General features: G+C 63.2%; 59 protein-coding genes (1 of these 59 only partly in view). 35 read left to right on the top strand and 24 right to left on the bottom strand.

Translation table 11 applies throughout. From position 1 onward, the window contains the following. Positions 1–320: the beginning of a MurR/RpiR family transcriptional regulator gene (locus NKJ40_RS10410; RefSeq protein ID WP_352466014.1), read on the bottom strand. The gene continues 529 nt to the left of window position 1, outside the view; 320 of the gene's 849 nt are visible here — the first part of the coding sequence; it begins with the start codon at positions 318–320; its stop codon lies beyond the left edge, outside the window. Positions 321–506: 186 nt separating this feature from the next. Here NKJ40_RS10410 and murA point away from each other — a divergent pair, with 186 nt between their 5' ends. From murA to NKJ40_RS10365, 9 genes are all read left to right on the top strand, one after another. Continuing rightward, a complete protein-coding gene (murA, locus tag NKJ40_RS10405; RefSeq protein WP_352466013.1) occupies positions 507–1,763 on the top strand; it encodes a UDP-N-acetylglucosamine 1-carboxyvinyltransferase in 1,257 nt (418 codons plus the stop codon). Further along, positions 1,760–2,650, top strand: a complete 891-nt coding sequence (locus tag NKJ40_RS10400; protein ID WP_352466012.1) for a glucosamine kinase nucleotide-binding domain-containing protein — start codon at positions 1,760–1,762, stop codon at positions 2,648–2,650. Before murA ends, NKJ40_RS10400 begins: the two co-directional genes overlap by 4 nt. Positions 2,651–2,835: 185 nt before the next feature. Next, complete coding sequence (gene murQ / locus NKJ40_RS10395) at positions 2,836–3,759, top strand: N-acetylmuramic acid 6-phosphate etherase (RefSeq protein WP_352466139.1); 924 nt, start codon at positions 2,836–2,838, stop codon at positions 3,757–3,759. Positions 3,760–3,858: 99 nt separating this feature from the next. Next, positions 3,859–5,379: an ABC transporter substrate-binding protein gene (locus NKJ40_RS10390; RefSeq protein WP_352466011.1), complete on the top strand. Its 1,521-nt coding sequence runs from the start codon at positions 3,859–3,861 to the stop codon at positions 5,377–5,379. 34 nt (positions 5,380–5,413) lie between these two features. Then, on the top strand, positions 5,414–6,373 hold the full coding sequence (locus NKJ40_RS10385; RefSeq protein ID WP_352466009.1) for an ABC transporter permease: 960 nt from the start codon (positions 5,414–5,416) through the stop codon (positions 6,371–6,373). After that, positions 6,373–7,212, top strand: a complete 840-nt coding sequence (locus NKJ40_RS10380; RefSeq protein WP_352466008.1) for an ABC transporter permease — start codon at positions 6,373–6,375, stop codon at positions 7,210–7,212. Before NKJ40_RS10385 ends, NKJ40_RS10380 begins: the two co-directional genes overlap by 1 nt. Next, positions 7,209–8,957, top strand: a complete 1,749-nt coding sequence (locus NKJ40_RS10375; RefSeq protein WP_352466007.1) for an ABC transporter ATP-binding protein — start codon at positions 7,209–7,211, stop codon at positions 8,955–8,957. The genes NKJ40_RS10380 and NKJ40_RS10375 overlap by 4 nt, the downstream gene beginning before the upstream one ends. 68 nt (positions 8,958–9,025) lie before the next feature. Then, positions 9,026–10,027, top strand: coding sequence for a serine hydrolase domain-containing protein (locus NKJ40_RS10370; protein WP_352466006.1), 1,002 nt, complete (start codon positions 9,026–9,028; stop codon positions 10,025–10,027). A gap of 5 nt (positions 10,028–10,032) precedes the next feature. Then, positions 10,033–11,163, top strand: a complete 1,131-nt coding sequence (locus NKJ40_RS10365) for an anhydro-N-acetylmuramic acid kinase (RefSeq protein WP_352466005.1) — start codon at positions 10,033–10,035, stop codon at positions 11,161–11,163. On the opposite strand, the gene NKJ40_RS10360 is transcribed toward NKJ40_RS10365, so the two are convergent. Continuing rightward, positions 11,164–11,592: a GNAT family N-acetyltransferase gene (locus tag NKJ40_RS10360; RefSeq protein WP_352466004.1), complete on the bottom strand. Its 429-nt coding sequence runs from the start codon at positions 11,590–11,592 to the stop codon at positions 11,164–11,166. It abuts the gene before it with no gap. Positions 11,593–11,641: 49 nt separating this feature from the next. Next, positions 11,642–12,823, bottom strand: a complete 1,182-nt coding sequence (locus NKJ40_RS10355; protein ID WP_352466003.1) for an MFS transporter — start codon at positions 12,821–12,823, stop codon at positions 11,642–11,644. Between the two features lie 48 nt (positions 12,824–12,871). Here NKJ40_RS10355 and NKJ40_RS10350 point away from each other — a divergent pair, with 48 nt between their 5' ends. The 3 genes from NKJ40_RS10350 (at position 12,872) to NKJ40_RS10340 (ending at position 15,016) form a co-directional block, all read left to right on the top strand. Continuing rightward, the gene (locus NKJ40_RS10350; protein WP_352466002.1) at positions 12,872–13,411 is read left to right on the top strand and encodes an Lrp/AsnC family transcriptional regulator; all 540 of its coding nucleotides are present in this window, start codon (positions 12,872–12,874) and stop codon (positions 13,409–13,411) included. Positions 13,412–13,549: 138 nt separating this feature from the next. Beyond that, positions 13,550–14,089 (top strand): dihydrofolate reductase family protein, encoded by a 540-nt coding sequence (locus NKJ40_RS10345; RefSeq protein ID WP_352466001.1) that lies wholly within the window; start codon positions 13,550–13,552, stop codon positions 14,087–14,089. Positions 14,090–14,098: 9 nt separating this feature from the next. Beyond that, the gene (locus NKJ40_RS10340) at positions 14,099–15,016 is read left to right on the top strand and encodes a sigma-70 family RNA polymerase sigma factor (RefSeq protein WP_352466000.1); all 918 of its coding nucleotides are present in this window, start codon (positions 14,099–14,101) and stop codon (positions 15,014–15,016) included. Between the two features lie 74 nt (positions 15,017–15,090). Here NKJ40_RS10340 and NKJ40_RS10335 read toward each other — a convergent pair whose 3' ends face one another. Genes NKJ40_RS10335 through NKJ40_RS10310 form a run of 6 tightly spaced genes read right to left on the bottom strand, consistent with a single transcriptional unit; the run spans position 15,091 to position 19,470 of the window. Further along, positions 15,091–16,350, bottom strand: a complete 1,260-nt coding sequence (locus NKJ40_RS10335) for an ABC transporter substrate-binding protein (RefSeq protein ID WP_352465999.1) — start codon at positions 16,348–16,350, stop codon at positions 15,091–15,093. 48 nt (positions 16,351–16,398) lie between these two features. Beyond that, entirely contained in the window at positions 16,399–16,827 is a 429-nt protein-coding gene (locus tag NKJ40_RS10330; protein WP_352465998.1) for a DUF4440 domain-containing protein, read from the bottom strand. An 8-nt stretch (positions 16,828–16,835) separates the two neighbouring features. Further along, positions 16,836–17,891: an aldo/keto reductase gene (locus tag NKJ40_RS10325; RefSeq protein WP_352465997.1), complete on the bottom strand. Its 1,056-nt coding sequence runs from the start codon at positions 17,889–17,891 to the stop codon at positions 16,836–16,838. Further along, the gene (locus tag NKJ40_RS10320; RefSeq protein ID WP_352465996.1) at positions 17,888–18,247 is read right to left on the bottom strand and encodes a TIGR04076 family protein; all 360 of its coding nucleotides are present in this window, start codon (positions 18,245–18,247) and stop codon (positions 17,888–17,890) included. Before NKJ40_RS10320 ends, NKJ40_RS10325 begins: the two co-directional genes overlap by 4 nt. Further along, positions 18,248–18,736: a DUF3830 family protein gene (locus NKJ40_RS10315; RefSeq protein WP_352465995.1), complete on the bottom strand. Its 489-nt coding sequence runs from the start codon at positions 18,734–18,736 to the stop codon at positions 18,248–18,250. Continuing rightward, on the bottom strand, positions 18,733–19,470 hold the full coding sequence (locus NKJ40_RS10310; protein ID WP_352465994.1) for a GntR family transcriptional regulator: 738 nt from the start codon (positions 19,468–19,470) through the stop codon (positions 18,733–18,735). Before NKJ40_RS10310 ends, NKJ40_RS10315 begins: the two co-directional genes overlap by 4 nt. A 126-nt stretch (positions 19,471–19,596) precedes the next feature. Here NKJ40_RS10310 and NKJ40_RS10305 point away from each other — a divergent pair, with 126 nt between their 5' ends. The 6 genes from NKJ40_RS10305 (at position 19,597) to NKJ40_RS10280 (ending at position 24,579) form a co-directional block, all read left to right on the top strand. Next, a complete protein-coding gene (locus tag NKJ40_RS10305) occupies positions 19,597–20,394 on the top strand; it encodes an ABC transporter ATP-binding protein (RefSeq protein ID WP_352465993.1) in 798 nt (265 codons plus the stop codon). After that, on the top strand, positions 20,391–21,140 hold the full coding sequence (locus NKJ40_RS10300; protein WP_352465992.1) for an ABC transporter ATP-binding protein: 750 nt from the start codon (positions 20,391–20,393) through the stop codon (positions 21,138–21,140). The genes NKJ40_RS10305 and NKJ40_RS10300 overlap by 4 nt, the downstream gene beginning before the upstream one ends. Next, complete coding sequence (locus NKJ40_RS10295) at positions 21,137–22,045, top strand: branched-chain amino acid ABC transporter permease (RefSeq protein WP_352465991.1); 909 nt, start codon at positions 21,137–21,139, stop codon at positions 22,043–22,045. Before NKJ40_RS10300 ends, NKJ40_RS10295 begins: the two co-directional genes overlap by 4 nt. Then, positions 22,042–23,025: a branched-chain amino acid ABC transporter permease gene (locus tag NKJ40_RS10290; protein WP_352466138.1), complete on the top strand. Its 984-nt coding sequence runs from the start codon at positions 22,042–22,044 to the stop codon at positions 23,023–23,025. Before NKJ40_RS10295 ends, NKJ40_RS10290 begins: the two co-directional genes overlap by 4 nt. Beyond that, positions 23,022–24,320, top strand: coding sequence for an NAD(P)/FAD-dependent oxidoreductase (locus tag NKJ40_RS10285; protein ID WP_352465990.1), 1,299 nt, complete (start codon positions 23,022–23,024; stop codon positions 24,318–24,320). The genes NKJ40_RS10290 and NKJ40_RS10285 overlap by 4 nt, the downstream gene beginning before the upstream one ends. Positions 24,321–24,432: 112 nt before the next feature. Continuing rightward, the gene (locus NKJ40_RS10280) at positions 24,433–24,579 is read left to right on the top strand and encodes a hypothetical protein (protein WP_352465989.1); all 147 of its coding nucleotides are present in this window, start codon (positions 24,433–24,435) and stop codon (positions 24,577–24,579) included. Between the two features lie 50 nt (positions 24,580–24,629). Here NKJ40_RS10280 and NKJ40_RS10275 read toward each other — a convergent pair whose 3' ends face one another. From NKJ40_RS10275 to NKJ40_RS10250, 6 genes are all read right to left on the bottom strand, one after another. After that, positions 24,630–25,466, bottom strand: a complete 837-nt coding sequence (locus NKJ40_RS10275) for a GNAT family N-acetyltransferase (RefSeq protein ID WP_352465988.1) — start codon at positions 25,464–25,466, stop codon at positions 24,630–24,632. Between the two features lie 5 nt (positions 25,467–25,471). Then, on the bottom strand, positions 25,472–26,212 hold the full coding sequence (locus NKJ40_RS10270) for an aspartate/glutamate racemase family protein (RefSeq protein WP_352465987.1): 741 nt from the start codon (positions 26,210–26,212) through the stop codon (positions 25,472–25,474). Positions 26,213–26,214: 2 nt separating this feature from the next. Then, complete coding sequence (locus NKJ40_RS10265; RefSeq protein WP_352465986.1) at positions 26,215–27,033, bottom strand: ABC transporter permease; 819 nt, start codon at positions 27,031–27,033, stop codon at positions 26,215–26,217. Between the two features lie 4 nt (positions 27,034–27,037). Further along, complete coding sequence (locus tag NKJ40_RS10260) at positions 27,038–27,946, bottom strand: ABC transporter permease (protein ID WP_352465985.1); 909 nt, start codon at positions 27,944–27,946, stop codon at positions 27,038–27,040. Between the two features lie 236 nt (positions 27,947–28,182). Then, positions 28,183–29,472, bottom strand: a complete 1,290-nt coding sequence (locus NKJ40_RS10255) for an ABC transporter substrate-binding protein (protein ID WP_023716671.1) — start codon at positions 29,470–29,472, stop codon at positions 28,183–28,185. Positions 29,473–29,508: 36 nt separating this feature from the next. Next, positions 29,509–30,597 (bottom strand): ABC transporter ATP-binding protein, encoded by a 1,089-nt coding sequence (locus NKJ40_RS10250; protein WP_352465984.1) that lies wholly within the window; start codon positions 30,595–30,597, stop codon positions 29,509–29,511. Positions 30,598–30,855: 258 nt separating this feature from the next. Here NKJ40_RS10250 and NKJ40_RS10245 point away from each other — a divergent pair, with 258 nt between their 5' ends. Beyond that, positions 30,856–31,569 (top strand): GntR family transcriptional regulator, encoded by a 714-nt coding sequence (locus tag NKJ40_RS10245; protein ID WP_352465983.1) that lies wholly within the window; start codon positions 30,856–30,858, stop codon positions 31,567–31,569. 7 nt (positions 31,570–31,576) lie between these two features. On the opposite strand, the gene NKJ40_RS10240 is transcribed toward NKJ40_RS10245, so the two are convergent. Then, a complete protein-coding gene (locus tag NKJ40_RS10240) occupies positions 31,577–32,674 on the bottom strand; it encodes a lactonase family protein (RefSeq protein WP_352465982.1) in 1,098 nt (365 codons plus the stop codon). Positions 32,675–32,864: 190 nt separating this feature from the next. Here NKJ40_RS10240 and NKJ40_RS10235 point away from each other — a divergent pair, with 190 nt between their 5' ends. Genes NKJ40_RS10235 through NKJ40_RS10200 form a run of 8 tightly spaced genes read left to right on the top strand, consistent with a single transcriptional unit; the run spans position 32,865 to position 40,402 of the window. Further along, entirely contained in the window at positions 32,865–33,416 is a 552-nt protein-coding gene (locus NKJ40_RS10235) for a MaoC family dehydratase (RefSeq protein ID WP_352465981.1), read from the top strand. 3 nt (positions 33,417–33,419) lie between these two features. Next, a complete protein-coding gene (locus NKJ40_RS10230; protein WP_352465980.1) occupies positions 33,420–34,580 on the top strand; it encodes a CaiB/BaiF CoA transferase family protein in 1,161 nt (386 codons plus the stop codon). 20 nt (positions 34,581–34,600) lie between these two features. Beyond that, positions 34,601–35,743: an extracellular solute-binding protein gene (locus NKJ40_RS10225; protein ID WP_352466137.1), complete on the top strand. Its 1,143-nt coding sequence runs from the start codon at positions 34,601–34,603 to the stop codon at positions 35,741–35,743. 22 nt (positions 35,744–35,765) lie between these two features. Continuing rightward, a complete protein-coding gene (locus tag NKJ40_RS10220) occupies positions 35,766–36,953 on the top strand; it encodes an ABC transporter substrate-binding protein (protein ID WP_352465979.1) in 1,188 nt (395 codons plus the stop codon). 57 nt (positions 36,954–37,010) lie between these two features. Beyond that, a complete protein-coding gene (locus NKJ40_RS10215; RefSeq protein ID WP_352465978.1) occupies positions 37,011–37,748 on the top strand; it encodes an ATP-binding cassette domain-containing protein in 738 nt (245 codons plus the stop codon). Beyond that, entirely contained in the window at positions 37,741–38,484 is a 744-nt protein-coding gene (locus NKJ40_RS10210) for an ATP-binding cassette domain-containing protein (RefSeq protein ID WP_352465977.1), read from the top strand. Before NKJ40_RS10215 ends, NKJ40_RS10210 begins: the two co-directional genes overlap by 8 nt. Further along, complete coding sequence (locus tag NKJ40_RS10205) at positions 38,481–39,431, top strand: ABC transporter permease (protein WP_352465976.1); 951 nt, start codon at positions 38,481–38,483, stop codon at positions 39,429–39,431. Before NKJ40_RS10210 ends, NKJ40_RS10205 begins: the two co-directional genes overlap by 4 nt. Before the next feature lie 5 nt (positions 39,432–39,436). Continuing rightward, positions 39,437–40,402, top strand: coding sequence for an ABC transporter permease (locus tag NKJ40_RS10200; protein WP_352465975.1), 966 nt, complete (start codon positions 39,437–39,439; stop codon positions 40,400–40,402). A gap of 6 nt (positions 40,403–40,408) precedes the next feature. On the opposite strand, the gene NKJ40_RS10195 is transcribed toward NKJ40_RS10200, so the two are convergent. After that, complete coding sequence (locus NKJ40_RS10195) at positions 40,409–41,245, bottom strand: amidohydrolase family protein (RefSeq protein ID WP_352465974.1); 837 nt, start codon at positions 41,243–41,245, stop codon at positions 40,409–40,411. A gap of 67 nt (positions 41,246–41,312) precedes the next feature. After that, the gene (locus NKJ40_RS10190) at positions 41,313–42,101 is read right to left on the bottom strand and encodes an IclR family transcriptional regulator (RefSeq protein ID WP_352465973.1); all 789 of its coding nucleotides are present in this window, start codon (positions 42,099–42,101) and stop codon (positions 41,313–41,315) included. Between the two features lie 157 nt (positions 42,102–42,258). Between NKJ40_RS10190 and NKJ40_RS10185 the strand changes: the two genes are divergently transcribed. The 8 genes from NKJ40_RS10185 (at position 42,259) to NKJ40_RS10150 (ending at position 49,586) form a co-directional block, all read left to right on the top strand. After that, positions 42,259–43,575, top strand: a complete 1,317-nt coding sequence (locus NKJ40_RS10185; protein WP_352465972.1) for a type 2 periplasmic-binding domain-containing protein — start codon at positions 42,259–42,261, stop codon at positions 43,573–43,575. Between the two features lie 140 nt (positions 43,576–43,715). Beyond that, complete coding sequence (locus NKJ40_RS10180) at positions 43,716–44,612, top strand: carbohydrate ABC transporter permease (RefSeq protein ID WP_352465971.1); 897 nt, start codon at positions 43,716–43,718, stop codon at positions 44,610–44,612. A 2-nt stretch (positions 44,613–44,614) separates the two neighbouring features. Then, positions 44,615–45,481 carry a carbohydrate ABC transporter permease gene (locus NKJ40_RS10175; protein WP_352465970.1) on the top strand — a complete coding sequence of 289 codons (867 nt, stop codon included), beginning with the start codon at positions 44,615–44,617 and terminating at the stop codon, positions 45,479–45,481. Position 45,482: 1 nt separating this feature from the next. After that, complete coding sequence (locus NKJ40_RS10170) at positions 45,483–46,580, top strand: ABC transporter ATP-binding protein (protein WP_352465969.1); 1,098 nt, start codon at positions 45,483–45,485, stop codon at positions 46,578–46,580. 4 nt (positions 46,581–46,584) lie between these two features. Then, positions 46,585–47,697 (top strand): mandelate racemase/muconate lactonizing enzyme family protein, encoded by a 1,113-nt coding sequence (locus tag NKJ40_RS10165; RefSeq protein WP_352465968.1) that lies wholly within the window; start codon positions 46,585–46,587, stop codon positions 47,695–47,697. 9 nt (positions 47,698–47,706) lie between these two features. After that, a complete protein-coding gene (locus NKJ40_RS10160) occupies positions 47,707–48,036 on the top strand; it encodes an L-rhamnose mutarotase (protein ID WP_352465967.1) in 330 nt (109 codons plus the stop codon). After that, positions 48,029–49,105: a Gfo/Idh/MocA family protein gene (locus NKJ40_RS10155; protein WP_352465966.1), complete on the top strand. Its 1,077-nt coding sequence runs from the start codon at positions 48,029–48,031 to the stop codon at positions 49,103–49,105. The genes NKJ40_RS10160 and NKJ40_RS10155 overlap by 8 nt, the downstream gene beginning before the upstream one ends. A gap of 1 nt (position 49,106) precedes the next feature. Further along, positions 49,107–49,586, top strand: coding sequence for a MaoC/PaaZ C-terminal domain-containing protein (locus NKJ40_RS10150; protein WP_023676095.1), 480 nt, complete (start codon positions 49,107–49,109; stop codon positions 49,584–49,586). A 320-nt stretch (positions 49,587–49,906) separates the two neighbouring features. Here the strand turns inward: NKJ40_RS10150 and NKJ40_RS10145 are convergent, their stop codons facing one another. The 6 genes from NKJ40_RS10145 to dctP form a co-directional block, all read right to left on the bottom strand. Further along, positions 49,907–50,863, bottom strand: a complete 957-nt coding sequence (locus NKJ40_RS10145) for a C-terminal binding protein (protein ID WP_352465965.1) — start codon at positions 50,861–50,863, stop codon at positions 49,907–49,909. A 12-nt stretch (positions 50,864–50,875) separates the two neighbouring features. Next, positions 50,876–51,634, bottom strand: a complete 759-nt coding sequence (locus NKJ40_RS10140; protein ID WP_352465964.1) for an HpcH/HpaI aldolase family protein — start codon at positions 51,632–51,634, stop codon at positions 50,876–50,878. 43 nt (positions 51,635–51,677) lie between these two features. Then, a complete protein-coding gene (locus NKJ40_RS10135; protein WP_352465963.1) occupies positions 51,678–52,391 on the bottom strand; it encodes a hypothetical protein in 714 nt (237 codons plus the stop codon). A gap of 26 nt (positions 52,392–52,417) precedes the next feature. Then, positions 52,418–53,728, bottom strand: a complete 1,311-nt coding sequence (locus NKJ40_RS10130; protein ID WP_352465962.1) for a TRAP transporter large permease — start codon at positions 53,726–53,728, stop codon at positions 52,418–52,420. Between the two features lie 3 nt (positions 53,729–53,731). Further along, positions 53,732–54,244: a TRAP transporter small permease gene (locus tag NKJ40_RS10125; RefSeq protein ID WP_352465961.1), complete on the bottom strand. Its 513-nt coding sequence runs from the start codon at positions 54,242–54,244 to the stop codon at positions 53,732–53,734. A 78-nt stretch (positions 54,245–54,322) separates the two neighbouring features. Then, the gene (gene dctP, locus NKJ40_RS10120; RefSeq protein WP_352465960.1) at positions 54,323–55,264 is read right to left on the bottom strand and encodes a TRAP transporter substrate-binding protein DctP; all 942 of its coding nucleotides are present in this window, start codon (positions 55,262–55,264) and stop codon (positions 54,323–54,325) included. Positions 55,265–55,368 lie beyond the last annotated feature (104 nt).

Here is a 55,368-nt window from a genome sequence, read left to right as displayed (position 1 = left end):
AGCTTGCTGCCGATCAGCTTGCGCAGGATGACCAGATAGCTGTCGCCGACCTCGATCGAACCGTGGATCATGCCGGCCGGCACGTGCCATTCCTGCGACTTGGCCTCGCTGACGGCGAGCTTAAGCTCCTGATAACTGGCATAGCCGAGCTTCTGGCTGAACTTGACGACGCTCGACTGGCTGCGGCCGATCTCGGCGGCAAGCCCCGCCGTCGATAGGCGGAGCATCTGGTCGGGATTATCGACGATATACCGCCCGATCTCGCGGTCGCCGGGCGCCATGACTTCGAGCTTGGCCTCGATCTTCTTCAGGACGGACATGCGTTCCCCCGTTGCCTGTCATCGACAATGCCAAGCCAAGGAATAAATTATTCCGTCTCTGATTGACAGCCAAGAATGAACCATCAAATCTCGACCGGTGCGGTTTCGGCCCAGCCTTCGGGCATGTCGACGATTCGGACATGAAAGATCGTAGACTCGCCGGCAGCTCGGGATTAGGTCACAGCCATGGACAAATTGCGGATCGTCGGCGGACACAGGCTTGAGGGCGCGGTGACGATCTCCGGCGCCAAAAACGCGGCCTTGCCGCAGATAGCGGCGGCGTTGCTCAGCCCGTATCCGCTGCAGCTGACCAACCTGCCTGAGGTGACGGATGTCGACAACATGCTTGGCGTCGTCGGCCTTCATGGGGCCGAAGTCACCAGATCGGCGCATGCCGCCACAATCGATACCAGTGCTGCCGTCTCCAGGGAGACAAGCTACGATACAGTCAGGCGCATGCGGGCGACGGTGCTGGTTCTCGGCCCGCTGCTTGCCCGCTTCGGCCATGCCCGGGTTTCGCTGCCTGGCGGCTGCGCGATCGGCGCACGGCCGGTCGACATGCATGTCGCCGCACTTGCGGCACTTGGCGCCGATATCGCGATCGAAAACGGACTGATCGTCGCGTCTGCGCCGAGCGGACTGAAAGGCGCGCGCATCGTCTTGAGTTCACCGTCGGTCGGCGCGACCGAAACTGCGATGATGGCGGCGACGACTGCAAAGGGAGAAACCGAGATCCTGAATGCGGCGCGCGAGCCGGAGGTGGCCGATCTTGCCGCCTGCCTGAACGCCATGGGCGCGCGGATCGAGGGTGCCGGCACGCACCGCATCCTGATCGAGGGCAGCACAGGCTGGCGCGCCGCCACGCACGACATCATCCCGGACCGGATAGAGGCGGGCACCTATGCCGTCGCAGCGGCTATCACCGGCGGTCAGCTCGAGCTGACCCACGCGCGGCTCGAGCACATGGCATCCGTCGTCCAGCTGCTCGAAGCAGCCGGTGTGAAAATATGGCCGGGCGACCGCGGGCTGATCGTCTCGAGAGACGGGCCGCTCAAGGCGGTCGACGTAACGACGGAGCCCTATCCGGGCTTTCCGACCGATCTCCAGGCGCAGTTCATGGCGTTGATGTGCTGTGCCGAGGGCGCTTCGCTTTTGCGCGAGACTATCTTCGAGAACCGCTTCATGCATGTGCCCGAACTGATGCGGCTCGGCGCCAACATCAAACTGCAAGGCACCATGGCGCTGGTGCGCGGAGGCGAGAAGCTGAAGGGCGCGCAAGTGATGGCGACCGACCTGCGCGCCTCCGTCTCGCTCGTGCTGGCAGCGCTGGTGTCCGAGGGCGAGACGACGATCAACCGCGTCTATCATCTCGACCGCGGCTACGAGCAGTTGGACCGCAAGCTCCGCCTGTGTGGCGCCCAGATCGAACGAATAAGGCAATGAGTGCCGGTGGGGCGTCTCCGCATTATTTCCTGGGCGTCGATGGCGGCGGAACCGGCTGCCGGGCGCGTATCGAAGACGAGGCAGGAACCGTGCTCGGGCACGGCCTGTCGGGCCCGGCGACAACGCGGCTCGGTATAGAGACGGCCTGGGCCTCGATTGCCAAAGCCTTTGGCGCGGCGATCGAAGAGGCAGGGTTCACGGCGGCGGAAATCGCCAGGGTCCGCGCCGGCATCGGTGTTGCCGGCATCGGCCGTAAGGGTGCGCTCGAGGCGTTTCGTGGCATCGAACATCCCTTTGCGAGTATCGACTTCGTCAGCGACGGCATCGCGGCATGCCTTGGCGCGCATTCGGGTCAAGACGGCGCCATCGTCATAGCCGGGACCGGTTCGATCGGGCTCGGCTTTGTCGAAGGGCGCGACCTGCGCGTTGGCGGCTACGGTTTTCCGATTTCCGACGAGGGCAGCGGCGCCGATCTCGGACTGAAGGCAGTGCAGCTTGCCTTGCGTGCCCATGACGGCCGGCATGAGCGGACGGCGCTGCTGGCCGAGGTGCTGCAGCGCTTCAAGGACGATCCGTTCGAGGCGGTGGCCTGGATGGACCGCGGCAGCGCGACGGACTATGCCGCAATGGCGCCCATGGTGATCCGCCATGCCGACCAGGGCGATCCGGCCGGTCGGCGGATCGTGCAGGGCGCTGCCGAGCAGATCGACACGTTCGTGCGGGTGCTGTTCGAAAATGGCGCGCCGCGGGTTACGCTGCTCGGAGGTTTGTCCAGCCCGCTTGAGCCATGGCTCGCTCCCGACGTCCGCCGACGGCTGAAGCCGGCCGACGGCGATGCGGTTTCGGGAGCCATAATCCTGGCCAGAAAATCGCTCTGCCGCCAGTGATGCCTTGCCCGGCAAGGAATATAATATTCCTACTTTCCGTTGACAGAGGGAATATCGAATTCTAAAAAGTTAACGAAACAGAACCGGCACGGCCGGTACGGAGCCGACGGCCAGGTGCAGGCACTGGACGCCGCTTACCGCGGGCATCACAGTCCTGCTCGCAGTCGCACTTGAAAGTAAGCGAAGTGGTCGAACAAGGGTTGATGTCGGAGCTGGAGCGGCTGGTTTCCGAGGACCGGAACCCAAAGACGATGGACATCGATCTGTTGCCGACCCTCGAGGTGCTGCGCAAGATCAATGACGAGGACAAAGGCGTTGCGGCAGCCGTCGAGAAGGTCATCCCCGATATTGCTGCGGCCGTGGACCGGATCGTGAGTGCGTTCCAGAAGGGGGCACGCCTTGTCTATATGGGCGCCGGCACCAGCGGCCGGCTCGGCGTCCTCGACGCCTCGGAATGTCCGCCGACCTTCGGCGTACCCGAGGACATGGTGGTGGGCCTGATCGCCGGCGGCGTCGACGCGCTGATGCACTCTGCGGAAGGCGCCGAGGACGATCGGAAACAGGGAATAAAGGCGCTGCAGGACATCAAGCTGACCGCCGGCGACGTGGTGGTCGGCATCGCTGTCAGCGGACGCACACCCTATGTCATCGGCGGCTTGACCTATGCCAAGGAGGTGGGAGCCACCACCGTGGCGCTGTCCTGCAATCCTCGATCGACCATTGCCGGCATTGCCGATATTGCCATCTCTCCGGTGGTTGGCCCGGAGGTTCTCACCGGCTCGACCCGGCTGAAATCGGGAACCGCGCAAAAGCTGGTGCTCAACATGCTGTCTACCGCCAGCATGATCCGCATCGGCAAGAGCTATCAGAACCTGATGGTTGACCTCAATCCGAGCAACAAGAAGCTTGTCGCCAGGGCGATCATGATCGTGATGCAGACGACCGGCTGCGCGGCGCAGCAGGCACGACAGGCACTCGATCAGACCGGCAATGATGTAAAACTGGCAATCCTGGTGACGATCACCGGCGTGGGCGTCGAAGAAGCACGTAAGGCGCTTGCCAACGCGGGAGGTTTCCTGCGCAAGGCGATAGGCGAAAAGACGGTGTAAGACCGCATGGATACTGGGCCGATGTTCCGGGGCGTGTGTCCCTTTGAAGCGGTCCGGGGAACTGCAAGGCATCTGGTCTAACAATAATGGGAGACGACAATGGTACGGCACATTGGCAAGAAACTGCTTTCCGGCATGACGCTCGCGGCAATGGTTGGCATCGCCGCGCTACCGGTGCAGGCGAGCGCGGCGACGCTGCATATGGCGTGGTCGCAGGACGCCACCGGTCTTGATCCCCACAAGCAGACGGCATTCTCCTCACTGCGGCTGCTGGAGCTGATTTATGAGCCACTGGTGCGGCTCGACGCAAACCTGCAAATCGCGCCCGCGATTGCCGATTCATGGCAGTTCTCGCCGGACGGCAAGGAGTTGAGTTTCAAGCTCAATCCGAAAGCAAAATTCCAGAACGGCGCCGCCGTGACCTCGGCCGACGTCAAGGCATCGTTCGAGCGCATACTCGACGAGAAGACGGGCGCGGCCGCGCGCGCCAACTTTCTCTCGATCGCCAGCATCGACACGCCCGATCCAGCCACCGTCGTGTTCCACCTCTCGCAGCCGGATGTGCCGATCCTGACGGCGATGAGCGACGTCAATGCCGCGATCGTCCCGGCAAGCGAAATCACGGCGGGCTCGATCGGCACGACGACGATCGGCTCGGGTCCGTTCAAGCTCGAGAAATGGGATCCGAATTCCAAGGAAGTGCTTGTCGCCAACAAGGATTGGGCGGGCGGCACGACCGGTGTCGACGGCATCGAGATCAGCGTGCTGCCGGACGAGACGGCGATCCTGGCAGCGATGCGCACCAAGCAGATCGATTTTGCCTTGCTCAACGATCCGCTTGTCGCCACGCTGGTGCCCAAGGAAGCCAGCCTGCAGTTGAACCGCGTGCCGGTGCTTGCCTATCACGTGCTGCAGCTCAATCCTTCCCGCAAGCCGATGACCGAACTCAAGGTGCGTCAGGCGCTCTCCTGCGCCATCGACCGGCAGGAAGTGCTGGACACCGCCTCGCTCGGCGAAGGCAAGGTTACCGGCCCGCTGACCATCCCGGCGCTGGCGACCGATCCGAACCAGTTGTTCTGCTACAAGCGCGACATTGAGAAGGCCAAGCAGTTGATGGCCGAAGCCGGCTATGCCGACGGCTTTTCGGCGACCGTGATCGGCGCCACCGGCGAGCCGCCGACGGCAGCGGCGGAAGCCCAGGTCATCCAGTCGCAACTCGCAGAAATCGGCGTGAAGCTCGATATCAAGATGATGGAGCTCAACGTCTATGTCGACGCCTGGCTGAAGGGCGATTTCGACATGGCCGTCGCGCTGAACGGCGGCAGGGCCGATCCCTACACTATGTACAACCGCTACTGGACCAAGACGGGCAATCTGCAGAAGGTGGCGAACTATATCGACGACACGCTGGACAGCCTTATGCAGAAGGGCCGCACCGAGACCGACCCGGCAGCACGCAAAGCGATCTTCGCCGACTTCGAGAAGCACATCACTGAGATGTCGCCCTGGATCTGGCTCTACACGTCCTACAGCTACACGGCACAGCAGAAGAATATCGCAGGATTCGAACCGGTGCCGACAGGTTCGCTGTTCGGCCTCGCCAAGGTGACGATCCAGTAGCTGCTTCGATGCCGGACGAGAGGACATTCTTCGCGTGAACTATCTGATGCGGCGACTGGCGACCTTCCCTCTCGTCCTGCTTGGCGTGTCCATCGTGGTGTTCCTGGCGATCCGGATGGTTCCGGGCGATTCGATCACGGCAATGCTGGGGACCGAAGCCGGCCTGCTGACGCCGCAGCAGCGCGATGCGCTTGCAGCTTATTTCGGCATCGACCAGCCCTGGTTCATCCAGTACTGGCGCTGGCTGCTTGGTCTTTTCCAAGGTAACCTCGGCATTTCGTCCACCTATGGCAGGCCGGTGCTCGACGTCATCCTCGAGCGTTTCCCGCTAACGTTGGAGCTCGCCCTGCTGTCGATGGTCATCGCCCTGGGTGTCGGCATGCCGGCCGGGATCTTTGCCGCCACTCATAATGAAAAGCTGTCCGACCTCGGCGTGCGCGTTGTCGCAATGATCGGGCAGTCGACGCCGAACTTCGTCCTTGCCCTGCTGATCATCTACACGCTGTCGGCGGGGTTTGGCGTTTTGCCGGCGATGGGTGAGTTTTCGCCGCTGTGGCAGGATCCGCTGCGCAATCTCGGCCAGCTGTTGCTGCCCGCCGTGACGCTCGGTTTTGCCTTCGCGGCTTCGGTGACCCGTATATCCCGTTCGGCGATGCTCGATGTGCTCAGCGACGATTATGTCAGGACGGCGCGCAGCAAGGGCGTTTCGGCGCGCGACGTCATCTGGCGGCATGCTTTGCCCAACGCGCTCATCCCGGTCGTGACGCTGAGCGGCATAGAGTTCGGCTATCTCCTGGGCGGAGCAGTCATCGTCGAGCAGATCTATGCACTGCCCGGTCTCGGCCGCATGGTGCTGGATGCCATCCTGCAGCGCGACTACGCGCTGGTGCAGGGAAGCGTGCTGTTCATCGCCTTCAACTTCATGATCGTCAATCTCCTCGTCGACCTCGCCTATGTCGCGCTCGACCCGCGTATTCGGCTAAGCGAGCACTGATGGCGACATTGCGGGCTATACTTGCGCACACCAGCGGCCGCATCGGCGGTGCCATCGTTGCGCTTTATCTGCTGCTTGCCATGCTTGGCATGCTGGGACTGACGCCGGACAATCCGCTGACGCAGCACCGGGTCGAGCGGCTGCATGCGCCTGACGGCACCTACTGGATGGGCACGGACCTGTTCGGCCGCGATGTAGCAAGTCGGCTGATGACCGGGATCGGCCAGTCCTTCATCGTGGCCTTCTTTTCGGTCGCCTTCGCGACACTGGCCGGCACCGTGCTCGGGCTGGCGGCAGCTTGGTTCGGGCGCCGCTGGGACGGCCTGGTGATGCGCATCATGGACGTTCTGCTGGCGTTCCCGGCGATCCTGCTGGCGCTGCTGATCGTCGCGGTTGCGGGACCGGGAACCTCGACCAGCGTCATTGCCATCGCCATCGTCTACACGCCGATCTTCACGCGCGTCGTGCGAGGTCCGGCTCTGTCGCTCAAGGCGCGCGAGTTCGTCGACGCGGCCCGCACGTTCGGCAGCAGTGCGGGCTATATCGTAACACGGCATCTGCTGCTCAATCTGGTGGCGCCACTGACGGTTCAGGTGACGCTGGCGCTGGCCTGGGCACTGCTGACCGAAGCCGGCTTAAGCTTCCTCGGGCTCGGCACGCAGCCGCCCGCCGCGTCGCTCGGCCTGATGCTGAGCGACAGCCGCAATCTGATGGAGACAGCTCCCTGGCTGATGATCTTCCCGGGGGTGGCGATCATGATCAGCATCCTCGGTTTCAACCTGCTCGGCGATGCGTTGCGCGATGTCCTCGACCCGAAGATGCGGAGATCGATCGCATGATCCCGCTGCTGTCCGTCAGCGGATTGCGCGTCGGCTTCGGCCGCAACCCGAAAGCCAATGAGGTCGTGCGCGGCGTCAGCTTCGAGCTCGCCGATGGCGAAACGCTGGCTATCGTCGGCGAAAGCGGTTCGGGCAAGTCGGTCACCGCGCTGTCGATCAATCGCCTCGTCGATTATGGCGGCGGCCGCATCACCGCGGGCTCGATCAAGCTGAGACGGGCCGACAACAGCATTTTCGACCTGACCGCCGCGGCCGAGCCGCAACTGACGAAGATCCGCGGCGGCGAAATCGGCATGATCTTCCAGGAGCCGATGAGCTCGCTCAATCCGGTGCTGACCATCGGCAGGCAGATCGAGGAATCGTTTCGCCTGCATCGCGGCCTGACCGGTCGGCAAGCGACGGCGGCGGCCAAGGACGCGCTCGACCGCGTGCGTATTCCCGACGCTGCACGGCGGCTGAAATACACGCCCAACCAGCTTTCGGGCGGCATGCTGCAGCGGGTGATGATCGCCATGACGCTCGCGTGCAACCCGCGCCTGCTCATTGCCGACGAGCCAACGACGGCGCTGGATGTTACGGTGCAGGCGCAGATCATGGCGCTGCTCGCCGAGTTGAAGCAGGAAACCGGGATGTCGATGATCTTCATCACCCACGACATCGGTCTGGTTGCGGGCATCGCCGACAAGGTGATGGTGATGCAAAGCGGAGAAGCTGTCGAGCAGGGCGCGCTGAACCAAATATTGGACGATCCGCGGCATCCCTATACGCGGCATCTGCTACATGCGGTGCCGCATTTCGCCAGCGGCAGTGCGACACGCAGGGACGCGCAACGCGAAAAGCAAACAGCTACCGAGCCGGCGCTGAAGGTCGATGGCCTCGTAGTGCGATTTCCGGTCAAGGCTGGATTTTTCAGCCGTGTCACCGGTGCCGTGCACGCAGTGGACGGTGTGGATTTCGAGCTGATGCCGGGCGAGACATTGGCGGTCGTCGGCGAGAGCGGTTCCGGAAAGTCCACCACCGCCCGTGCGATTCTGGGGCTGGTGCGCTCGACGCGCGGCACAATCTCGGCCAGCGCGCGCAAGGCCGCCGCCGGGCAGAGCGCCCTTCCCGTGCAGATGGTGTTCCAGAATCCCTATGGCTCGCTCAATCCCAGACTGACCATCGAAAGCATCCTCGCAGAGCCGGTGATCGCCACCGGCGGACGGATAACTGTTGAAACGCGGGCGAAAATGGCCGCGCTGTTGAAACGCGTCGGCCTTCCGGAAAACAGCCTGCAGCGCTATCCGCACGAATTCTCCGGCGGCCAGCGGCAACGCCTGTGCATCGCTCGCGCGCTGATGCTCAATCCTTCGGTTGTCGTCCTCGACGAAGCGGTTTCGGCGCTCGATGTGTCGGTGCAGACCAGGGTGCTGGAGCTCTTGATCGAGCTGCAGCGTGAATTCGGGCTGGCCTATCTGTTCATCTCGCATGACATGGCTATCGTCGAGCGGATCGCCCATCGCATCGCGGTCATCTATGCCGGCCAGATCGTCGAGATCGGCGATGCCAGATCGGTGCTCTCGGAGCCGAAGCACTCCTATACCAAACAGCTTATCGCGGCCGTTCCCACCATAGACCGGCGGCATGAACGTTTCGAGCTCGACACGCGCCAGGTCCCCTCGCTCGTGCGTCCGCTGGGATTTGAGCCGGGCCCGGCCAATTGGCAGCAATTCGGGCCGGATCATAGAGCACGGGTGGACGTGTGATGATTATCACCCGAAAGCATGCAGAGTCAGACGGACAGCCCCTCGCTGCCTTTCAGACGGAGGCCGCAATGATCGACCATGATATCTTCGACCGCGCATTCGCCCCGCTCGAAGCGGCCGTGGCTGCATCGCGCATTCCAGGCGGCGTGCTCGGCATAGTCGACCGGGACGGCGAACGCATCGTCCGAGCAATCGGCTCGGCTCAGCGCGTGCCGAAGGTGCGGCCGATGCATGCCGAAACATGGTTCGATCTGGCGTCGCTGACCAAAGTCATCTTCACCACGCCGCGAATCCTGGCGCTGGCGGAAGAAGGGGTCATCGATCTCGACGCACCGCTGATCTCGGTCCTACCCGACCTGCGCCAATATGACGAAAAAGCCTGGGAACGGAAGGTGACGTTTCGCCAGTGTCTCGGCCATCAGACGCCGTTTCCCGCCGTCGCGCCGATCTACACCTATGGGCGTGACCCCGAGCTGCTGCGCGCCTTCATCCTGCAGCGCGAATGGCAGGCTGGGGAGCCAGTCTATTCCGATATCAACTTCATCCTGCTCGGCTTTGTGCTGGAGCGCCTGTCCGGCAAGACCATTCGCGACATGGATCCCGGCCCGGGCTTCGCGTTCTCCGCCGAACCGGATCGAGCGGCGGCGACCGAAGACTGCACATGGCGCCATCGCGTGCTGTCAGGCGAGGTCCACGACGACAATTGCTCGGCATTGCAAGGGGCCGCTCACGCCGGGCTGTTCGGAACGGCAGCTTCGGTCCTCGACTTTGCGCGAGGGCTGCTCGACGGGACCGGCGCGTCGCAGCGTTCGATAGCGCTGATGCGCACGCCCTTGTCGGCAACCCGCACCCATGGCTGGGAGCGACCCTACGAAGGCTGGTCCGGCGGCGGGCTGTGCAGCCCCGAAACCATCGGGCATACCGGCTTCACCGGCACCGGGCTTTGGGTCGACTTCGACAAAGGCAGAGCGTGGACCTTGCTCACCAACCGGATCCATCCGACACGTCATTTCAACAGCGGGATCGCAGCGCTACGGCAATCGGTCGGCGATCTCGTCAATGGAGCCTGACAATCATGAATCCGAAAAATGGCGAACCAATGTGGGCCGTTGGCCTAATGACCGGCACCGTGCTGGACGGCAATATCGACGTCGCGCTGATCAAGACCGACGGCGAACGGATCGCGGATTTCGGCACCTACACGCTGGCCCCCTACCCGCAGTCGATCCGGACCTTGCTGGAAGAGACGCTTGGCCAGGCAAGGAGCTGGAATTTCACCGGGCCGGAACCGGCAATCTTCCGCGAGGCCGAAGAGGCGCTGACGCGTGCGCAGTCTGCGGCGGTCAAGGATCTTGTCGAAAGCCACGGCCTGACCATGGCCGACATCGGCGTCGTCGGCTTCCACGGCCAGACCGTGCTGCACCGTGCCCCGCAAGCCGGCCGGCTTGGCCAGACCCGCCAGCTCGGCGATGGCGAGCTGATGCATGCCATCCTGGGCACCAAGGTCGCCTATGACTTCCGCTCGGCCGACATGCGCGCCGGCGGCCAGGGCGCGCCGCTGTCGGCCGCCTATCACGCCGCGCTGCTGCGCGAAGCCGACGCTAGCGGCGACACAGCGGTGCTCAATCTCGGCGGCGTCGCCAACATCACTTGGTGGGACGGCAAGGACAATGTCGTTGCCTTCGACACCGGGCCGGCCAATGCACCGCTGAACGATTTCATCAAGTCGAAGGGGCTCGGCGAAATGGACCGCGACGGCGCCCTTGCCCGCGCCGGGACGGTCGACGAGGCACGGTTGGCCAAGCTCCTGCAGCACCCGTATTTGACCAAGCCCTATCCAAAATCGCTGGACCGGTTCGATTTCGGCGCCTCTATGGCGGACGGGATGAATGCCGAGGATGGCGCAGCCCTGCTGACGGCCTTCACCGCGGCCGCCGTCGGCAAGGCGCTCGATCTTCTGCCACACCGGCCGAAGCGGCTGGTGGTCAGCGGCGGCGGTCGCCACAACCCGACGATCATGGCCATGGTTGCCAGCCGCGCCGGTGTCGACGCCGTGCCGGCCGAGGCGATGGGCTGGAAGGGGGATGCGGTGGAGGCGGAGTGCTTTGCCTTCCTGGCAGTGCGCGTGCTCAGGGGCTTGCCGATCAGCTTCCCCAGTACGACCGGAGTGCCCCAGCCGATGCGCGGCGGACGCCTTGCCGGCTAACTAAGCCGACAATTTCTTCTGCAGGAAGATACGGCTGCGGCCAATGGGGAAATCGGCAAGCACGCCGAAGGGCAGATAGCCCTGGCGCTCATAGGCCTTGGCAGCCTTGGGATTGAACGTGTCGATCCAGGCGCCGTGACAGCCGCGGGCGATCGCCTCCATCTCGGCCGCCTCGAGCATCGTGCCGGCCATGCGCTGGCCGCGCAGTTTTTCATCGACCCAGAGCCATTGCACATAGAGCCAGCCCCAGGCGGTGTATCCCGAGATGCCGGCGACAATAGCGCCGCGCTCATCGCGGACGAACACGGCCAATGTCTTCCTGCCGGAGGCGCCGACATCGCTGTCGTTGAACGCCGTAAGCCGCTCTCCAAGAAAAGCGAGCTCGTGCGGCAAGGGATCGGCGGTTGTCTCAAGCGTTGTATTGTCCATCCAACGAGCATCTATCGAAGGACCGGACCGAGACGCAAGCCTTGCTGCGCTATAGCTTCGGCGAACGCCACGCCGCTGCCGCAGCAGCGATCAGCATGAGCAAAGCTGCAACCACCGCCGATGCTGCAAAACCGAACGTGGAATAGAGCGGTCCGAACGCCGTGGTGCCGACGAACACCGCAAGATAGGTCACCGCGCTGTTCAAACCCATGATCGTGCCGCGGCGCGCAGGGTCGAGCGCCGACAGGCGCATCACCAGGACGTTCAGCCCGAAATGATTGGCAAGGCCCCAGACGGCTATCATCGCTATGGTCAGATGAAAACTACTGCTTGCCGCGGCAAGCACTACATAGACGGCCGCGACAAGCAGATAGGCAAATGGCATGACACGCCGCGCGCCCAGGCGGTCGATAACGCCGTCAAGAAGTGCCGCCGCACCAAAGCCGGCGCCATAGGCGAGCGCGGCAAGCCCATTTGCACTGACCGGCCGTCCCAAGCCGTTGTGAAGGTGATCGCCAAGATAGCCATAGACACCGTAGAACGCGGTCATGAAGGCGGCGCAGGCAACCAGAAGCGGCACTATGCCGGGAACGGCCAAAGCGCCCAGTGGCGTCGGAGCCGAACCGCTCTTCCTGACATCGCTGAGCGACGTCAGAGACAGGCTGGCCAATGCGAGTGCTGCGAGCACCGCGACCGCCGCGAAAACGGCGCGCCAATGCACCAGATCGGCAAGCACGGCCGACAGCGAAACCCCGGCGACCATGCTCAGCGTCCAGCCGGTCAGCACGACGCCTATGGTGCCGCTTTCACGACCGGGCGGCGCAATCGCGGCGGAGCTGGCATAGATTGCCGGCATGGCGACACCTGCTGCGATGCCGGCGAGAAGCTGGGCCGCGACCAGCGCCGTCACTGTCGGCGCAGCGGCGCTGGCGACGAGCGCTATCGCCAGCAGCAGCAACGCCCCTTGCAGCATGCGGCGGGCGCCAAGCCGATCGATATAACGCGCCAGGAACAAGGCGCTTGCCGACGTACCGAGCCCGAAGGCAGCGGACGCTGTCATGACCGCCGGCACGCTTGTGCCGAAGGACGCGGCCACAGCCGGTGCGATCGGACTGAGCACCAGCGAGTTCGAGCCGATCACGGCAATGCACCCGGTCAGCAGGTAGGCGAGTGCCGGGATTGGCGGCTTGGGGGCCGCGGCGAATGTGGCGACTTGATCACTGTTCGACATACGGCAATAATGGCCGTATTAAATTCTGCATCAATCGGGAATTTTAATATGGATGAAGAAACAGATGGCATTCCGCAGAACAGGCCTGCCGCCCGCGATATCGATGCAATCGACCGAAAAATATTAGGCGTTCTGGTCGACGACGCCACGATCAGCTATGCCGAGCTCGGCGACCGCGTCGGCCTTTCACCGCCGGCAGCCCATGAACGCGTCAAGCGCCTGCGGCGCAGCGGCGCCATCCGCAACACCGCGGTCATCATCGATCCCAAGGCGGTGCACAAGCCGCTGCTTGCCTTCGTCCATATCGACACCAAGGGGTGGGGAAAGACGCCCGAGCTGATGGCAATCTCCGAACACCCCGAAGTCGAGGAGATCCATTCGGTGGCCGGCGACACATGCATGCTGATCAAGGTCCGCACCGAGGACACGCGGGCGCTCGAGGGCCTGCTGTCGCGCCTCTACGAAACACCCGGCGTCACCTCGACGCGAAGCTACGTCGTGCTCTCGACCTATCTCGAGCGGCCGGTGCAGCCGGGGATTACGACGGAGTGGCCGACGCCCCGGCACATGGCCAAGCCACTCTATTAACTCAAACGATCCTCGCGCGTATCCAAAGTCGAACCGGGAACGTCTTAGACACTGCATCCTGTGGTTATCCATCGGGCCGTTTCGTTTTCGCCGGTTCTTGGGTCTCACGGATGCCTGTTGCGCAACCGGAGACACGCGATGAGAAAATTGATCGTGGGCAGCTTCATTTCGCTGGACGGCGTCATCGAGGCACCAATGGAATGGGCGTCACCCTTCTTCGACGAGGAGATGAAGGAGCACTCATATGAAAAGGCCGGCGAGGCGGATTTTTTCCTGCTCGGCCGCGTCACCTATGAAATGTTTTCGGCGCGCTGGCCGCAGGTCAAAGGCAGCAAGTACATGGACCGCATGAACGGGCTGAAAAAGTTAGTCGCGTCGCGCAGCCTCAAGGCGGTGAGCTGGAACGCGTCTCTGATCGAAGGCGACGTCGCTGCCGAAATCGCTGGGATCAAGCAGCAGGCCGGCGGCAACATGTTGAAGTATGGAGTGAGCAATCTCGACCAGACGCTGCTCGCCAACAGGCTTGTCGACGAGTATCAACTCTCGATCGTGCCGATCCGTGTCGGCCGTGGCAAACGCGCTTTCCAGGATGTCGACCCGTCCCTGGTCAAGCTGGAGCTTATAGATACGCACCGTTTCAAGAACGGGGTCATTACGCTGACCTATGTCCCGCTGTGATCGAGTACCATGAAGATGCAGCCAAGACTTGACCCGACCGGCCTTTTCGACGTCCGCTACGCCGGCTTCCTGGAGACGGTCGCGCATTTGCGTGGACGGCTGCACCGCTACTGCGCACGCATGACCGGTTCGACGCTCGACGCCGAAGACGTGATGCAAGAGGCGCTGTTCGAGGCCTATCGGAAGATCGAGAAGCTGGACGATGCGAGTGCTCTTCGCCCCTGGCTGTTTCGCATCGCACATAATCGCTGCATCGATTTCCTGCGAAGCCGGCAGGTGCGCCAGCAGGCTGAGGCCAATTTCGCCGAGGACGAGATCATCCTGCCGGTCGAGCCGGCGGGCCAGGGCGCGGATCGCGCCATCGAGCGGCTGGTGATCCACCTGCCGCCCAAGGAGCGCGCCTGCGTCCTGCTCAAGGATGTCTTCGACTATTCGCTGGACGAGATCGCCGATCTCGTCGGCTCGACCGCGGGTGGCGTCAAGGCTGCGTTGAACCGAGGCCGCTCGAAATTGGCCGCCTTGTCGGGCGAGCCAATCGTCCGTTCGGAGCCCAAAAGCGATCCGGAACTTCTGGAATTGCTCAGCCGCTATGTCGAACTATTCAACCGCCGCGACTGGGACGGGGTACGGGCGTTGACCAGCGCCGACGCACAATTGCGGGTTGCGGATTGCTTCAAGGGCAGGCTGTCGGAATCACCTTACTTCGTCGAATACGAAAGAGCCTCGACGGCCTGGAAAATAGCGATTGGCGAGATTGATGGCGAGGCGGTGCTGCTCGTGCTTCACCATGGCGAAGACGGTTGGAAGCCGGCCCATCCGGTTCGGATCGAAGCCGCCGGCGGGATCATCAATCGCATCACTGATTATTATGCCTGCCCCTGGATCGTGCCGGCGGCTGGTGCGGTGGTCGTTTTCGGGCCGGCCTAACCGGCAGCGGGACCTGCAATTGTCCGGCATCGACCTCAATGAAATGGGATCGATGCCGGAAGGAGCATAGTCGCTTACTGAAGCTTCGCCTGCAAGGCGTTGACGTCATCCGTCGTGATTTCGCCGTCGGTCGTCACCTTGCCGTCGACGATCTTCCAGAGCCGGAACGGGCCGGTGATGTCGCCATACTTGTCGAAGGCGACCGGCCCGATGACGCCTTCGTAGCGGATCGGCTTGCCTTCCTTTATCAGGCCGAGCGCCTTGGCGAATTCGTCCTTGCCGGCATAGATCGGCGTGCCGGCCGGGTCGACTGCCTTGTACATCGCATCCTTGATCTTGGCCGGATCCTCGGAGCCGGCAATGGCGATGGCCAAGCCGACGATGGCGCCGGCGTCATAGGATCGGTCGGCCGCCGGGTTCGAAGGTTCGATGCCCGAAAATTCCTTGTAGTTCTTGGTGAAATATTCGGTCGATGCGGTCGGGCTGGTGCCAGAGGACGTGCCATAGGCGTCCTTCAAATAGTCGGCGCCAACGGATTCGATGAAGTCCGGGCTGTTCATGCCGTCATTGAGCAGGAATTTCTGGACACCGCCCTGCGAAATCCAGGTGCGGGCGATGGTTGCGCCGTCGACAGGCGTGCTGACGAGATAAAGCCCATCCGGTTCGCCGGCCATCGCCGCGGTCACCTCCGAGGCATAGCTCGACTGCTTTTCATTGTAGGGCGTGTCGGAGACGATGGTGCCGCCGAGCGCCTTATAGGCGCGCGAGAATTCCGCCACCATATTAACGCCGAAGTCGTTGTTGACGTGGATAACCGACAGCTTCTTGAAGCCTTTGTCGATGGCATATTTGGCGGCGGCGACGCCTTGCAGTGCGTCCGACGTGATGGTGCGGAAGAAGATGCCGTTGGTCTTGCCGTCGCGCCCAAGCGCCGTCAGCGTCGGCGACGAGGAAGCAGGCGACACCTGGACGATCTTGGCCGGAGCGGTGACCGAGGTCAGGATCGGGATCGACACCGAGGAAATGATGCCGCCGATGATCACTGGCACCTTCTTGACCTGCACGAGTTGTGTCGCGGCATCGACCGCGATGTTGCCCTGGCTCTGGCTGTCGCGCGTGTCGGTCGCGAGATCGCAGCCGCGCACGCCGCCAGCATCGTTGATGTCGCGGAATGCCATCTCGACCGACTTGGCGCCTGCCTGGCCGTATTCGCCGGCCGGGCCGGTCAGTTCCATGACGAGGCCGACGGTGATCTTGCAGTCGGCGGCGTGCGCTGCGCCGGCCGCTGTCAGCAGAGCCAGCGCGGTGGTGATCTGAAGTATGGTCTTTTTCATTGTTGTTCCCCTTTCGTTACACGACTCTCATTGATGTCTTGAGCCTGTTCAGCCTTCAGGCATCTGCAGCCAGGTTTCATGCAGATGTCGCCATTCGACGCCGTTGGGCGCCGATGAGCTGGTGGTGAAGACGGCACTCGAGCGGCGGCGGCTGTGCTTGCCCCCGCGCTGCTGTGCTTCGATGTAACAGACGACGATCGTGTCGCCTGCCTGCCAGCCGGCCCGGATATCCTCGATCGAGATACTGAAATCGTCCTCAGAGGTCGCGCGGCTTGCCCTGATATGGTCGAACACGGCGTCACGATCGAGGACCTGGCCGTCCGGCGCAACCATGCAGAAGCCTTCGCCCATGACGCGTTCGAAGCGCCTGAAATCTGCATTGTCCGCACTCGCCGCATTGAACCAGTCGACGAAGAAGCGGTGGAGATCGACCACCTCGGCGCTGGCGCGGGAAAGCAAGGAGGGCTGTTCGTCCATAGCCGCGTTCATTTCCTGCCTGCATTCAAATTGTAATGCATGATTGAGCCGTGGCGGCCGTGACGGTCGCGTTCCAATGTGTAGACGTCGCCCAGCGGCCCACGGCTTTGCGCGATCACGGCAGCGATCCTCGCCCGGTCGTCGACATCGAGCGCGATGTCCATGATTCTGGCATTGGCAAGGGCGTGCGCCTGGTTGCGGGCGCCGATGATAACGGCCGCCACTTGCGGCTGCTCCAGCACCCAGGCGCTGGCGATCGTTGCGATGTCGACGGCGTGGCGGTCGGCGACGGCCTTCAGTGTGCGAAGCAATTCCTGGAAAAGCTCCCAACCGCCGAAGTCGTCGATGATCAGCTTGTATTTCACCAGCGACCGGTTTTCGAGCGGCGTCTGCGGCTCGGCAACGCCAAGCCATTTTTCGCTGAGGAAGCCGCCCGCCACCGAACCGTAGCAGAGGAAACTGACGCCATGCCGGCTGGCGAGTGCTGCAAGGCTGTTGGCCGGCCGCTGGTCGAGCACGGAGTATTGCAATTGCTGGCTGACCAGCGGCACACCTGCGGCCAGGATCTCGGCCAGCCGCGGCGTATCGAAGTTCGTGGTGCCGATGTTGCGCACCTTGCCTTCCCTGCGGATTTCGTCGAGCCAGCCCATCGCATCGATATAGCGGGGCACCGAATAGTCCCACCAATGGAACTGCACAAGATCGAGGCGCTCAGTCTTCAACCGCCGCAGCGACTGGTCGACGATGCTGCTGATGTAGTCGCGGCTGATCGTGGAAAGCCGTTCGAGGTCAGGCACCAGCTTGGTGTGCACCTTCATCTTGGCGGCAGCGTCGAGGCCACGCTCATTGGCAAGGCGCAGGCGCGCCGCGCCGATCAGCTCTTCGACACCGGTATAGATATCGGCGCAATCATAGGTCCTGATGCCGGCGTCGAAGGTGGCGATCAGGTCGGTCACCGCCTGTTGGCGGTCGATCGCGCCGTGCCCGCCGGCAAGCTGCCAGCCGCCGCGAATGACCCGCGAGATCGTATAGCCGGGGCTGAGCTCGAAAGCCTTGGCGGTCATCTCCGGTCATTCTCCTTCGGCAGCGGCACCGCCGTGGTCTCTGAATGGCTGAACCGCCGCTTGCCGGTCCTGATGATCCGCAGCCGGCTGGCGCAATTGGGGTCGGGACAGGCGATCTCGGCGTCCGATGTCATCCAGTCGTTCCTGTGGGTCGGGCGCTGCTTTGCTGCCAGCAGCGGCAACACGGCCGCGATGGAATAGATCGAGAAACCTTGCCCCGCCGGCATCGACAGCATCTCGCCCTTCAACTCGAAATGGTCGCCGGGCTTGGCGCCGCAATAGATCGGCCTGCCCTCGGGGATAACCGCCTCGACGCGAAGGTCGAAGAGTTCGAAACTGTCGTCGGTCTCAGCCATTCAGATCTCCACCCGGGTGAAGGTAATGTCGCAGGCGCCGTTGCGGCGGATCACGCCACAAGCGGCTGCGAATTTATCGCGCTCCTCAGGCACTACCTGCGCGACGACGCTCCCGGCAAGCCAGCCGATCGGGAACAGCAGACGCGCACCCTGTCCATAAAACAAGCCGATATCGAAGATGGCATTCGGGTTGCCACCCCACATACGCGGCGGCACGTAGGACAACACGATGTCACCCGGCTGCGGCGTCAGCGTTGCGTTCTCCGCAGGCAAGGGCCTGGCATAGGTTTGGCCCTCAAGGTCGGCTGATGGAACCGGGCAGGAGATTTCCGGCCCCGTCCACATCGCATGGATGCCGGCAACGATTCGCGGCTGCTCGAGATAGGCCAGCAGGAAGGCAGCGTTATCGGGCGCCTTTTCAGGCAACAGCAGCGCGGTCACGGAAAGCTGCGAGCGCGGCTCGGTGATGCTGATGCCAGGCGCCGTCATGCCCTCAATCCTTCCTTGCTTGTGGACTGGAGCTTGTCGCGTAGAAAGGCGAAGGGCCGGCTGATGTCGGCCACCAGCGCCTCGCGCGCCGCTTGCGCATCCTGCCTGGAAAGCGCTGCGACGATGCTGCGGTGGTAGTGGGCCGTATCGACCTCGCCGGCGTCGGAGAAGGCGTAGATGGCAACGCGGATACAAGGCCCGGATTGCAACCACAGGCTCTCGATCATCGGGATCAGCACGGCGGAACCGCAGCAACGGTAGATCTCGAAATGGAAGCTCTGGTTGAGCGTCGCCTCGCGATCGATATCCTTCTTGTGCTTCAGCGCCCGCATCTCGTCCCATTCGCCGAGCATGGCCTCGACCGAAGCAATCTGGCGCGCGTTCATGCGCGTGGCGGCCAGGGCGATCGCTTCGCCCTCGATCAGGGAGCGGGCCCGCAAGAGGTCGTCGATGCGTTCCAGCGTGATCGGCGGCACGCGCACCGATCGGTTGGGAAGCGCCTCCAGCGCCTTCTCGGTGATCAGCCGCCCAAGCGCCTCGCGCACCGGCATGGTGCTGGTGACCAGCGCGTCGGCGAGGCCGCGGATGGTCAGAACCTGGCTCGGCTCGAAAAGGCCGCCGATCAAGGCGCGGCGCAGCTCCGAATAGACGCGGTCCTGCACGGTCTCGCGGCCGACCGGAGTAAGCTGGGCCGCGATCACCTCATTGTTCTTTTCGATGGCGGCCTTCTGCATGGGCAATCCCGGTCTTGGCCGTTTTCGGCTTGCGGAAGAAATTAAAGCCGAATAGCGTGATCAAAGCAAGTGTGATCACAAATCAAATCATAGGCGACGAAGATCGCTTTTCGGCCAGAGGGATTGATGAGCGACACGACGGAACGGCAGGAGGAGATCCGCACGCCGGTCCTCACGGCCAGGAACGTCCTCAGACGCTTCGGCGGCCTGGTCGCGGTCAACAATGTCTCGTTCGACGTCCGGCCAGGCGAAATACTCGGCCTAATCGGCCCGAACGGCGCCGGCAAGACGACGATGTTCGACCTGCTCGCCGGCAGCATTCTGCCGACCAGCGGCGAAATCCTCCTCAACGGCGTATCGGTGTCCGGGGAAGCAGCCCATCGCCGCATCGGCCGCGGCCTTGGCCGCACGTTCCAGATCCCCCGGCCCTTGCCTAACCTGACGCTGATCGAAAACGTCATGCTGGCCGCGCAAGGGCAGGCCGGAGAAAAACTGCTCGCCAATTTCCTGACGCCCCGGCGGGTCGCTGCCGAAGAAAGGGCTGCCGAGACAAGAGCCGTCGAACTACTCGAGCTCGTCACGATCGCTCACCTCGCACACGAGCCGGCGCGTGTGCTTTCCGGCGGTCAGCGCAAGCTGCTCGAGCTCGCCCGCGTCATGATGGCCAACCCGGCGATCATCCTGCTCGACGAGCCGGCGGCCGGCGTCAATGCGACGCTGCTCGAAGTCATCATCGACCGCATCCGCGACATCAACAGGAGCGGCATCACCTTCCTGCTGATCGAGCACAATATCGACATGGTGACGCGGCTCTGCCACCGTGTTCTGGTCATGGCGAGCGGGCAGCTTCTGTGCGAAGGCACTCCGGACGAGGTGGCGCGCGATCCGCGCGTCATCGAGGCTTATCTCGGAGGTGCGGCATGAGCCAAAGGGTACTCGATGTCCGCGATCTCGAAGCCGGCTACGAGCCTGGCGTTCCGATCGTGCGCGGCGCTTCGATCACCGTCGACCAGGGCGAGATCGTCGTCGTTCTCGGTCCCAACGGCGCCGGCAAGTCGAGCCTCATCAAGGCAATCGCCGGCCTTGTCCCGATCACCGGCGGCACGGTGCTGCTGGACGGCAAGGATATCACGGCGTCGCCCGCCCACACCATGGTCCGCCTTGGCCTTGCCTTCGTGCCACAGACAGAGAACATCTTCCCGCTGATGTCGGTCGAGGACAATTTGAAGGTCGCCTGCGGCATCCTGCAACCGCGCGAGACCCCCGCCCGCATCGAGGAAATGTATGCGGCCTTTCCCGATCTCGCCCGTCAGCGCAGAACGGCCGCGGGCAATCTGTCGGGCGGCCAGCGGCAGATGCTGGCCGTCGCCCGGGCGTTGATCGTCCATCCCAAGGTGCTGGTGCTCGACGAACCGTCGGCCGGCCTGTCGCCGAAATTCGTATCGATGGTGTTCGAGATGCTGGCCGGCATCCGCAAATCTGGCGTCACCATTCTGCTGGTCGAGCAGAACGCCAAGGCAGCGCTTGCCATCGGCGACCGCGCCTACGTGCTGGTCGAGGGCAAGGAGCGGCACCAGGGCGTCGCCTCCGAGCTCTGGAACGACCCGGTCGTCGCTGAGCTCTATCTTGGCCAGCGCCGCCTCGACCTTGGACAAGGAAGCGCGGCATGAACCTGCAATTCGTCGTCGACGGACTGCTGGCGGGGTCGATGATCGGCCTCGGCGCCATCGGCGTGACACTCACCTATTCGATCCTGCGCTTCTCGAACTTCGCCCATGGCGACTTCATGGCCTGGGGCGCCTATGCGACGCTGGCCGTGGTTGGCGCCATTGGCGCGATGTTCGGCAAGATCGCGCCGATCGCTCCCCTCTCCTTCGGCTGGCCGCTGATCGCCGCGCTCATCATAGGCATGGCGGTGACCGGCCTGCTGGCGCTGGCGCTCGATATGGTGCTGTTCGCCCGGCTACGGGCCAAGGGCCAGGCGATTATCGTGGTGATGGCGAGCTTCGGCGCCTCGATGGCGCTGAGAAGCCTGCTCGAATTCATCTTCACCTCGCGGCCGACCTACTTCAGCCGGGCCATCCAGATCGCCATGCCGATAGGCTTCGGCATTCGCATCACCCCGGACCAAATCGCGCTGCTGTTGCTGACCGCCGTCCTGGTGCTCGGTGTGCATCTTCTGATGACGCGGACCCAGACCGGCCGCTCGATGCAGGCGTTGAGCCAGAACGCAGCACTTGCCCGCATTGTCGGCATCGACGTCGCCAAGGTCGTGCGCGTCACCTGGATCATCGGCGGAGCGCTGGCCTGCGTCGCCGGCGTCATGATCGGCATTCTCATCCAGATCCGCCCATTCATGGGTTTCGAGATGCTGCTGCCGATGTTCGCGGCCGCCATCCTCGGCGGCATCGGCAGCGTGCCTGGCGCCGTTCTCGGCGGCCTGATCATCGGTCTGGCTGAAGCAGGCGCGGTGCAGCTGATCGGCGCCGAATGGCGGGCGGCCGTCTCGTTCATCATCCTGATGGCCGTGCTGTTCGTCCGGCCCATCGGCCTTTTCGGAGTGAGGGAACGCTGATGGATCTGCTCGGCTACGGCGCCTTCTTCCTGACCACCGCGCTGATCTTTTCGCTCATCACGCTCGGGCTCAACCTGCAATGGGGGCTGACCGGGCTTTTCAATGTCGGGGTCGCCGGCTTCGTTGCCATCGGTGCCTACACCTCGGCGCTGCTGACCACGCCCGACGATGCCGCGCGACTGGGCGGCTTCGGTCTGCCTATCCTTGTCGGCTGGCTCGGTGCAATGGTCGTTGGCGGCGTCGCGGCCGCCTTTACCGGCATTGCCACGCTGCGCCTGAGATCGGACTATCTGGCGATCACCACCTTTGGCGTCGCCGTCGTCGTGCAATTGGTGGCGCTCAATGCCCAGACGCTGACCGGCGGTCCGTTCGGCATCGGCTTCATTCCGCGTCCGTTCGGCGGTCTTGCCGAAACGCCGTTGCTGTTCAACCTTTCGAACCTTGCGATCGTCTCGGTGGTGACGCTGATCGTCTATCTCGCGCTGGAGCATCTGTCGCGCAGCCCGTGGGGGCGCGTGTTGAAGGCGCTTCGCGAGGATGAGCGGGCCGCGATATCCCTAGGCAAAAGCGCACGGTTCTACCGCGTCCAGGCCTTTGCCGTCGGTGGCGCCATCATGGCGCTTGCCGGTGCGCTGCAGGCGCATTTCACCGGCTTCATCGCCCCGGACAATTATTTGCCGGCGCTGACTTTCCAGGTCTGGGTGATGCTGATCGTCGGTGGCTCGGGCAGCAATATCGGCGCCGTCATCGGCAGCATCCTGGTCTGGGCGATATGGGCCGGATCAGGAGCCTTGACCAGTATGTTGTTCTCGCCGGAACAGCAGGCACGCGCCGCTTCGCTGCAGATCGTGGCGATCGGCGTGATGCTGTGCGTCATCCTGCTGGTCAGGCCGAATGGCCTGTTCGGCGACAGGCCGCGGCGTGCAAGGTTCGGCAAGGCTGCGAAAGCGGCTCCGGACGAGAGCGCCGCAAGGCCATGAGCAGCGTTGCCGTGCCACGCGGCCTATCGCTATGGCATGCGGTCGGGCGTAACCGCCGCGACCGGCCCGCTCTCGAAGGTGCACTCGATGTCGAACTGGCGATTGTCGGCGGCGGATTTTCTGGCCTTTCCACCGCGCTGCACACCGCCGAGAAAGGCATCTCGGTCGCCGTTCTCGAGGCAGAAATCATCGCCTGGGGCGCGACTGGCAGGAATGCCGGCTTCGTCGTGCCGAATTTCGCGAAAAGAGACCCCGACGATATCATTGCCCAGCTCGGGCCCGAACGCGGCGAACGCCTTGTCGATTTCGCCGCCGGCAGCGCCGACCTCGTCTTCGACCTGATCAGGCGGCATGCCATCGAATGCGATGCCGTCCAGAGCGGCTGGATACAACCAGCCCATTCACCGGCCGCTTTGCAAAAGACCAGATCGCGCGCCGAACAATGGGCACGACGCGGAAGGCCGGCTGTTGCGCTGGATAGACAGGCGGTCGAGGAACTGACCGGCGTTCGCGGTTATCTCGGCGGCTGGATCGACAGGTCGGGTGGCGTCCTCAATCCGGTCGAATATGCGCGCGGATTGGCCGACGCGGCGGAAAAGGCCGGCGCGCGCATCTTCGAGCATACGCGTGTCGCGTCGATCGATCACATAGGCGATGGTTGGGCTTTGAAGACGGCCTCCGGTTCGGTACGCGCAGGAAAGGTGCTGGTCGCCACCAACGCCTATGGCGGGGCGCTGGATCGCGCGTTGCAGCGAACCTATTTCCCGCTGAAAATCTTCCAGATCGCGACAGCACCGCTGCCGCGCGAAATACGCACTCGCCTGCTTCCTGGCGGGCAAGGCGTCGGCGACACAAGACGCAATCTCTTGACCTTCCGCTTCGACAGCGGAAACAGGCTGATCACCGGCGGCATGCATGTTTTTGGCCCCGGAACCGACACGCGGGTGCCGCGGGCGATCTGGCGACGGCTCGCCAAGCATCTCGATCTCCCGGACATCCCGCCGCTTGAATACAGCTGGTCGGGGATGGCTGCCGTCGAGCCCGACTTCCTGCCGGACCTCGTCGATCTCGGGCCCGGCCTGATCGCGGGCTTTGCCTGCAACGGACGCGGCATCGCCATGACCACTGCCATGGGCAAGGTGCTTGCGGATTGGGCTGATGGAACAAAGCCTCAGGATTTGCCGCTGCCGTTTGCGCCGCCGTCGCCGATCCCGTTCCACAGCCTGATGCGGCATGCACCAAACATGGTGCTCCCCTGGAGCATGCTGCGCGACCGGCTGGATGGGGCAGGCTAGCTCGCCCTCGCCGCGCGCGTAGGATACCAAGGCTGATCGACGTGCGTCTCCGGCCGCCGTCCTGATACCCGAACTGCTAGACTCGCCCACATCATGTTGTTAACGACAGCGGATGAAGCAGAACTATCTTTATCTCATCATCGGCGCTTTGGCCGTCGCCGTCATTGCGTTGGGGATTTACGTTTATCGCGAGGAGACTAAGCCGAAAGGCGTGGAACTTCGTATCGACGATTCCGGCATTTCAGTTCAGGAAAAGTAGACCATGTATTCCTGTTGCCGACTTTGCGCTGAAAGTCGGCTTGTACCGCCTCACCCCAACTCCAGCGTCGTTATCGCAAAAACTCCGGACTGCATGAGCTGCGGCGCCTTTCCCTTGTACATTCGAGCGGTCTCGAAGCCCGGTTGAAGGCCGACGGACGACAGCAAATCTGCAAATTGTCCGCTGGTTTCGGGAACGTCGAGATGGACGTTTCCAGGACCGGACATGTGCGCGAGCGCGGTGAAGAGATGGCTTGCCGCGTCCAGATCGTCGGCAAAAAGCGGGCCGATCTTGAAGCCGTCCCGGCATTGGCGCGCGACGCCGTATGCCGCAATGGCGCCGTCCTTGATGATCGCAAGGGCCATATGCGGTGGGCGCAGCCAGTGCTCCAGGAAGCACTGCCTCGGGCCGGGGAAGAAACGGCGGTCATAGTCCAGTATGTCCGGCACGAGTTCCGGCCCTATGGCGCGAATGTCGTTGTCGGCGGCTGCCGGGACATTCGGTGACCCCATGAACCGGATCGTCCGGTAGGCCGGCGCAAAGCCCATGCTGCGGTAGTTGGCCTGCTGTTCGACGACGCCGTCGAGGCCGATCGTGCGGCTGCCGAGCCGCGCCATGCCGGCATCCCAGACTGCCTTACCGTGGCCTTGGCCACGCCTGTCCGGCCGGCAGATGTAGAGGCCGATGAAGCCGAATTCCTCGCCATAGGCAACGGCCGAAATACCGGCCGCCAGTTCGCCGTCGACAAAGGCGCCGATGAAGCCCTGCGGGTCGGCTGCCTGGAACAGCGCGGCGTCGCCGAGGCCGGGGTTCCAGCCTTCCGCCGCCGCCCAATCGACAAGGGTTTGCACTTCTTCAAGCGCGAGCGTTCGGATCGTTCCGGGCATTGCGATCACTCGGCGGCACCAGGCGCGAAGGATTTCAACGCGCCATGATAGGGCTTTGCCAATGGGCTTGCATAGGCGCCGCGCTTGGATGTCGTCAGGCCAAGCGCGATCAATGCCTCGGCCTGTTTCACGGCCGCGCCGACGCCGTCGACGACTGGAAGCCCGAATTCCCGCTGCAGCGCCGCCGCCAGATCGGCCATGCCGGCGCAGCCGAGCACGATCGCCTCGGCGCGATCCTCGTCGATGGCGCGCGCAATCTCGTTGCGCAGCCTGAGGAGTGCGTCGGACGCCGGATCTTCGAGGGCAAGAACCGGGATATCGGGGGCGCGCACGCGCGCGCGCCCCGCCATGCCATAGCGCTGCACCAACCCTTCGACCGGCACGCGCGAACGCCCGGTGGTGGTAACGACGGTAAAGCGCTGGGCGATGAACGAGGCCGTGCTGAGCGCTGCCTCGCAGATGCCGATGACCGGAATGTTGGCCATGGCGCGCGCGGCATCGAGGCCGGTGTCGTCGAAACAGGCGATGATCGCGGCCCCTGCGCCCGAGCGTTCGCCGGTGGCGATCTCGACCAGCAGGCCGGGCACGGCAAGCGCTTCATCATAATAGCCTTCGATCGATACAGGTCCCATCGTCGAGGTGACCGCAACGATCGTCGTCGATGCGCCGGCGACCGATCGCGCGGCGGCCGCGATGGTCTCGGTCATGCTGGCGGTGGTGTTCGGATTGACGACGAGGATCTGCACTGTCAGGCACGCTCGCGGCGGCGGCCGACATAGACGATCGCGCCGAGCGTCAGCAAGATCACCAGGAAGGAAAACACGGTCGTCACTGTGCCCAGCGCATAGAGCACCGGCGTGGTGACATTCGTCGTCATGCCGTAGATTTCGAGCGGCAGCGTGTTGAAGGTTCCCGAGGTCATCAGCGTGCGGGCGAACTCGTCATAAGACAAAGTGAAGCCAAACAGGCCGACGCCGATCAGGCTGGGTGCGATCATCGGCAGGACGACATGCGCGAAGGTTTGCCAGGACGATGCTCCGAGATCCCGCGCGGCTTCCTCGTAGGCCGGCGAGAACCGGTTGAAGACAGCAAACATAATCAGCACGCCGAAAGGCAAGGTCCAGGTCAGATGGGCGCCGAAAGCGGACGTGTACCAGGCGGGGCGGAAGCCGATCTGCTGGAAGACGACGCCAATGCCGAGGCTGATGATGATCGAGGGCACGACGAGGCTGGCGACGGCCAGATAAAACAAGGCAGTTGCGCCGCGAAATTTTTGCCGGAAGGCGAGGCCGGCGAGCAGCGACACGGCGACCGTAACGACCATCACCATCAGGCCAAGGACGAGCGAGCGCCTGAAGCTGCCGCCGAAGTCGCCGACCGCCTGGCGCTCGAACAGGTTGGCGAACCAGTGCAGCGAGACGCCGTTCAGCGGAAATGTCAGACCGCCGTTCTCGCCCTGGAAAGAGAGGATCAGGATCGCCGAAAGCGGGCCGTAGAGGAACAGCACGAAAAGCGCGAAGAACGCCGCCAACACATAGAATTCGAGGGTGCGCTTGTCGTGGCTCATCGCCTCACAGCTCCTTGCGAATGTCGACGATGCGCAGGATGCCCGCGACCATCAGCAGGACCAGCACCAGCAACACGACCGCGTTGGCAGCGGCCGCCGGATACTGCAGCAGCGACATCTGGTTCTTCATCATCAGCGCGACGGAGGCGCTCTGCCCGCCGGACATCACCTGCACCGTCGAGAAGTCGGCCATCACCAGGGTGACGACGAAGATGGTGCCGATCGCCATGCCGGGCTTGGCGAGCGGAATGACGACGTTCCACAGAACCTGCCAGCCTGAAGCGCCGGCGTCGCGTGCGGCTTCGATTAGCGACTTGTCGATGCGCATCAGCGTGTTGAAGATCGGCGTCACCATGAACAGCGTGTAGAGATGCACCATGGCCAGCACCACGGCGAATTCGGAATAGAGCAGCCATTCGATCGGCTTCGGGATCAGCCCCATTTGCACCAGCGCCGAGTTGACCAGGCCATTGCGGCCAAGCACGGGAATCCACGAGATCATGCGGATGATGTTGGAGGTCAGGAACGGCACCGTGCAGACCAGGAACAGCACCACCTGCATGGCCGTGGTCCTGATGTGGAAGGCGAGGAAATAGGCGACCCAGAAACCGATGAACAGCGTCAGCGCCCAGACGATGGCGGCGTATTTCAGCGTATTTAGATAGGTCTTCCAGGTAACCCACGAGCCGAGCGTGTCGGCGTAGTTGGTGGTCAGGAAATCCGGATACATCGCCGCGAAATCGTAGTCCCAGAAGGAGACCACGGCGATCATCAGGATCGGCAGCAGGAGGAACGCGCCGAGGATCAGCGCCAGCGGTGCCGCCTGGAGATAGGGTGCGACGCCGGCAAAGGAGCGCTTACGTCTGGCCGGCTTTGTGGCAATGGTTGCGGGCTGATCGAGTGCCACTGTCATCTGGAACAGCCTCGATGGTATTTTGCCGGGCTGTGATCCTTCGCGCCCCCCTCTGTCCTGCCGGACATCTCCCCCACAAGGGGGGAGATTGGCTTGCATGCCGGCCTTCGCCAATCATCGCCGTATGACGAAGAGCGCTGAAGAGAGCCACAGCCGATCTCCCCCCTTGTGGGGGAGATGTCCGGCAGGACAGAGGGGGGCGCGAAGGAATGCAACATCTCAGTTATCGCCTAGCATCAAGCAGCGATGAACTCGTTCCAGCGCTTTACCATGTAGCGGTCCTCGTCCATGACCGAGTTCCAGCAGGCGACCTTGCCCATGCGCTCTTCGAACGAGCCGCCGTCACGCACGGCGCCTGCTTTTTCCATGACCTTGCCGTCCGGCGACAGGATATCGCCCTTTGCCGGCTTGCCTTCGATCCAGTAGCCCCACTCGTCCTCGGACATGAACTTCTTGGCCGACACCATGTTGGCCGAGTAATAGCCCTGGCGGTTGAGATAGCCGCCAACCCAACCGGACGTGTACCAGTTGATGTATTCATAGGCGGCATCGAGTTCGGCGCCGGAGAGATGGGCTGCCAGGCCAAGCCCGCCACCCCAGGACCGGTAGCCTTCCTTGAGCGGCTGGAACCGGCACGCGATGCCCTTGGAGCGGACTGCGGCCACGGCCGGCGACCACATCGACTGGATCACCACTTCGCCTGAAGCCATCAGGTTGACGCTTTCGTCGAAGGACTTCCAGAAGGCACGGAACTGGCCGTCCTGCTTGGCCTTGATCAGGAAGTCGATCGTCTTGTCGATCTCCTCCTTGGTCATGTTGCCCTTGTCGGCATATTTGATATTGCCGGTGGCTTCCATGATCATCGCCGCATCCATGATGCCGATCGACGGGATGTTGAGGATAGCGGTCTTGCCCTTGAAGGCCGGATCCATGATGTCGGCCCAGGTGGTGATGTCACGGCCGACGAGGTCGGGGCGGATGCCGAGCGTATCGGCATTGTAGATCGTCGGCACCATGGTGAACCAATTGGTCGGCGCCTTGGCGAAAACCTTGCTATCTTGCGCCTCGACGTAACCGACCGTATGCGGCGCGGTGCCCTGGGCGATAACGCTGTCAGGCGTCAGCTTGCCGGTTTTGAACAGCGGCACGAGCTCGTCGTAATATTTCAGCTTGGTGACATCCATCGGCTGCAGGACGCCTGTCGGGAACACCTTCTTGCAGATCCAGTATTCGATGTCGGCGATGTCGTAGCTGTCGGGCTGCGTCACGGCGCGCTGCGCGGCGGCGTCGGAATCGGTTGCCGTCATCTCCAGCGTGATGCCGAGGTCGGCTTTGCACTTGTCGGCGATGGCATTGAGGTTGGACACGCCGGTGCCGAACTGGCGCAGCGTGATGTTCGATTGCGCCCAGATGGTCGGAAAGCCTGATATGGCGCCGGAACCGGCGGCGAAACCGACGGCGGCGGCACCTGTCTTGAGCAGCGAACGACGCGATATTCCAGTCTTCTTGTCGGTAGTGTTGGTCATGTTCAGTTCCCCTGTTTTGATTGGTTATGCTGGGTTTCAGGAATCGAGACGACCAAGGACGATCGCGTCCTCGGCGTCCCAGGCGATCGGCACGGCGTCGCCGACGGCAACCGGCCTGGCGAAGAAGCTGGTGTCGTCGACGATTACCGTGAAATCGTCGATGCCGGCGCCATTGACCGAGAGCTTCACGGTCGAACCGCGGTACTCGACGTTTGAAACGATGCCGGTCAAGCCGAGCCCGGCTGCCGGCGGCTCACCGATGCGCACGTGGTCGGTGCGAATGGCGATGTCGATGGGTTCCCCGGTCTCCCTGCCCTGCCCGCTCGCGGCGAGCGCGACGCCGCCTGGCACATCGAACACGACCATGCTGTCGCGACTGCCGCTGACGCGCCCCGAGATGACATTGTGGTCGCCCATGAAACGAGCGACGAAGGCCGTGGCCGGACGCTCGAACACCGTGCGAGGGTGCGCCGCCTGCTCGATACGGCCGTCGTTCATGACCACGATCAGGTCGGCCAGCGCCATCGCCTCTTCCTGGCTGTGAGTGACGTGGACGAAAGTAATGCCGAGCGACGTCTGCAGCTTCTTCAGTTCGGCCCGCATGCGGATTTTCAGGAACGGATCGAGCGCCGAAAGCGGTTCGTCCAGCAACAGCGCCTCGGGATCGGTGATCAGCGCGCGCGCAAGAGCAACGCGCTGCTGCTGGCCGCCGGACAGCTGCGCCGGACGACGGCTGGCATAGGCCTCCATCTGCATCAGCTTCAGCATGTCGAGTGCCTTGGCGCGGCGTTCCTCCTTGCCCACGCCTTTCATCTTCAGGCTGAACGCGACATTGTCGATCAGGTCGAGATGCGGAAACAGTGCGTAGGACTGGAACATCATGGCAGTGCCGCGCCTGGCCGGCGGCAGGTCGGTGACCACTGTGTTGCCGAGACGCACGTCGCCGCTCGATATGCTCTCGTGCCCGGCGATCATGCGCAGCGTCGAGGTCTTGCCACAGCCGGAGGGACCGAGCAGGCAGCAATAGGTTCCCGCAGGGATTTTCAGGCTGATCCCTTCGACAGCAGTCGTCGCGCCATAGACTTTCGAAACGGACACAATGTCGATTTCGGCGGCTTTGGACATCCAGCTTCCCCTTTGGTCGGATTAGCCAAAGCATCATGCGTGCCAGTTGCGCGCCGCCGCACCAACCGACTGAATCCTCGAAGAAATCGGGGCTGCATCTACGTGGCTGCCGATACGGCATCCTTGTGCAATGCACAAATTATAGGCGATTGCCGCCGATCCTCGCAAAAATCGTATGCAATCTTTTTCATCCCTGTATTCACTTTGTCTCTCGTCCAAGCGATGCGATTCAGGGTAGAAGTACGCAGGATCACCGCCATGAACATTGCCGACCAGACTTTCCCTGCTATCGAGGCCGCCAACGAGGATCGCGCGCAGGCGATCCGCGACCAGTTGCGCGACGCGATCGTCGATCGCCGGCTGGCGCCGGGAACCAAGCTTTCCGAAGGCGAAGTCGGCACGCTGTTCGATGTCAGTCGCACCGTGGCGCGCGCCGCACTGCAGATGCTTTCCTTCGAGGGATTGGTGCGTACCGAGCGCAATCGCGGCGCCTTCGTCGCCAATCCGTCGCCGGAGGAGGCGCGGCAGGTTTTTGCTTCGCGCCGCCTCATCGAACCAGGCATCGCGATTGCCGCCGCCGGACGGATGACACCGGCGCATGTCGCAGCGTTCAAGGCCCAGCTCGACGAAGAAGGCCGTTTCATCGCCGAACGCGGACCGAACGCAAGGCGATCGGAGATCAAGGCGTCCGGGGATTTTCACCTGCTTCTGGCTTCGGTCGCGGGAAACGTCATCCTCCAGCGTTTCATGGAGGAATTGGTCGCTCGTTCATCGCTGGTGATCGCACTCTATGGCCGCTCGGGTATCTCGAGCTGCGGCCACAACGAACACACGCAGATCCTCGAGGCGCTGGAAAATGGCAATGCCGAACGCGCCAGCGCGCTGATGCTGCACCACATCGACCATATCGAGGCCGACCTCGATTTGCGCATCAGGAGCGGCCCGGCACTCAGGCAGGCGCTCGAGTTCTGAGATCACGTCAACGCACGATCCTCACGCACATCGGCGTACCAATGTCGATGGATCGGCCGGTGTCGGTCAGCCGGCCGGTTGCGGCATCACGGGCGAAAATCGAGATGCGGTCGGCATTCTGGTTGGCCGAGAACAGATGGCCGCCCGAGGGCGTCAGTGCCAGATTGCGCGGCGTGGCACCGCCGCAAGGCGTATAGTCGACGAGCGCAAGCCTGCCGGTTTGCTGGTCGATCGAAAACACCACGATGCTGTCATGGCCGCGGTTGGAGCCGTAGAGAAAGCGGCCGTCAGGCGAGATCTGAATGTCGGCGCAGTGATTGCCGTCGCGCGCCTCGGGCGGCACGGCCGGCTTGCTGTCGATCACCGTAAGCCTGCCTGATCCTTCGTCCAGCGCAGTCGAGACAACCGTCGAATCCAGCTCGTTCATGACGAACACGAAGCGGCCGCCCGGATGCAGCGCCAAATGGCGCGGACCCGCACCCGGCGCAAGCTCCGACTCGGCGAGCTTCGTCAGGCTGCCGTCTGGCCCGATGCGGTAGGACACCAGCCGGTCGATGCCGAGGTCAGCGACGATCGCAACATCGCCGGAAACCGTCTCGGTTACGCTATGGGCATGCGGCCGCTCCTGGCGGGCCGGGTCCGGTCCGGTCCCGCTATGGGCAACGCCCGACAACGGCGCTGTCAGGCCGCCATTCTCACCCAGCCCATAGACCACGACCGAGCGGTCGGGGCCGCCCTCGCCCATGCCGTAATTGGCGACCAGCAGCTTCGTCCGGTCACGCGTGATGGTGTTGTGCGCCGTGATACTGCCCAGCGTCGGCTGCTTGTTGATGTAGGACAGCGTGGCGGTCTGCCTGTCGAAACGGTAGGCCGAGACCACCCCTTCGCGCCAGGTGAACACTTCTGAGTTGGCATAGATGTGGGAGCCGTCCGGCGTCACCGACAGGAAGGTGGGATTGTCGATGTCTCCCGTCTCGGCCAGTTTCTTTGTCTCCAGCGTCCTCTCGTCGAAACTATAGACACCCAACCCGACACCGCGCGCGCCTTGAAAATACGGGGCGTCGCGATTGAGGCTGCCGACGAAAACCAGACAGGCATTCTGCATCACTTTCCTCCCTTGTTCCGCCGGCATTGGCCGCGCCGGAGCGGGCAAAATTTCGCCGAGACTCGCTTGCAAGATAACCCCATATGTGAAAATACTATTCACAAAAGAAGATTGAGGGAGGATCGATCATGCATTTCGCTGGTCTGCGGCGCGCCGTGATGGACGATTCCCGCTGCCAGAGGAAGTCGTCATGAGCGGTTTCGCGCCAACCGTGGGCGTGGCATCGACACACCCCGCCAACATGCCTAGGGATCACGCCGACCTTCCCGTCTGGAACGCGGAGAATTGGTTCTACGAAGACTGGCCGGTCGGCCAGAAGATCCGCTCGCTGCGCCGGACCATTGCCGAGGGCGACAGCCATCTCTTCAACACGCTGGTGCTCGACATCCATCCATACGTGCAGGACCAGATGTTCGCCGAAACGCAAGGCATTTTCGGCAAGCGGCTGGTGGCAGGGGCTTTCGTGTTCTCGGCCGGGCTCGGGCTCGTCGCCACCAATTGCATCAACGCCTTTTCGTATGGCTACGACAAATTGCGCTTCATCAAGCCGGTGTTCATCGGCGACACGATTTATTCGATCCGCTCCAACCTCGACAAGAAGCCAAAATACAAGGAGATGGGGCTGATCCGCGCCAGCTATGAAGTCTTCAAGGGTGAAGGCGAGCTCGTGCTTTATTGCGAGCACCTGCAGACGGTGAAGTACCGCAATCCGGCCGATTTCGCCGGCAAGGCGGAGAAATAGGCAATGGCTGCCATTGCCGAATTGCCGCTGACCGGGCTCATCGTTGTCGATATGAGCCAGTTCCTGTCCGGGCCCTACTGCTCGCTCAGACTGCTCGACCTCGGCGCCCGCGTCATCAAGATCGAACGGCCGGATGGCGGCGACCTGTCGCGCCGGCTCTATCTCAGCGACACCGAGATCGGCGGCGATTCCACCATTTTCCACGCGATCAACCGCGCCAAGGAAAGCTTTGCCATCGACCTGAAGAACGAGGCCGACCTTGCGGCACTGCGTGGCCTGCTGGCCAAGGCCGACGTGCTGATCCAGAATTTCAGGCCCGGCGTCATCGAACGACTGGGCTTCGATTACGAGGCAGTGCGCAAGATCAATCCGCGCCTGGTCTATGCCTCGATCAGCGGCTATGGCGAGGAAGGCCCCTGGGTCAAACGGCCCGGCCAGGATCTGCTGGCCCAGGCCCGCTCTGGCGTGATGTGGCTGAACGGCGACGAGGACCAGGGCCCGGTGCCCTTCGGCCTGGCGATCGCCGACATGCTGGCGGGTTCCGCCGCCGCGCAAGGCATTCTTGCGGCACTGGTGCGGCGCGGCGTGACCGGCAAGGGCAGCCATGTCGAGACCAGCCTGCTCGAGGCGCTGGTCGACTTTCAGTTCGAGGTGCTGACCACGCATCTCAATGACGGGCGCCGGCTGCCGCGGCGGTCGAGCTTCCGCAGCGCGCACGCCTATCTGTCGGCGCCCTATGGCGTCTATCCGGCCAAGGACGGCTATCTGGCGATCGCCATGACACCGATCTCGAAACTCGCCGATCTCCTCGACCTCGAGGAGCTTGCGCCCTATCGCGACCAGCCGTCGACCTGGTTCACCGCCCGCGACGAGATCAAGGCGATCATCGCGCAAAAAATCGCGACCAGGACGGTCGATGAGTGGCTCGGCATCCTCGAGCCCGCCGACATCTGGTGCGCCAAGGTTTTGACCTGGCCGGAAATGATGGCCAGCGAAGGCTTCCAGGTTCTCGACATGCTGCAGACGGTGACGCGCGAGGATGACGTTTCGATCCTCACCACGCGCTCGCCGCTCAGGGTCGACGGCATCCGCGCCAAGGTCGAGCGGGCCGCGCCGCGCATCGGCGAGCACAGCGCAAAAATCCGCGCGGAGTTCGGGCTGTGAGCGACGTCACGCTCAAAGGCATGACCTGGAGCCATCCGCGCGGCTATGACCCGATGGTCGCCTGTTCGGCGCTGTGGAAGGAACGGACCGGCGTCACTATCGAATGGGACAAGCGCTCGCTGCAGGATTTCGAATCCTTCCCGGTCGAGGAACTGGCCCGTATCTATGATCTGATCGTCATCGATCATCCGCATCTCGGCCAGATCACCGCAGAGAATTGCCTGGCGCCGCTCGATGTCGCCGGCCGGGAAGCCGAACGTGCAGCACTTGCGGCGGGCAGTGTCGGCCGGTCCTTTCCGAGCTACAACTGGCAAGGCAGGCAGTGGGCGTTTCCGATCGACGCGGCCAGCCAGGTGCAGGCATGGCGGCCCGACATGCTTTCGGCTGCGCCGGCGAGCTGGGCCGATGCGCTCGATGTGGCGCGGCAAGGCCGCGTGTTGTTGCCGCTGAGGCCGCCGCATTCGCTGATGGTGTTCTACACGCTTGCCGGCAATCTCGGCCGGCCCGCCGGTGAAGGCCCTGGCGACCATGTGGATCCGGCAACGGGCAAGCAGGTCTTCGAGATGATGCGCGAGATCGCGGCCCTCGTCGACCCGGCCTGTCTTGGCATGGATCCGATCGCGGTTCTGGAGCAAATGGCCGGATCCGACTCGCGGATCGCCTGTGCACCGCTGATCTATGGCTATGTCTCCTATGCCATCGCCGGGTTTCGACCCAACCGCCTGACTTTCGCGGATATCCCGGCCGCGGGCAATGTCGGCCCCAAAGGCTCGGCGCTCGGCGGGACCGGCATCGCCGTGTCGGCCTTCTCGAAGGCCAGGCAGGCGGCAATCGACTTCGCCTACTGGATCGCCAGCGGCGAGGTGCAGCGCGGCCTCTATGCCTTGGCCGGCGGCCAGCCTGGCCACGCCGCGGCCTGGGAGGATGCCGCCGTCAATGCCGCCGCCGGCAATTTCTACAAGGACACGCGGGCCACGCTCGAAGGTGCCTGGGTCAGGCCGCGGCACGACGGCTACATGGCGTTCCAGCAGGCGGCGTCCGATCGCATCAATCTCGGCCTGAGCGAAAGGCACAATGCGGCTCGCGTCGTTGCCGATCTCAATCGCCTGTTTCGGGAGAGCCTTTCGACGCAGGTGTCCGGCGTTGCCGGCGGAGGAGCCTGAAAACAAGCGAACGGAGGAGAACATGAACAGCCTGATCCGCGGCCTTATGGCCGCAACCGCACTTGCATCGGTCACGACCATAGCCTGCGCTCAAGACGTTTCGGGCGTGATTGCTGGATTGCCGACCGAACTGAAGGCGCAATATGACGGCGCGCCTCAGAAGGTGCTGCCGTCGGCCTGGGATAATTTCACGCCGCCGCCAAAGCCATGGAAATGGTGCCACTCTGAGTCCTACCAGGGCAATCCGTGGCGCGTCACCGTCACCAAGGAGTTGAAGCGGCTGGTCGACGGCCTGATCGCCGACGGCACCGTGGCGAGCTTCGAGGTGTCGGATTCCAACAACGACGCCAGTCAGCAGATCAACCAGATCCGCGCCTTCATCGACAAGAAATGCTCGATCATCACCTCGATCCCCGGCTCGGCGACGGCGCTGGACGATGCCATCGATGCCGCAGCCAAAGCCGGCATTCCCTTCATCACGGCAGCTGGGTCAGTGACCAGCCCGAATGCGATCAACGTCGATTCCAACTATGCGCGCTGGGGCTATGACATGATGACGGCGATCGGCAAAGCGATGCCGGACGGCGGCAGCGTGCTTCTGGTCGAAGGGATTGCCGGTCACCCGATCGTCGTGCAGGAGCGCCAGGGTGCCGACAAGGCGCTGGCCGAAAATTCAAAGCTCAAGGTCTCGCGCAGCGTCAACGGCAATTGGACCGCTAACGTCACCAAGACGGCGGTGCTGCAGGCGATCGCCACCAATCCGGCGCCGATCGATGCGGTGTGGACGACCGGCAGCGAAAGCCGCGTCGTTGCCGAGGCCTTTGCCGAGGCCGGCCGCCCTGCCCCGCTGATCACCGGCTCGATCACCGGCGATGCGCTCGGCTACTCGAAGGCCAATCCCGACAAATACCGCTTCGAAGGCCATGCGGTTCTGCCGCACTGGACGGCCGAGACGCTGTTTCGTGTCGGGACGCGCATGCTGGATGGGCAGAAGCCCAAGCTCAACACGCTGCTGATCCCGATTCCGCCGGTGCACAATGCCGACCTCGGCGCCTGGTACAAGGACTGCATGACGCCGGACGCCGTCTCGATCTTCCCGGTCCCGCCGAAGGATCCGATGCCGGAGGAATGGCTCGATGCCTACTTCGCCAATCCGGCACCGACCAAGGGCTGGGATTATTCGAAGGTGCCGGACGCCTGCGCCAAGTAGCATTTATGAAAGCCGGCTCCGCACCAGCGGTGCCGGTTTTCTCCAACAGGATTGCTCATGCTGGAAGTCCAGGCCATCTCGAAACGCTACGGCGAAACGATTGCGCTGGCCAATGCCTCCATCGCATTCCGCGCCGGCACGATCCACACCATCCTGGGCGAGAATGGTTCGGGCAAGAGCACGCTGGTCAAGCTGCTGTCGGGGATCGTGCAGCCGGACAGCGGCGCGACCCTGCTCGACGGAGCGCCCTTTACCGGCCACTCGCCGGCGGCCTTCCAGGGCGCCGGGTTCGCCACCGTGTTCCAGGAAGTGCTGATCGCGCCTGACCGTTCGGTGACCGACAACATCCTGCTCGGCCTCGACGGCCTGCTGACGCGCACCGTGCCAGGCGCCGAGCGGCGGCAGCGCGCGCAAGCGGTGCTGAAGCGCTTTGCAGTGACCGAGATCCCGCTCGACCAGTTGGCCGGGCAATTGCCGCTGGCGGTTCAGCAATTGGTAGTGCTCGCCCGCGCCGTGGTCCGCAACCCGCGCATTCTCATCCTCGACGAGGTTACGGCGGCGCTCGACTTTGCCGATCGCGAGGCGGTCTTTGCCATAATGCGCAAGCTTGCCTCGGAAGGCTGCCTGATCCTGTTCATCACCCATCGCATGGACGAGGTGATGTCGCTTTCGGACCGGATTTCCGTCCTGCGCGGCGGCAGCGTGGTGACGACCGAGGAACGCGGCACGTCCACCGCATCCGAACTTCTCAGGGCGATGGCGCCACGCACGGCGGCGGAGCTGGCGCATGGCTGATCGCGCCAGCCTTTCGGTGCGCGGCCTGGTGATCGCGCCGGGCGCAAGCCCCATGACGCAAACCATTGCGCCGGGCGAGATCGTCGGCCTTGCCGGTCTCGACGGCCACGGACAGGAGCGGTTCCTGAAAGTGCTGGCCGGCCTCGAACGCCCGGCCGATGGCGAGGTGACCGTCGAGGCGCCAACCGGCGCGCGCGCGATCACCAATTTCCGCAAGGCGGTCGCCGGCGGCATCGCCTATTTGCCGCGCGACCGGCGCGCCACCGGCATTTTTCCGACGCAATCGGTGCTCGACAATTTTGCCGTCTCGACGCTGTCGCGCGATATGCGTTTCGGCCTGCTCAGCTTTGCCGCGCGGCGGCAGCGCTATGAGCGCTACCGGGACAGACTGTCGATCATCGCGCCACGGCCGGACGCCCCGATCACCACGCTTTCCGGCGGCAATCAGCAGAAGGTGCTGCTGGCCCGTGCACTGGCGCTGGAACCGGCGATCCTGCTGCTCAATGATCCGACGCGCGGTGTCGACGTGGCGACGCGCCATGTCCTCTACGATGTGTTTCGTGGACTGGCGGCGGACGGCATGGCGCTTGTCATCCTGTCGAGCGAGATCGAGGAGATCTTGCTGCTTTGCCATCGCGTGCTGGTGTTCCGCGAACAGCAGGTGGCGGCTGAAATCACCGGAGACGAGATGAAAAGCGATACGGTGATCGCCGCCATGTTCGGACGCGCCGCATGAGCGGCTTGCGGCGCATGGCGGCGCGATGGCGCGGCGCGGGCTTTGCGGCAGTGCTGTTGGTGATCCTGATCGCGGTCAATCTGCTGCTCAATCCGGCGCGCTTCCATCCTGCCGCCTGGGGCGCGCTGATCGGGCTCGCCGCACCGCTGATCGGCGCGGCGCTCGCCTCGGCGCCAGTGATCCTCGCCGGGCGCGGCGGCATCGACATTTCCGTCGGGCCATTGATGGGCTTCGTCAATGCGATGGTGATCCAGCTGCTGTTCCTCAGGCTTGGGATGTCTTCGCCGCTGGTCATCGTGCCGGCGGCGCTTCTGATCGGCGCGATCGTCGGCGCCGCCAACGGCTTTCTGGCGACCATCGTTCGCATCCAGCCGATCGTTGCGACGCTCGGCACCTATCTGATCCTCACCGGCATGACGCTGACCATCCTGCCGGCGCCGATCGGGCCGGCACCGGGCTGGCTGAAGGCGATGGCCGGACCCTGGTCCGCGCTGCCGCTGTCGCTGATCTTCCTGTTCTGGTGGCTGGTGCGGCAGACGCCTTATTACGACCAGCTGATGGCTGTGGGCAGCGACGACCGCGCCGCCTACACAGCCGGCGTTCCGGTGACGAAAGTGCGTTTCATAGCCTATGTCATGACCGGCATTCTCGCCGCCTGCGCGGGCCTGATGCTGACCGCGCTGATCGGCTCGGCCGACCCCAACATCGGACCGACCTACACGCTGATCGCCATTGCCGCGGTGGCGCTCGGCGGCGTCAGCCTTGGCGGCGGGCGCGGCGGGCTCGCCGGGGCTGCGATCGGCGCTATCGACATCTTCCTGCTGCAGAGCGTGCTGACCGCCTTCAACGTCTCCACCTATGTGCTGCAGATCGCCTATGGTGCGATCCTGGTTGTGGCCGTGATCATGACGGCGCTGCAGGAGCGGCTATCAGGGCGGAAAGGCTGAGAAGCATGCGCCAGACCTGGTTCCAGTCCACCAATGCCCGCGTCGCCGGTGCCTTTGCCGTCGCTGTCGCCTTGCATCTCCTTGGCACCTTGCTCATTCCGGGCTACTCCCAGCCCTTCGCCATCCGGGCACTGTTGGTGATCGCCTCGCTGCTGGCGGTGGCATCGATCGGCCAGACCCTCGTCGTCATCCTTGGCGGTATCGATCTGTCGATCCCCTTCATCATCGGCTTTGCCAATGTCGTTGCCGCACAGCTCTACGGCGGCGGCTGGAATTTCGCTCTTGTCTGCGCGGTCGTGGTCGCGCTCGCCATACTGATCGGGGCGCTGAACGGCCTGATCTCGCGCGGGCTCGACATCCACCCGCTGATCGTCACGCTCGGTGTCGGCATGATCGTGCAAGGCGCCGTGCTGTTGTGGACCGGCGGCTTTCCATCCGGATCGGCGCCCGCGGCGGTTTCCGCCTTCGTTTCGATCGGCGGTTCGGTCGGACCGCTGCCGGTGCCGGGGCTGGTGCCATGCGTCGCGGTGCTGACCTTGTTGGTGGCGCTGGTGCTGGCGCGCACGCCATATGGCCGCCGTCTCTATGCGCTGGGCAGCAACCCAGGTGCTGCGCCGCTGGCGCTGATCGATCCGGTCCGAATGTGGACCGTCACCTATGCCGCGAGCGCGTTCTTTGCCGCCGCGGCCGGCGTGCTGCTGCTCGGCTTCACCGGTTCGGCCTATGGCGATGTCGGCCAGCCCTATCTGTTCCAGACGATTGCGGCAGTGGTGGTCGGCGGCGCCGCCCTTGTCGGCGGCCGCGGCAGCTATTTCGGCACCATCGCCGGCGTGCTGGTGCTGACGGAGATCAACACGCTGCTGATCGGGCTCGGCTTCCGGCCCTCGACGGTGCAGGCGGCACTTGGCCTGGTCATCGTGCTCCTGGTTTCGCTCTACGGCCGCGAGCGGCACGTGTCGGCGACGATCTGAGCCGGCCTACAAACTCCACAGCCGCTTGGCGTTGGCGGACAGCACCTTTTGCCGTTCATCGGCGCTGGCGCCGGCAAGCAGCGCGTGCGTTGCCGCAATCCAGGTCGCAAGCCCGCCGCCAAGCGTGCAGACCGGCCAGTCGCTGCCCCAGACGACGCGGTCCCAGCCGAAGCATTCGATGGTGTGCTCGACATAGGGACGCAGCGTATCGACAGTCCAGGATCCGGCATCTGCGTAAGCGACGACACCAGAAATTTTGCCGACGACATTCGGGCGCCGCGCGATCTCCGCCATGTGCTCGCGCCAGGGGTGCTCGGCACCACCCTTGATATCGGGCACGCCACAATGGTCGAGCACGAACTGCAAGTCCGGCGCGAGGTCGGCGAGTGCAATCGCCTTGGGGATCTGATGGGGCAGAACGACAAGGTCGAAGGTCAGGCCGCTGCCGGCTAGCCGCTTGATGTTTTGGCGGAACAGCGCGCCTTCCGACAGTTCATCCGGCATGACGTGCAGCACGCGGCGAAATCCCCTTACGAAAGGATCGGCGCGCTGGCGCTCGAGATAGGCGGCAAAGCCGGGCCCTTCCGGACGGCAGGAGGCGATCGCCCCACGTAGCAAGCTGTTCTTCTGCTGCGACAGCGCTTTGACACGGCTGGTTTCAGCCTCGATATCGGCTGGATCGACATCGACCTCCATGTGCAATGCGCCCTCGATGCCGGCGCGGCGCGCCTGGAGTGCATATTCGTCGTAGGAGAAATCGCGGCTGAGCGCCGGCACGCCGGCCAGCCAGGGGTAGCGCAGGGCGGACTGGTCGATCAGGTGCAGATGGGTGTCGAAGATCATGGTGGCGCGCTCCTCCTTGGCGACTTCGAGATCATCTCACGGAGAAATTCTTCATTCAAATAAGAATTCATCGCGATTGCTTGACGGTCGATCCCGCCAGTTGCGACAGCTTTTCGGTCGCTGCCAGCAGCAACCCTATCGTCCTGGTGATGTCGGGCGCCTTGGGTGCGTTGACCAGGGTTATGTAAGGGATCGACAGTGCGGCGATTGCCTTGCCGTCCGAGCCGAGAACGGGCGTCGACAGGTTGAACACGCCGGCCGTCTGCATCGACGCCATCATCTCGTAGCCGCGTTCCCTAATCTGGTCGAGGCGGGCAAAGAATTCCGGCGACTGCGGCGGCTTGTCGGTGCTGCGCAGATGTTCGGAGATCATCATCTGCCGCTCTTCCGGCGGGCGGAACGCCAGCAGCACATGGCCGGAGCCGGTGTCGAACAGGCTGATATGCGAGCCGACGCGGATAGAGATGCCCCAGTAATCCGGCGCCTCCTGCTGTGCGATCACTACCGCGGAACCGCGGTCGAAGACGACCAGCTGATTTGCCTGCTGTGTGGTTTCGGCCAGTTCGCGCATCAGCGGCGTCGCATAGGAAGCCAGCCGGCGCACCGGCGCGTGCAGCTGCGCCAGGCCAAACAGCTTGAGCGTCAGCGAGTAACGGTCGCCATCCGGCCGCGTGACATAGCCGCGCCGCACCAGCCGATCCAGCATGCGGTAGAACTCGTTCGGGCTGCGGTCGAGTTTCTTGGCGATTTCCGCCTGCGTCAGGCCGCCGTCGACGCCGGCCAGCAGCTCGAGGATGTCGAGCCCCTTGTCCAGCGCCGGGGCTCGATAGCGCTCGTCTTCCTCGTCCTCTGCCATTGGGCTTCTCCAGTGAATTTCATATTTCATATACGCATAACGGTTGCTTCCGGAAGAACTTTCGGCTTGACGATCCTATAAATATTTTGTTTGTATATGAATGAAGCTGCCGATCAGCCCTCGCTATGGATCGACGCAGACTCTTGGGAGGATACCAATGACGAAACTGTTTTGCGGCCTGTCGGCCGGCGTAACGCTGCTCGCACTGGGTGCGAGTGCCCTTGCTGCCGACCTGCCCGGCAAATTCGACGGCGTCACCATCGACGCCAAGCTGATCGGCGGCCAGCAATATGAAGGGCTCTACGCGCGCATCGGCGAATGGGAAAAACTGACCGGCGCCAAGGTCAACGTGATCTCGAAGAAAAACCACTTCGAGCTCGACAAGGAAATCAAGTCGGACATCGCCTCCGGCAGCATCAACTGGTGCGTCGGCTCGAACCACTCGTCCTTCGCGCCGCAATATCCTGATATCTACACCGATCTCAACAAGCTGCTGCCGAAGGAGGAGATCGACGCCTTCGTGCCGTCGACGATCAAGGCCTCGACGCTCGAGGGCAAGCTGGTAATGCTGCCGCGCGCGCAATTCGACGTCTCGGCGCTCTACTACCAGAAGAGCCTCTATCAGGACGAAGCCAAGAAGGCCGCCTACAAGGCCAAATACGGCAAGGAGCTGACACCGCCCGACACCTGGGACGAGGTCGCCCAGCAGGCGGAATTCTTCGCCAGCCCGCCCGATTTCTATGGCACCCAGTTCGCCGGCAAGGAAGAGGCGATCAACGGCCGTTTTTACGAGATGCTCATCGCCGACGGCGGCGAATACCTCGACAAGGATGGCAAGCCAGCCTTCAACTCGGAAGCCGGCGTGCACGCGCTCGACTGGTTCGTCAATCTCTACAAGGCCAAGGCGGTGCCGGCCGGCACCACCAACTATCTGTGGGACGATCTCGGCCAGGGCTTTGCCTCAGGCACCGTCGCCATCAACCTCGACTGGCCGGGCTGGGCAGGCTTCTTCAACGATCCGAAGTCGTCGAAGGTCGCCGGCAATGTCGGCGTGAAGGTGGCGCCGAAGGGATCGGCCGGCATTCGCACTGGCTGGTCGGGGCACCACGGATTTTCCGTCACCGAAAATTGCGCCAGCAAGGAAGCTGCGGCGTCGCTGGTCTGGTTCCTGACCAATGAGGACAGCCAGAAGCTCGAGGCAGCAAGCGGCCCACTGCCGACCCGCACAGCGGTGTGGGACTGGGACATCCAGCAGGCGGCAAACGATCCTTACAAGAAGGAAGTGCTGGCGGCTTTCCAGGAAGAGGCAAAGCACGCGTTTGCCGTGCCGCAGACACCTGAATGGATCGAAATCTCCAACGCCGTCTATCCCGAATTGCAGGCCGCCATCCTTGGCGACAAGACCTCCAAGCAGGCGCTGGACGACGCCGCCGCCAAGGCCACGCAAATCCTCGAGGACGCCGGCAAGCTTTGACCATTCTCCCAAGGGGCGTCGCGCTTATCGAAGAGCGGCGCCCCGCATTTTTTTCGAACCATGCGCAACACGCTTTGTCTTGATCCCAGCTCGCCAATGGCGGCCTTCGGTGTCCGGGCGCCAACCAGAACCGGATCGACATGAAAGGCTGGAGACCCTCGCCACCATTGCTGCTCCTGCTGCCGGCGGTGATCGTTCTGGCGGCGGTGGTGGTGGTGCCGTTGCTGCTATCGCTCTACTCCAGCTTCACACCGTTCCGGCTGACCAGGCCGGAGACGTTCTGGGTCTTCATCGGCGCCCGCAACTACGTCGCCATCCTGACCAGCCGCGCTTTCTGGATCGCCTTTGCCCGCACCGTGGTGCTGCTGACGGTCGCGCTCAACCTGGAAATGCTGATCGGGCTCGGGCTGGCCCTGCTGGTGGAGAAGGCATCGCGAGGCCAGCGGATCCTGCGCACCATCATGATGTTTCCGATGATGTTTTCACCGATCCTCGTCGGCTTCCAGTTCAAATTCATGTTCAACGACAATATCGGCCTGGTGAACAACGCCCTGCAGGGGCTCGGCCTGACCGACCGCGCCATCCCGTGGCTGATCGACGGCAATCTCGCCTTCATCGCCATCCTGATCGCCGAGATCTGGTCGTCGACTTCGGTGTTCGCGATCCTTATCCTGGCCGGGCTGCTGGCGATGCCGCGCGAACCGGTCGAGGCGGCCCGCGTCGACGGCTGCACGCCGTGGCAGACATTCCGCTATGTCACCTGGCCGTTCATCATGCCGTTTGCCTTCATCGCCATGACCATCCGCTCGCTCGACGTCGCGCGCGCCTATGACATCGTCAAGATCATGACAGACGGCGGTCCTGCCGGCCGCACCGAACTGGTCTGGACGCTCGTCGCCCGCACCGCCTACAGTGATGCCAGGATGGGCCTGGCAAACGCCATGGCCTATTTCTCGATCCTGCTGTCCATCCTGTTCACCGTCTATTTCTACCGCAAGCTCGCCGCGGCGCGCACGCAGATCGCGGCGGAGTGGTGAGGATGGACCAGAACAGCCTGCATCGCGTCGGCAACAAAGCGCTCGGCATCGTTCACGGCATCGGACTGTTCCTGGCCATGCTGGTCATCTGCCTGCCCGGCATCTGGATCGTGCTGTCGTCGCTGCGGCCGACCGTCGAGATCATGGCCAAGCCGCCGGTGTGGATCCCGCAGCAACTCTCGCTCGACGCCTACATCGCCATGTTCAGCGGCGTCGGCCAGGGCGGCATTCCGGTGCTCGACTATTTCCGCAATTCGCTGATCATCTCGGTGACCTCGACGGTGATCGCCATCGTCATCGGCATGGCCGGCGGCTATGCCTTTGCGCGCTATCGCTTCCGCGCCAAATCGGCGATGTTCCTCGGCCTGATGCTGACGCGCACGGTGCCCGGCATCGCGCTGTCGCTGCCGCTGTTCTTCGTCTTTGCGCGGCTCGGCATCATCGACACGCATTTCGGGCTGATCCTGGTCTACGTCGCGCTCAACGTGCCCTTCACCGTCTGGCTGATCGACGGCTTTTTCCGTCAGGTGCCGAAAGATCTCGCCGAAGCCGCGCAGATCGATGGCTGCACGCGCTGGCAGGCCTTCTGGCAGGTCGAATTTCCGTTGGCCGGGCCTGGCATTGCTTCGGCCGGCATCTTTGCCTTCCTCACTTCGTGGAATGAATTCGCGCTGGCCTCGCAGCTGACACGCTCGATCAACTCCAAGACCCTGCCAGTCGGCCTGCTCGACTATACGGCCGAATTCACCATCGACTGGCGCGGCATGTGCGCGCTGGCCGTGGTCATGATCATACCGGCGCTCACGCTTACCTTCATCGTCCAGAAACACCTCGTCGGCGGCCTCACTTCCGGCGCGGTGAAAGGCTGACATGGCAACAGTATCGCTCAAGAAACTCACCAAGAGCTATGGTCCGGTGGCGGTCGTGCACGGCATCGACCTCGAGGTCGCCGACCGCGAGTTCATCGCGCTGGTCGGTCCGTCAGGCTGTGGCAAGTCGACGACCCTGCGCATGATCGCCGGCCTCGAGGCGATCAGCGACGGCGTCATCGAGATCGGCGGCCGCATGGTCAACGACCTGCCGCCGCGCTCGCGCAACATCTCGATGGTGTTCCAGTCCTACGCGCTCTATCCGCATATGACGGTGCGCGAAAACCTCGGCTTCTCGCTGAAGATAGCCGGCGCCGCGAAAGAAGAAATGGACCGCCGCGTCGCCGAAGCGTCCGGCATTCTCGGCCTCGACCAGTTGCTCGACCGCCGGCCGTCGCAACTGTCGGGCGGACAGCGCCAGCGCGTCGCCATGGGCCGCGCCATCGTGCGCGATCCCGACGTCTTCCTGTTCGACGAGCCGCTTTCCAATCTCGACGCCAAGCTTCGGACGCAGATGCGCACCGAGATCAAGAAGCTGCACGCCAAGGTCAAGTCGACGGTGATCTACGTCACCCATGACCAGGTCGAAGCGATGACATTGGCCGACCGCATCGTCATCATGCGTGACGGTTTCATCGAGCAGGTCGGCACACCCGACGAGGTCTTCCGCCGGCCGCAGACACGGTTCGTGGCCGGCTTCATCGGCTCGCCGCCGATGAATTTGCATGAGGCGGTTGTCGACGACGGACAGCTGCTGTTCGCCAGCGGCGAGAGGCTGCCCCTGCCCAGCCAGTTCAAGGCAAATGTCGGAACCGGCGACAAAGTCGTGTTCGGCCTCAGGCCCGACGACATCTATCCGACGGGGCACGGCATCAGCTCCGGCGAAGAGGTCGACGTGCACCAGGTGGAACTGCCGGTGACGGTTACAGAACCGCTCGGCAACGAAACGCTGGTGTTCGCCGAATTCAACGGCAGCGACTGGGTATCGCGCATGCTCAATCCAAAGCCGCTCAAAGCCGGCGACCGGGTCAAGATGAGCCTGGACCTGTCGCAGGCCCATCTGTTTTCTGCCGAGACAGGCAAGACATTGCGAGGTTAAAATCATGGCAAAGATCGAAAAAATCGAGCTGCGGATGGTCGACCTGGTGCCTAAGGTCAAGCGCACCGATGCCATCCAGAGTTTTGTCAGCCAGGAAACACCGATCGTCACCATCACCGACGCCGACGGCGCGGTCGGCACCGGCTACAGCTACACGATCGGCAGCGGCGGCTCGTCGGTGATGCGGCTGCTGGCCGACCACCTTGCGCCGCGGCTGATCGGCCGCGACGCCGACATGATCGAGGCGATCTGGCACGAGCTGGAGTTCGCCACCCATGCCACGACGATCGGCGCGATCACGGCAATCGCGCTCGCGGCGATCGACACCGCCCTTTGGGACCTGCGGGCGAAGAAACAGAGGCTGCCGCTGTGGAAGCTGGCCGGCGGCGCCAAGGACCGCTGCCCGCTCTACACGACCGAAGGCGGCTGGCTGCATATCGAAACCGAGGCGCTGGTCGAGGATGCGCTGGACGCCAAAGCCAAGGGTTTTCGCGGCTCGAAGGTCAAGATCGGCAAGCCGCACGGTTCCGAGGATTTTGCCCGGCTGACGGCGGTGCGCCGGGCGGTTGGAGACTCCTACGAAATCATGACCGACTGCAACCAGGGCTTTTCTGTCGACGAGGCAATCCGCCGGGCCGAGCGCCTGCGTGAACTCGACCTCGCCTGGATCGAGGAACCGCTGCCGGCCGATGACATTGACGGCCATGTGCGGCTGTCGAGTGCCACATCGACGCCGATCGCCGTCGGCGAGTCGCTCTACTCGATCCGGCATTTCCGCGAGTATATGCACAAGGGCGCGTGCTCGATCGTGCAGGTCGATGTCGGCCGTATCGGCGGCATCACGCCGTGGCTGAAGGTGGCGCATGCAGCCGAGGCGTTCGACATACCAGTCTGCCCGCATTTCCTGATGGAACTGCATGTCAGCCTGACATGCGCCGTTCAGAACGGCAGATATGTCGAGTATATTCCCCAGCTCGACGAGCTGACCAGCAAGAAAATGCGTATCGAGGACGGGCACGCATTGGCGCCGGACGAGCCCGGCATCGGCATCGACTGGGACTGGGATGCGATCAAGGCGAAGAGCATCGCGGAATTCACCATGGCGATAGTAAAATAGGAGTCGGACATGCAGCGAATGGGAATGGTGCTCGGCCTCAAGCCGGAGAAAGTCGCCGAGTATGTGCGGCTTCACGCTGCCGTCTGGCCGGACGTCCTCAAGATGATTTCCGCCTGCAACATCAAGAATTATTCGATTTATCTGAGGGAGCCGGAGCACCTTTTGTTCAGCACCTTCGAGTACCACGGCACCGACTATGCCGCCAACATGGCGAAGATGGCTGCCGATCCCACGACGCAGGAATGGTGGGCGCTGTGCATGCCGTGCCAGGAGCCGCTGCCGACCCGCAAGGAGGGCGAGTGGTGGGCGGCGATGGACGAAGTCTTCCATTATGACTGATGACATTTTCGATCCTGCCTCGCTTTCCCAGGCCTGGGCACAGCCGTCAAAGCCCAGGCCGATCGTGATTTTCGGCGCCGGCTCGATCGTCGGCGATGCGCATTTCCCGGCCTATGGGAAAGCCGGTTTCCCGGTTGCCGGGCTTTTCGACCCCGACCTGGCCAAGGCGGAAAAACTGGTGCAGAAATGGGGCGTCACCGCTTACCGGTCGCTCGAGGAAGCTGCGTCAATCAAGGACGCCGTCTTCGATCTGGCGACGCCGCCGGCCCATCATGCCGGCGTGCTCAGGGCGCTGCCCGATGGTGCGGTGGCGCTGATCCAGAAGCCGATGGGCAGCAATCTCACCGAGGCGACCGAGATCCTCGAAATCTGCCGCTCCAAAGACCTCAAGGCGGCGGTGAATTTCCAGCTGCGCTTCGCGCCGATGATGCTGGCGCTCAGGGATGCGATCGCCAAGGGCTGGCTGGGCGAAGTGGTCGATTTCGACGCATGGCTGGCGCTGGCGACACCCTGGCAGCTCTGGGAATTCCTGTTGCAGGCGCCGCGCGTCGAGATCGCCATGCATTCGATCCATTATCTCGACCTGATCCGGCAATTGCTCGGCGACCCTAAGGGGGTTCACGCCAAGACACTCGGCCATCCCGGCCATAAGGTTGCGCAAACGCGCACCAGCGCGATCCTCGACTATGGCGACACGGTGCGCTGTGCACTGTCGATCAACCACGATCACAAATTCGGTCGAAAACACCAGGCCTGCGAATTCCGCATCTGCGGCACCGAGGGCGCCGCTTACCTCAAATTAGGCGTCAACCTCGACTATCCGCGCGGCGAGCCGGACATTCTCGAAATCTACCCCAAAGGCGGCAAGGACTGGATTGCGGTTCCACTCGTCGGCGCATGGTTTCCGGACGCCTTTGCCGGCCGCATGGCCAATGTCCAGCGCTACGCGTCGGGCGAGGATGCCGAGCTTGTCAGTTCCGTCGAGGACGGCTGGAACACCATGGCGCTGGTCGAAGCCGCCTATCAATCGAGCGCGGCGCCGGCAACACCGATCGCGGCGAGGCCCTGACATGGAGCAGACTGTCTATTTCGAGGACTACCGGATCGGCTCGTCGCGCATGACCAGCGGGCGCACCATCACCGAGACCGACTTCGTCGTCCATGCCGGCCATACCGGCGATTTCTTTCCCCATCACATGGACGCCGAGTTCATGAAGACGACGCCGTTCGGCCAGCGCATCGCGCACGGCACGCTGGTCTTTTCGGTCGGCGTCGGGCTGACGGCAAGCGTCGTCAACCCTGTTGCCTTCTCCTATGGCTACGACAGGCTTCGCTTCATCAAGCCGGTGTTCATCGGCGATACGATCAGGACCCGCACCACCATCTCGGCTAGGGAAGACGACCCGAAGCGACCCGATTCAGGCCGGGTCGTCGAGCGCTGCGAGGTGATCAATCAGCATGGCGACGTGGTGCTGGTCGCCGACCACATCTACATCGTCGAGCGTCGCGACAAGCCGAGCAGGGCCTCGACGGATGGCGCTGAGACCTAAAGGCAAAAAAACCGCCTTGCGGCGGGTTCTCGGTCCGAATCAGCACCATACCCAAATTAATAGCATAGCTGCCGGCACAAAGCAAGAACAAAATGTGGCAGTCCGGACAATCGCGACAGGTTGCGCTGCCCCTCATCGCCCTGCCGGGCACTTCTCCCCGTATAGTGACGGGGAGAATGACGCCTTAGCAAAGGATTTCGCCACTCTGCGGCGTTGCAGAAAGCGCGCCGAAATTGCGGCCAAGTCCCTTCTCCCCGGTCACTATACGGGGAGAAGGTGCCGGCAGGCGGATGAGGGGCGGTGCCGGCATCGGGAATTGGTCATATCCGGTTGACCGGATATACCGCCTTGCCGCCGCGCAGGACCGCTGCGACATCGGCAAACACCTTGTTGCGAACCTCCGCGTAAGATTGCGTCGAGTAGTGCGCCGCGTGTGGACTGACCAGGACGGTGTCCAGCGCCAGCAGCGGATTGTCGGGCGAAGGCGGCTCCCGCTCGAACGTGTCGATGCCGGCGCCAGCCAGATGGCCGCGCCGGATCGCGTCCGCCAATGCGACCTCGTCGACCAGGCCGCCGCGCGACACGTTGATGAGTATCGCCCCTTCCTTCATCCGCAACAGGGCATCCGCCGACATGATGTTTCTGGTCTCCGGTGTCGCTGGAACGTGCAGCGAGACGATATCGGCCCTGGCTAGCAGCTCGTCGAAGCCGACCGGTTCCGCACCACCGGCCGTAATGCGCTCTGCCGACATGTGCGGGTCGTAGGCGATGATATGATAGCCGAAGACCCGCGCCCGCTCGGCAGTCAGCCGCCCGATCTGGCCGAAGCCGATCAGGCCGAGAATCTGCCTGTCGGGTCGCGTGATGCCGGCGCCGTCGGTCATTGCGGCCCAGCGGCCGGCGCGCACCGCGCTGTCGAACTGCTTCAGCCTGCGCGTCAAGGCCAGGATCAGGGCCATGGCGTGGGTGCTGACTTCCACCAGATTGGCGTCGGGCACGTAGGTTACCTGAACACCGGCACGGCTGGCGGCCTCGACGTCGATCGAGTCAAGCCCTACGCCGAACCGTCCGATGACCTTGAGCCTCTTCAGTTCCGCCAAAACGCGAGCCGTGATCGGCTCCCGCAATACCATCAATGCGTCGGCGTCGCGGCAGTGTTCGATCAGGGCATCTTCCGTGAGCAGCGTCTTTTCGACAAACTCGGCGCTCAAGCCGTCGAGGTAGCGCAGCTGCTCCTCCTCGACTGACAGCACACCGTCGGTCTTGATGATCTTCATGCCAGACTCTTGCTATGAGGCGCTGCGCGCCGAGACGACACCGGCGGCAAGGCCGGCGCCGAGGAACATCGTGTCGCTGGCGAGCAAGTAGAAGCTGATGCCGTGCCGCGACCATTTGCCGACATCATCCGCCGAAGGGCGAAAGATGCCGATGGCTTTGCGGGCCGCCCGCGCCGCGGCCGCGATCCTGATAATCGCTGCATTGAGCTTGTCCTGGCCGGCAGGCCCCATGGCGTCGATCGAGACCGACAGGTCGCCGGGGCCAATGAAGACCACGTCGACGCCGTCGACCTGGACGATGTCGTCGATGTTGGCGAGGCCCTCTGCCGTCTCGACCTGGATGGCGACGGTCAGGACGTCGTTGGCCGATGTGAGGTAGTCCGGAATCCTGTAGCCATAACCGGCGGCGCGGCCTGGGCCGACACCGCGTGCGCCGACCGGCGGGTAACGGCAGGCCATGACCGCCATGTGGGCTTGCTCGGCCGTGGAGACGCGCGGCACCAGGACGCCCGACGCGCCGGCGTCGAGCGCGGCCGCAATCCACTCCGGCGTGTGGCCGGGAACACGCACCATCGCGGGAATCCTGTGGACATCGGCGGCGCGGACCAGATCCTCGAGCCGTTCGCGGCCGATCTGCGAATGCTCCCAGTCGATGCACAGGAAATCGACCCCGCTGGCAGCCGCCACTTCGACCGCCACCGGATGCGGGATGGCGCAGAAGGTGCCGATGAGGCGATCGAGAGAGACACATTTTTTGCGAAAGTCGTACATGAAATCTCCAGAAATTTTTCGGCGTCGGCAAAACCTGTTTGCGCTATGTGGCCCTTGACGAAGGATGCACGGCTTCCGTCGACATCGGGAAATGCCGGCTGCCGCCTGAAAACGGCGGGAACGTCTTGTAGTCGGCGCGCATTTCCAGCCGCGCCGGCGATTGCAGCGCGTGCGTCAATGCCGCGGGACTGTCGAACATGACGCGGTTGCGCTGCATATGATCGATCCGCGGCCAGGGCAGCGAACCGCACCAGTCCAGTCGCGACAGAACCTCGATGTGGCGAATGCCGGGGAAGCCCCGCATCAATTGCGGATGATGCGTCACATAGTGGTAGAGCCAGGCATTCATGTCTTCGGCCGGCCCGGGGTAGTGGACAAGGTAACTGCAGGGCAGCCCAGACGTCCTCACGTCAGCGTCGTCGACGGGGAAGGGACGCACGCACATTGCCTGCTGCGTCGGCCTCGAACCGGCGATGCTCGACAGCATACCCGGTGCGGCAAGCGCCTGCAGATGGCCGGACGGCGCCAGCGCCGCCTCCATGTCCGTCAGTTCGTCGAAATAGAGCTGGAAGCCAAAGACCGGCGGTGGGCCATCGTTGTTGAACATGTCCGTCGCCACTTCGGGCAGATAGATGTTTGCAAGCGCAAGGCCCGGCGTCGACGCGATCACACGCCGCACAGTGTCAACGTCTTCACCGGCGATGGCCAAATTTGCCTCGCGGTCATCATGGAAGAAAGCAAGATAGGCAAAGCGCATGTGGACACCTGCTGGATCGAGTTCGACTAGATCAAATTCGGAAGAAAGAGAGCGATCTGCGGAAAGAGGACAATCAGCAGGATCAGCAGAAGCGTCAGCGCGATGTAAGGCGCCGCCGACATGGCAACCGTTTTAAGGGACGTGCCTTTCGGCGCAACGCCGATCATGATGAACAGCAGCAGACCAAAAGGCGGCGTGGTGAAGCCGACCTCGTAGGCGAGCAGCAGGATCAGCCCGAACCATACGGGCTCGTAGCCGAATTGCTGGGCGATCGGCAGGAAGATCGGCAGCGTGATCAGCATCATCGAGACCTGATCCATGAACATGCCGAGCAGCAGGATGACGAGCACCATCATGAGCAGCATGGGATACGGTCCAAGATCGTAGCCGACGATGAACTGGATAAAGCCGTTGGAGGCGCCGGAGAAGGCGAATATCTGCGAGAACGTCGTCGAAGCGGAGATGATCAGGAAGGTCATGCCGGTGACCTTCATCGCATCGTCCAGCGACTTCCAGACAACCGACCAGCTGAACCGTCGGTAGACAAACAACAATGCGAAGACGGCAGCACAGCCGAGCCCTGCCGATTCGGTCGGGGTCGCTATTCCAAGGATGATCGTGCCGACCACCATGAACACGATGACGCTCATCGGAATGATGTTGACGGCGACTGCCCTCACCTTCTCGGTCGCGGGAACGGCGGGTACCGGATAGTGCGGGGCGGCGTCCGGGTCGATCTTCGTCTGTGCGAAGATCAGGGCCGCGTACATGACAACGAGCAGCAGTCCAGGTAAAGCCCCTGCTATGAGCAGCGCGCCGACGTCGATCTGGGCCAGCGAGCCGAGCAAGACAGCCAGCGAGGATGGCGGGATGATGACGGCAAGGCTTCCGGCGCCAAGCACCGGCCCGTAGGCCATGTGCGGCTTGTAGCCCCGCTTCAGCATCTCGGGCACCATCAGCGAGCCCATCATGCCGGTATTGGCGAGGCTGGAACCTGACAGCGCGGAAAAGATCGTGCCGGCGGCGAGAACGACATAAGCAAGGCGTCCGCGCAGATTGCCGATGCACAGGTCAAGCGCGTAGATGACTTTCTCGCCGAGGCCGGAGCGGAAGAACAGGCTGCCCATGACGAGAAACATCGGCAGCGGAGCAAGCGCATAGGTCGAGACAGCGTCGGAGAAGTTGGCGACCATCTGCGTCACGCCAATCGAACCGCCGAAGAAAAGGTACAGCCCGATCACATTCGTGACGAAGAACGCGAAGGCGACCGGCAGCCCAAGCCCCATCAACACCAGGATGGTGCCAACAAGCACGGCGAATGGAAACAGCCAGGCCACTCCTCAGAGCCCTTCCATTTCCAGAGGATCGAGCGTGTACAGCGTGTCACGGCCGAGCAAATATCTGAGCCATTCCAGCGCCGAGAGGTAGAAGGCGAGCATGATGGGCAGAAAGACCAGCCATTTCGGCATATCGAAACTGCGCGTTTCATATTCGCCGCCCGCAACGGCACTTGTCAGGGAAGACAGAGCGACGCTGCCAAGGTAGAGACTGACGCCGATGCAGGCGATGTAGACCAGCTTTTCAAGCACCGCCCGTGCCCGCACCGGCAGCGCCTTGCGCAGGAACTCGACGAAGACATGGCCCTTGCTGTGGACCAGCCAGGGCATCGGCAGAAATGCCGCGTAAAGCAGACCGTATTCCGTCGCCGATACTGCCCAGGCCAGCGGCCTCAGGCCCAGATTGCGGACGCATACGTCAGCGACCACCGCGACAATGATGAGGCCAAGCACCACTTTTGCCGCCGCCGCCAACGCAAGGCTCAGCTTCCCAATCGCTGCAAACAATCTGTCCATTCCCGACGACCCTCATGTCCACCTTTGCCCCCTTGGCCCGGCTTTGATGGAGGGCGCACAAGGCACCCTCGGCTCGGGCTATTGGAAAAATTTCTTCAACTGATCGATGTTGGTGGGATCGCGTTTGGCCATTCTCGCCCAGCTCGCCTGTGTGGCAGCCGCCAGGAATTTGTCGCGGCCGGCGCCGGTCAAGCTGACAACCTTCTGCCCGCCGGCGATCATCGCCTGTGCCTGCTTTTCGGACTCGGCAAGGTTGGCGTCATAGCTCGCGCGCTCGTATTCGACGGCCGTGTCGGCAAGCACCTTCTGCGCCTCGGGCGGCAGCGTGTCCCATTTGGCCTTGTTGATCGAGATCAGCACGTCGGTTTTGAAGAATTGCGGGTCGACACGGTATTTGGTGAACTTGTCCCAGCCGAAGGACGCATAGCCAAATACGGTATAGGCGTTGGCATTGACGACGCCGCGCTCGAGCGAGGTGTAGACGTCTCCCGGCGCTTGCACGATGACCGTCGCGCCCAGGGATTCGAGGAAATCGCGATAGAGCGGCGACGAACGTATCTTCAGGCCGCCCCAGTCAATGCTGCCTTCGCTATTGAGCTTGGGTTCGTCGATGGTGAAGACGTTGAAGCCCGAGCCCGCGTCGACATGCGCCAGCAGATGGGCATTGGCCTTCTGCTCGAAAATCCCGCTGATGAAGTCCCAGCCGCCATTGTCGCGGACCTCCCAGGGCGTCTTCGTCGATGCGGAGAAAACCTCGCCTTCGGGCACGAGCTCGAGGAACTGCCCTGCCGGTGTGTCGATCACATCGATCAGGCCGCTCCTGAGCGCCGCGCCCTGCTGGATCGGCGGAATGACCTCCGGCCCGCCGCGCACATTGATCTGGACCACGCCCTTGCCCTTTTCGTTCACCTTCTGAACGAACTTCAGGAAGCTCTGGGCGTAGCCGTTCTGCGTCGGCGTAAAATGCACGGCGTTGAGGACGACCTCTTCGGCCGTGGCGATACCCGCCACACCCGACATGAGTGCCGCTAGAGTCTTTCACGTTTTGACGGAAGCGTATCCGGCGTTTGTGAAGTAGTTTTTGCATTCGCCGGGTTCGATCGTCGCAACGAGGTGGCCGATGT

The organism is Mesorhizobium sp. M0119, from assembly GCF_040322615.1.
Classification (GTDB): domain Bacteria; phylum Pseudomonadota; class Alphaproteobacteria; order Rhizobiales; family Rhizobiaceae; genus Mesorhizobium.
This window is presented reverse-complemented; position numbering and strand designations above follow the sequence as displayed.

Coding starts and splice junctions, on each gene's coding strand:
- murA (WP_352466013.1), top strand. CDS start 507: ATGGACAAATTGCGGATCGTCGGCGGACACAGGCTTGAGGGCGCGGTG.
- NKJ40_RS10400 (WP_352466012.1), top strand. CDS start 1,760: ATGAGTGCCGGTGGGGCGTCTCCGCATTATTTCCTGGGCGTCGATGGC.
- NKJ40_RS10390 (WP_352466011.1), top strand. CDS start 3,859: ATGGTACGGCACATTGGCAAGAAACTGCTTTCCGGCATGACGCTCGCG.
- NKJ40_RS10380 (WP_352466008.1), top strand. CDS start 6,373: ATGGCGACATTGCGGGCTATACTTGCGCACACCAGCGGCCGCATCGGC.
- NKJ40_RS10375 (WP_352466007.1), top strand. CDS start 7,209: ATGATCCCGCTGCTGTCCGTCAGCGGATTGCGCGTCGGCTTCGGCCGC.
- NKJ40_RS10370 (WP_352466006.1), top strand. CDS start 9,026: ATGATCGACCATGATATCTTCGACCGCGCATTCGCCCCGCTCGAAGCG.
- NKJ40_RS10365 (WP_352466005.1), top strand. CDS start 10,033: ATGAATCCGAAAAATGGCGAACCAATGTGGGCCGTTGGCCTAATGACC.
- NKJ40_RS10360 (WP_352466004.1), bottom strand. CDS start 11,592: ATGGACAATACAACGCTTGAGACAACCGCCGATCCCTTGCCGCACGAG.
- NKJ40_RS10355 (WP_352466003.1), bottom strand. CDS start 12,823: ATGTCGAACAGTGATCAAGTCGCCACATTCGCCGCGGCCCCCAAGCCG.
- NKJ40_RS10350 (WP_352466002.1), top strand. CDS start 12,872: ATGGATGAAGAAACAGATGGCATTCCGCAGAACAGGCCTGCCGCCCGC.
- NKJ40_RS10345 (WP_352466001.1), top strand. CDS start 13,550: ATGAGAAAATTGATCGTGGGCAGCTTCATTTCGCTGGACGGCGTCATC.
- NKJ40_RS10340 (WP_352466000.1), top strand. CDS start 14,099: ATGAAGATGCAGCCAAGACTTGACCCGACCGGCCTTTTCGACGTCCGC.
- NKJ40_RS10335 (WP_352465999.1), bottom strand. CDS start 16,350: ATGAAAAAGACCATACTTCAGATCACCACCGCGCTGGCTCTGCTGACA.
- NKJ40_RS10330 (WP_352465998.1), bottom strand. CDS start 16,827: ATGGACGAACAGCCCTCCTTGCTTTCCCGCGCCAGCGCCGAGGTGGTC.
- NKJ40_RS10325 (WP_352465997.1), bottom strand. CDS start 17,891: ATGACCGCCAAGGCTTTCGAGCTCAGCCCCGGCTATACGATCTCGCGG.
- NKJ40_RS10320 (WP_352465996.1), bottom strand. CDS start 18,247: ATGGCTGAGACCGACGACAGTTTCGAACTCTTCGACCTTCGCGTCGAG.
- NKJ40_RS10315 (WP_352465995.1), bottom strand. CDS start 18,736: ATGACGGCGCCTGGCATCAGCATCACCGAGCCGCGCTCGCAGCTTTCC.
- NKJ40_RS10310 (WP_352465994.1), bottom strand. CDS start 19,470: ATGCAGAAGGCCGCCATCGAAAAGAACAATGAGGTGATCGCGGCCCAG.
- NKJ40_RS10305 (WP_352465993.1), top strand. CDS start 19,597: ATGAGCGACACGACGGAACGGCAGGAGGAGATCCGCACGCCGGTCCTC.
- NKJ40_RS10300 (WP_352465992.1), top strand. CDS start 20,391: ATGAGCCAAAGGGTACTCGATGTCCGCGATCTCGAAGCCGGCTACGAG.
- NKJ40_RS10295 (WP_352465991.1), top strand. CDS start 21,137: ATGAACCTGCAATTCGTCGTCGACGGACTGCTGGCGGGGTCGATGATC.
- NKJ40_RS10285 (WP_352465990.1), top strand. CDS start 23,022: ATGAGCAGCGTTGCCGTGCCACGCGGCCTATCGCTATGGCATGCGGTC.
- NKJ40_RS10280 (WP_352465989.1), top strand. CDS start 24,433: ATGAAGCAGAACTATCTTTATCTCATCATCGGCGCTTTGGCCGTCGCC.
- NKJ40_RS10275 (WP_352465988.1), bottom strand. CDS start 25,466: ATGCCCGGAACGATCCGAACGCTCGCGCTTGAAGAAGTGCAAACCCTT.
- NKJ40_RS10265 (WP_352465986.1), bottom strand. CDS start 27,033: ATGAGCCACGACAAGCGCACCCTCGAATTCTATGTGTTGGCGGCGTTC.
- NKJ40_RS10260 (WP_352465985.1), bottom strand. CDS start 27,946: ATGACAGTGGCACTCGATCAGCCCGCAACCATTGCCACAAAGCCGGCC.
- NKJ40_RS10255 (WP_023716671.1), bottom strand. CDS start 29,472: ATGACCAACACTACCGACAAGAAGACTGGAATATCGCGTCGTTCGCTG.
- NKJ40_RS10250 (WP_352465984.1), bottom strand. CDS start 30,597: ATGTCCAAAGCCGCCGAAATCGACATTGTGTCCGTTTCGAAAGTCTAT.
- NKJ40_RS10245 (WP_352465983.1), top strand. CDS start 30,856: ATGAACATTGCCGACCAGACTTTCCCTGCTATCGAGGCCGCCAACGAG.
- NKJ40_RS10240 (WP_352465982.1), bottom strand. CDS start 32,674: ATGCAGAATGCCTGTCTGGTTTTCGTCGGCAGCCTCAATCGCGACGCC.
- NKJ40_RS10235 (WP_352465981.1), top strand. CDS start 32,865: ATGAGCGGTTTCGCGCCAACCGTGGGCGTGGCATCGACACACCCCGCC.
- NKJ40_RS10230 (WP_352465980.1), top strand. CDS start 33,420: ATGGCTGCCATTGCCGAATTGCCGCTGACCGGGCTCATCGTTGTCGAT.
- NKJ40_RS10225 (WP_352466137.1), top strand. CDS start 34,601: ATGACCTGGAGCCATCCGCGCGGCTATGACCCGATGGTCGCCTGTTCG.
- NKJ40_RS10220 (WP_352465979.1), top strand. CDS start 35,766: ATGAACAGCCTGATCCGCGGCCTTATGGCCGCAACCGCACTTGCATCG.
- NKJ40_RS10215 (WP_352465978.1), top strand. CDS start 37,011: ATGCTGGAAGTCCAGGCCATCTCGAAACGCTACGGCGAAACGATTGCG.
- NKJ40_RS10210 (WP_352465977.1), top strand. CDS start 37,741: ATGGCTGATCGCGCCAGCCTTTCGGTGCGCGGCCTGGTGATCGCGCCG.
- NKJ40_RS10205 (WP_352465976.1), top strand. CDS start 38,481: ATGAGCGGCTTGCGGCGCATGGCGGCGCGATGGCGCGGCGCGGGCTTT.
- NKJ40_RS10200 (WP_352465975.1), top strand. CDS start 39,437: ATGCGCCAGACCTGGTTCCAGTCCACCAATGCCCGCGTCGCCGGTGCC.
- NKJ40_RS10195 (WP_352465974.1), bottom strand. CDS start 41,245: ATGATCTTCGACACCCATCTGCACCTGATCGACCAGTCCGCCCTGCGC.
- NKJ40_RS10190 (WP_352465973.1), bottom strand. CDS start 42,101: ATGGCAGAGGACGAGGAAGACGAGCGCTATCGAGCCCCGGCGCTGGAC.
- NKJ40_RS10185 (WP_352465972.1), top strand. CDS start 42,259: ATGACGAAACTGTTTTGCGGCCTGTCGGCCGGCGTAACGCTGCTCGCA.
- NKJ40_RS10180 (WP_352465971.1), top strand. CDS start 43,716: ATGAAAGGCTGGAGACCCTCGCCACCATTGCTGCTCCTGCTGCCGGCG.
- NKJ40_RS10175 (WP_352465970.1), top strand. CDS start 44,615: ATGGACCAGAACAGCCTGCATCGCGTCGGCAACAAAGCGCTCGGCATC.
- NKJ40_RS10170 (WP_352465969.1), top strand. CDS start 45,483: ATGGCAACAGTATCGCTCAAGAAACTCACCAAGAGCTATGGTCCGGTG.
- NKJ40_RS10165 (WP_352465968.1), top strand. CDS start 46,585: ATGGCAAAGATCGAAAAAATCGAGCTGCGGATGGTCGACCTGGTGCCT.
- NKJ40_RS10160 (WP_352465967.1), top strand. CDS start 47,707: ATGCAGCGAATGGGAATGGTGCTCGGCCTCAAGCCGGAGAAAGTCGCC.
- NKJ40_RS10155 (WP_352465966.1), top strand. CDS start 48,029: ATGACTGATGACATTTTCGATCCTGCCTCGCTTTCCCAGGCCTGGGCA.
- NKJ40_RS10150 (WP_023676095.1), top strand. CDS start 49,107: ATGGAGCAGACTGTCTATTTCGAGGACTACCGGATCGGCTCGTCGCGC.
- NKJ40_RS10145 (WP_352465965.1), bottom strand. CDS start 50,863: ATGAAGATCATCAAGACCGACGGTGTGCTGTCAGTCGAGGAGGAGCAG.
- NKJ40_RS10140 (WP_352465964.1), bottom strand. CDS start 51,634: ATGTACGACTTTCGCAAAAAATGTGTCTCTCTCGATCGCCTCATCGGC.
- NKJ40_RS10135 (WP_352465963.1), bottom strand. CDS start 52,391: ATGCGCTTTGCCTATCTTGCTTTCTTCCATGATGACCGCGAGGCAAAT.
- NKJ40_RS10125 (WP_352465961.1), bottom strand. CDS start 54,244: ATGGACAGATTGTTTGCAGCGATTGGGAAGCTGAGCCTTGCGTTGGCG.
- dctP (WP_352465960.1), bottom strand. CDS start 55,264: ATGTCGGGTGTGGCGGGTATCGCCACGGCCGAAGAGGTCGTCCTCAAC.